This window comes from Acinetobacter sp. NIPH 2699, from assembly GCF_022549355.1.
Classification (GTDB): Bacteria; Pseudomonadota; Gammaproteobacteria; order Pseudomonadales; family Moraxellaceae; genus Acinetobacter.
Genome location: NZ_JAKZGL010000007.1, coordinates 115,343 through 163,721, shown reverse-complemented (window position 1 = coordinate 163,721; position 48,379 = coordinate 115,343). Strand labels below are relative to the sequence as shown.

General features: G+C 40.2%; 38 protein-coding genes and 6 tRNA genes. 28 read left to right on the top strand and 16 right to left on the bottom strand.

The annotated features are described in order from the left end of the window. Nucleotides 1–109: 109 nt before the first annotated feature. Together MMP72_RS09350 and MMP72_RS09345 are read right to left on the bottom strand one after the other, a co-directional pair. A complete protein-coding gene (locus MMP72_RS09350) occupies nt 110–1,825 on the bottom strand; it encodes a proline--tRNA ligase (protein WP_241316635.1) in 1,716 nt (571 codons plus the stop codon). A 213-nt stretch (nt 1,826–2,038) separates the two neighbouring features. Continuing rightward, nucleotides 2,039–2,686 (bottom strand): hypothetical protein, encoded by a 648-nt coding sequence (locus MMP72_RS09345; RefSeq protein ID WP_241316633.1) that lies wholly within the window; start codon nt 2,684–2,686, stop codon nt 2,039–2,041. A gap of 279 nt (nt 2,687–2,965) precedes the next feature. Here MMP72_RS09345 and pilG point away from each other — a divergent pair, with 279 nt between their 5' ends. From pilG to MMP72_RS09315, 6 genes are all read left to right on the top strand, one after another. Next, nucleotides 2,966–3,349 carry a twitching motility response regulator PilG gene (pilG, locus tag MMP72_RS09340; protein ID WP_130162174.1) on the top strand — a complete coding sequence of 128 codons (384 nt, stop codon included), beginning with the start codon at nt 2,966–2,968 and terminating at the stop codon, nt 3,347–3,349. Nucleotides 3,350–3,371: 22 nt separating this feature from the next. Continuing rightward, nucleotides 3,372–3,734, top strand: a complete 363-nt coding sequence (locus MMP72_RS09335; RefSeq protein ID WP_004669429.1) for a response regulator — start codon at nt 3,372–3,374, stop codon at nt 3,732–3,734. A 60-nt stretch (nt 3,735–3,794) separates the two neighbouring features. After that, on the top strand, nt 3,795–4,331 hold the full coding sequence (locus MMP72_RS09330) for a chemotaxis protein CheW (RefSeq protein ID WP_130162175.1): 537 nt from the start codon (nt 3,795–3,797) through the stop codon (nt 4,329–4,331). A 47-nt stretch (nt 4,332–4,378) separates the two neighbouring features. Next, a complete protein-coding gene (locus tag MMP72_RS09325) occupies nt 4,379–6,460 on the top strand; it encodes a methyl-accepting chemotaxis protein (protein WP_241316631.1) in 2,082 nt (693 codons plus the stop codon). Nucleotides 6,461–6,616: 156 nt separating this feature from the next. Beyond that, nucleotides 6,617–11,698 (top strand): Hpt domain-containing protein, encoded by a 5,082-nt coding sequence (locus MMP72_RS09320; RefSeq protein ID WP_241316629.1) that lies wholly within the window; start codon nt 6,617–6,619, stop codon nt 11,696–11,698. Nucleotides 11,699–11,711: 13 nt separating this feature from the next. Beyond that, entirely contained in the window at nt 11,712–12,167 is a 456-nt protein-coding gene (locus MMP72_RS09315) for a hypothetical protein (protein WP_241316627.1), read from the top strand. A gap of 63 nt (nt 12,168–12,230) precedes the next feature. Here the strand turns inward: MMP72_RS09315 and dapE are convergent, their stop codons facing one another. The 3 genes from dapE to MMP72_RS09300 all read right to left on the bottom strand — a co-directional run bounded on the left by dapE (nt 12,231) and on the right by MMP72_RS09300 (nt 14,611). Then, nucleotides 12,231–13,364 carry a succinyl-diaminopimelate desuccinylase gene (dapE, locus tag MMP72_RS09310; protein ID WP_241316625.1) on the bottom strand — a complete coding sequence of 378 codons (1,134 nt, stop codon included), beginning with the start codon at nt 13,362–13,364 and terminating at the stop codon, nt 12,231–12,233. Between the two features lie 123 nt (nt 13,365–13,487). Next, the gene (locus MMP72_RS09305) at nt 13,488–13,628 is read right to left on the bottom strand and encodes an entericidin A/B family lipoprotein (protein ID WP_004669417.1); all 141 of its coding nucleotides are present in this window, start codon (nt 13,626–13,628) and stop codon (nt 13,488–13,490) included. Nucleotides 13,629–13,750: 122 nt separating this feature from the next. Further along, entirely contained in the window at nt 13,751–14,611 is an 861-nt protein-coding gene (locus tag MMP72_RS09300; RefSeq protein ID WP_241316623.1) for a DUF1853 family protein, read from the bottom strand. 100 nt (nt 14,612–14,711) lie between these two features. On the opposite strand from MMP72_RS09300, the gene MMP72_RS09295 reads away from it, so the two are divergent. The 9 genes from MMP72_RS09295 to MMP72_RS09255 all read left to right on the top strand — a co-directional run bounded on the left by MMP72_RS09295 (nt 14,712) and on the right by MMP72_RS09255 (nt 17,435). After that, nucleotides 14,712–15,086 (top strand): YbaN family protein, encoded by a 375-nt coding sequence (locus MMP72_RS09295; RefSeq protein WP_241316621.1) that lies wholly within the window; start codon nt 14,712–14,714, stop codon nt 15,084–15,086. Between the two features lie 284 nt (nt 15,087–15,370). Beyond that, the gene (elsL, locus tag MMP72_RS09290; RefSeq protein ID WP_241316619.1) at nt 15,371–15,868 is read left to right on the top strand and encodes a cell wall-recycling L,D-carboxypeptidase ElsL; all 498 of its coding nucleotides are present in this window, start codon (nt 15,371–15,373) and stop codon (nt 15,866–15,868) included. A gap of 175 nt (nt 15,869–16,043) precedes the next feature. After that, a tRNA-Val gene (locus MMP72_RS09285) sits at nt 16,044–16,119 on the top strand. Between the two features lie 24 nt (nt 16,120–16,143). Continuing rightward, nucleotides 16,144–16,220: transfer RNA gene (locus tag MMP72_RS09280), tRNA-Asp, on the top strand. A 44-nt stretch (nt 16,221–16,264) separates the two neighbouring features. After that, nucleotides 16,265–16,341 (top strand) — tRNA-Asp (locus MMP72_RS09275). Between the two features lie 165 nt (nt 16,342–16,506). Next, a tRNA-Val gene (locus tag MMP72_RS09270) sits at nt 16,507–16,582 on the top strand. A gap of 38 nt (nt 16,583–16,620) precedes the next feature. After that, nucleotides 16,621–16,697, top strand: a tRNA-Asp gene (locus tag MMP72_RS09265). A gap of 101 nt (nt 16,698–16,798) precedes the next feature. Next, nucleotides 16,799–16,874: transfer RNA gene (locus tag MMP72_RS09260), tRNA-Val, on the top strand. A gap of 90 nt (nt 16,875–16,964) precedes the next feature. Continuing rightward, nucleotides 16,965–17,435 (top strand): DUF2750 domain-containing protein, encoded by a 471-nt coding sequence (locus tag MMP72_RS09255; protein WP_241316617.1) that lies wholly within the window; start codon nt 16,965–16,967, stop codon nt 17,433–17,435. 53 nt (nt 17,436–17,488) lie between these two features. On the opposite strand, the gene MMP72_RS09250 is transcribed toward MMP72_RS09255, so the two are convergent. Next, nucleotides 17,489–18,274 (bottom strand): YdcF family protein, encoded by a 786-nt coding sequence (locus MMP72_RS09250; protein WP_241316615.1) that lies wholly within the window; start codon nt 18,272–18,274, stop codon nt 17,489–17,491. Nucleotides 18,275–18,396: 122 nt separating this feature from the next. Continuing rightward, nucleotides 18,397–20,928 carry a sulfite reductase flavoprotein subunit alpha gene (locus MMP72_RS09245; protein WP_241316613.1) on the bottom strand — a complete coding sequence of 844 codons (2,532 nt, stop codon included), beginning with the start codon at nt 20,926–20,928 and terminating at the stop codon, nt 18,397–18,399. Between the two features lie 263 nt (nt 20,929–21,191). On the opposite strand from MMP72_RS09245, the gene MMP72_RS09240 reads away from it, so the two are divergent. The 3 genes from MMP72_RS09240 (at nt 21,192) to MMP72_RS09230 (ending at nt 25,211) form a co-directional block, all read left to right on the top strand. Next, entirely contained in the window at nt 21,192–21,707 is a 516-nt protein-coding gene (locus tag MMP72_RS09240) for a sigma-70 family RNA polymerase sigma factor (protein WP_241316611.1), read from the top strand. 4 nt (nt 21,708–21,711) lie between these two features. Next, nucleotides 21,712–22,662: a FecR domain-containing protein gene (locus tag MMP72_RS09235; protein WP_241316609.1), complete on the top strand. Its 951-nt coding sequence runs from the start codon at nt 21,712–21,714 to the stop codon at nt 22,660–22,662. 92 nt (nt 22,663–22,754) lie between these two features. Further along, nucleotides 22,755–25,211: a TonB-dependent receptor gene (locus tag MMP72_RS09230; RefSeq protein ID WP_241316608.1), complete on the top strand. Its 2,457-nt coding sequence runs from the start codon at nt 22,755–22,757 to the stop codon at nt 25,209–25,211. 71 nt (nt 25,212–25,282) lie between these two features. Here MMP72_RS09230 and MMP72_RS09225 read toward each other — a convergent pair whose 3' ends face one another. Together MMP72_RS09225 and yccS are read right to left on the bottom strand one after the other, a co-directional pair. Continuing rightward, nucleotides 25,283–25,867 (bottom strand): hypothetical protein, encoded by a 585-nt coding sequence (locus MMP72_RS09225; protein WP_241316606.1) that lies wholly within the window; start codon nt 25,865–25,867, stop codon nt 25,283–25,285. 132 nt (nt 25,868–25,999) lie between these two features. Continuing rightward, entirely contained in the window at nt 26,000–28,174 is a 2,175-nt protein-coding gene (yccS, locus tag MMP72_RS09220; protein WP_241316652.1) for a YccS family putative transporter, read from the bottom strand. Nucleotides 28,175–28,282: 108 nt separating this feature from the next. Between yccS and MMP72_RS09215 the strand changes: the two genes are divergently transcribed. Next, nucleotides 28,283–29,497: a multidrug effflux MFS transporter gene (locus MMP72_RS09215; protein WP_241316603.1), complete on the top strand. Its 1,215-nt coding sequence runs from the start codon at nt 28,283–28,285 to the stop codon at nt 29,495–29,497. 78 nt (nt 29,498–29,575) lie between these two features. Here the strand turns inward: MMP72_RS09215 and MMP72_RS09210 are convergent, their stop codons facing one another. Both MMP72_RS09210 and MMP72_RS09205 read right to left on the bottom strand, forming a co-directional pair. Further along, a complete protein-coding gene (locus tag MMP72_RS09210) occupies nt 29,576–31,198 on the bottom strand; it encodes a hypothetical protein (RefSeq protein ID WP_241316601.1) in 1,623 nt (540 codons plus the stop codon). A gap of 93 nt (nt 31,199–31,291) precedes the next feature. Next, nucleotides 31,292–31,996, bottom strand: a complete 705-nt coding sequence (locus tag MMP72_RS09205) for a nitroreductase (protein WP_241316598.1) — start codon at nt 31,994–31,996, stop codon at nt 31,292–31,294. A 424-nt stretch (nt 31,997–32,420) separates the two neighbouring features. On the opposite strand from MMP72_RS09205, the gene MMP72_RS09200 reads away from it, so the two are divergent. From MMP72_RS09200 to sbmA, 5 genes are all read left to right on the top strand, one after another. Continuing rightward, nucleotides 32,421–33,761, top strand: a complete 1,341-nt coding sequence (locus MMP72_RS09200) for a DcaP family trimeric outer membrane transporter (protein ID WP_241316597.1) — start codon at nt 32,421–32,423, stop codon at nt 33,759–33,761. Between the two features lie 178 nt (nt 33,762–33,939). After that, entirely contained in the window at nt 33,940–35,175 is a 1,236-nt protein-coding gene (gltS, locus tag MMP72_RS09195) for a sodium/glutamate symporter (protein WP_241316595.1), read from the top strand. Nucleotides 35,176–35,261: 86 nt separating this feature from the next. After that, the gene (locus MMP72_RS09190) at nt 35,262–36,737 is read left to right on the top strand and encodes an alanine/glycine:cation symporter family protein (protein WP_241316593.1); all 1,476 of its coding nucleotides are present in this window, start codon (nt 35,262–35,264) and stop codon (nt 36,735–36,737) included. A 142-nt stretch (nt 36,738–36,879) separates the two neighbouring features. Then, nucleotides 36,880–37,854, top strand: coding sequence for a patatin-like phospholipase family protein (locus tag MMP72_RS09185; protein WP_241316591.1), 975 nt, complete (start codon nt 36,880–36,882; stop codon nt 37,852–37,854). A gap of 193 nt (nt 37,855–38,047) precedes the next feature. Continuing rightward, on the top strand, nt 38,048–39,244 hold the full coding sequence (gene sbmA / locus MMP72_RS09180) for a peptide antibiotic transporter SbmA (protein WP_241316589.1): 1,197 nt from the start codon (nt 38,048–38,050) through the stop codon (nt 39,242–39,244). A gap of 57 nt (nt 39,245–39,301) precedes the next feature. On the opposite strand, the gene MMP72_RS09175 is transcribed toward sbmA, so the two are convergent. Beyond that, complete coding sequence (locus MMP72_RS09175) at nt 39,302–39,817, bottom strand: chromate transporter (RefSeq protein ID WP_241316587.1); 516 nt, start codon at nt 39,815–39,817, stop codon at nt 39,302–39,304. Next, nucleotides 39,814–40,386, bottom strand: coding sequence for a chromate transporter (locus tag MMP72_RS09170; RefSeq protein ID WP_241316585.1), 573 nt, complete (start codon nt 40,384–40,386; stop codon nt 39,814–39,816). The genes MMP72_RS09175 and MMP72_RS09170 overlap by 4 nt, the downstream gene beginning before the upstream one ends. Before the next feature lie 100 nt (nt 40,387–40,486). Here MMP72_RS09170 and MMP72_RS09165 point away from each other — a divergent pair, with 100 nt between their 5' ends. The 4 genes from MMP72_RS09165 to MMP72_RS09150 all read left to right on the top strand — a co-directional run bounded on the left by MMP72_RS09165 (nt 40,487) and on the right by MMP72_RS09150 (nt 44,610). After that, nucleotides 40,487–41,401: a LysR family transcriptional regulator gene (locus MMP72_RS09165; RefSeq protein ID WP_241316582.1), complete on the top strand. Its 915-nt coding sequence runs from the start codon at nt 40,487–40,489 to the stop codon at nt 41,399–41,401. A gap of 75 nt (nt 41,402–41,476) precedes the next feature. After that, nucleotides 41,477–42,547: a DUF1176 domain-containing protein gene (locus MMP72_RS09160; RefSeq protein ID WP_241316580.1), complete on the top strand. Its 1,071-nt coding sequence runs from the start codon at nt 41,477–41,479 to the stop codon at nt 42,545–42,547. 81 nt (nt 42,548–42,628) lie between these two features. Then, entirely contained in the window at nt 42,629–43,150 is a 522-nt protein-coding gene (locus MMP72_RS09155; RefSeq protein WP_241316578.1) for a hypothetical protein, read from the top strand. 284 nt (nt 43,151–43,434) lie between these two features. Then, complete coding sequence (locus MMP72_RS09150) at nt 43,435–44,610, top strand: RelA/SpoT domain-containing protein (RefSeq protein ID WP_241316576.1); 1,176 nt, start codon at nt 43,435–43,437, stop codon at nt 44,608–44,610. Nucleotides 44,611–44,686: 76 nt separating this feature from the next. On the opposite strand, the gene MMP72_RS09145 is transcribed toward MMP72_RS09150, so the two are convergent. The 3 genes from MMP72_RS09145 to gatA all read right to left on the bottom strand — a co-directional run bounded on the left by MMP72_RS09145 (nt 44,687) and on the right by gatA (nt 48,365). Further along, nucleotides 44,687–45,331: a hypothetical protein gene (locus tag MMP72_RS09145; protein WP_241316575.1), complete on the bottom strand. Its 645-nt coding sequence runs from the start codon at nt 45,329–45,331 to the stop codon at nt 44,687–44,689. Between the two features lie 86 nt (nt 45,332–45,417). Beyond that, nucleotides 45,418–46,887 carry an Asp-tRNA(Asn)/Glu-tRNA(Gln) amidotransferase subunit GatB gene (gatB, locus tag MMP72_RS09140; protein WP_241316573.1) on the bottom strand — a complete coding sequence of 490 codons (1,470 nt, stop codon included), beginning with the start codon at nt 46,885–46,887 and terminating at the stop codon, nt 45,418–45,420. After that, nucleotides 46,887–48,365 carry an Asp-tRNA(Asn)/Glu-tRNA(Gln) amidotransferase subunit GatA gene (gene gatA / locus MMP72_RS09135; RefSeq protein ID WP_241316571.1) on the bottom strand — a complete coding sequence of 493 codons (1,479 nt, stop codon included), beginning with the start codon at nt 48,363–48,365 and terminating at the stop codon, nt 46,887–46,889. Before gatA ends, gatB begins: the two co-directional genes overlap by 1 nt. Nucleotides 48,366–48,379: the final 14 nt, after the last annotated feature.

The following is a 48,379-nucleotide window of genomic DNA, read 5'->3' as shown; positions in this document are numbered from 1 at the left end:
TGCCAACATTGTTTCATCTTTCATGGTAAACACCTTGTTGACCCCAACAGTGTTGGGGATAATTTAAGCATTTACACAGGTTTATTTACACCCTCGTCTTGAATATAGATTAGCGAACAAGTTTTGCTAATAATTCTTCTTTGTTGAGGTTGCTTGCTTCTGCATCACGACGCCCTTTGTACTCGAACGTACCCGCATCCAAGCCTTTTTCACCAATCACGATACGATGAGGAATACCCATTAACTCTAGATCAGAGAATTTAACCCCTGGACGTTCATTACGATCATCAAGGAGTACGTCATAACCTTGTGCTAGTAACTCAGCATAAAGTGTTTCAGCCGCTTCGAGTGTACGTGGCGATTTATGTGCATTCATTGGCACAATTGCAACGTCAAAAGGTGCAATCGCTTGAGGCCAGATAATGCCTTTGTCATCGAAGTTCTGTTCGATGGCAGCGGCAATAACACGTGTAACACCGATACCATAACAACCCATGGTGACGGTAAATGGTTTGCCATCTTCACCAAGCACTTTACAGCCCAAAGCTTCTGAATACTTTGTACCCAACTGGAAAATATGACCAACTTCAATACCACGTTTGATTTGTAATGTACCTTTACCATCTGGAGATGGATCGCCTTCTACGACATTACGTAAGTCAAAAACTTCAGTGAATTTTGCATCACGGTCCCAGTTCACGCCAGTGGCATGTTTATCGACCTCATTTGCACCAGCCACAAAGTCAGCCAGTACTGATGCAGCACGATCCACAATCACGGTGAAGCCTTTTTCAACTAAACCTTGTGGTCCACAGAAACCAGCCGTCAAACCGTTTTGTTGTAACTGTTCATCTGTTGCAAAAGTCAAAGGTGTGGCAATGAGCGGATGCTTTTCAGCTTTAATATCATTCAGTTCATGGTCACCGCGTAAGAACAGGGCAACAACAGGCGTATTGCCTTTCTCATCGGTAATCCCTTGCACAAGTAATGCTTTTACAGATTGTTTTGCATCAGCATTTAAAAACGCACACACATCGGCGATGGTTTTTTGATTTGGTGTATCGACCAGTCCAAAAGCTTGTGTAGCAGGCGCACGTTCACCAACTAAAACAGCTTCGGCCATTTCTACGTTTGCCGCATAGTCTGATTCAGTTGAGAATGCAATATCGTCTTCACCACTGGCTGCAAGTACATGGAATTCATGTGATGCTGAGCCACCAATCGAACCTGTATCCGCTTGCACTGGACGGAAATCTAAACCAAGACGAGTGAAGATACGACTATAAGTATCATACATGACATCATATGTTTCTTGTAAAGATGCTTGATTCGCATGGAACGAATAGGCATCTTTCATGATGAATTCACGTGAACGCATCACACCGAAACGTGGGCGAATTTCATCACGGAATTTGGTTTGAATTTGATAAAAATTCAACGGCAGTTGTTTATAACTTTTTAATTCGTTACGCGCTAAATCAGTAATCACTTCTTCATGCGTTGGACCTAAAACAAAATCATTGTTATGGCGATCTTTAAAGCGTAATAATTCTGGGCCGTATTGTTCAAAACGACCAGATTCTTCCCAAAGTGCGGCAGGTTGCGTCACAGGCATATAAACTTCTAATGCGCCTGAACGATTCATTTCTTCACGAACAATCGCATCGACTTTCTTTAGTACACGCGTTCCCATGGGCAACCAAGAGTATAAACCAGAAGCTAATTTACGAATCATCCCCGCACGTAACATGAGCTGGTGTGAAATGACTTCAGCATCATTTGGGGTTTCTCTTAACGTTGCAAATAAAAAGCGGCTTGCGCGCATGGAAACTGTCCTAAAGTTAAGTGTTATTAAAAAAGCGATAAGAATGGGCAAAATAATACGCCCACTTTATCAACCGTTTGGCATTATGACATGAATCATTCAATTTGGCGCATTATAAAGTATTGTAGCGGGGCTAACTATTGAAGAAATATAACAGTTAGAAAGCGGTCTACTTGATGTGTGATATTGCACCTGTGCTTTTTTATTTTGATTTTATTCAAGTTTTTTTAAGCGTTGAATGATATCGGTATATTCAGTTTCGGTTTTGTGATAGGCATTACGTAGATTCTCAACAGTTTTTTTGACGTTCTCAATATTTTGGGTATTGTTGGCAAGATTGCTTTTTAGCTGGGCTGGAATCGTTTGTCCTTTACGGTGAAATTCCATTTCTTGCCGCTTAAATCTGATCTTATCCGTTTGTAATTGTTGTAATTGCTCTTGTTGATAGCTGAGCTGTTTTTTGAGATTTGCTAAAATTTGATCTCTTTTCACCGTGGCAATTTGAGTGCTTCCATAAGCACGTTTCAGTCGCAAATCTTGCTCACGTTGACGTGCAAGAGATTCTCGTTGTGTAGATTGTTGTGCATCTGCCAGCGCATTGTAAGGTCGATTGCGTTTAATGACTTGCATATTACGATCAAGCGCTTCGTAACCGTAACGGATATGATCAGGAGTCACCGATGTGCTGACATTAGCAATCCCATTTTTATCATAATAGCGATACCAGGCTGCCTTTGCTTGGTCGGTCGCTGCGAAAGATGAAGCGTAAGGGGAGAACAATAAAAAAAATGAGCAAATGTAAATGCGTGCAATCGTTTTAAAGTGTCTAACGCGGAAACCGCACTTTAACGAATCAGTCATTACATCTCCCGTAAAAAGTCAACTAAATCACTTATTTTTAAATAATAATCACTTGTATATTAGTGCTTATTTATACAATTAAAAATAGTCAGCGTGCAAAAAAAATATGAATTTAATTAAAAGTGTGAGCCAATAGAGATTGTCTTGAAAAACTGATAGATCGGTTCAAAAAACTTCATTGATAATGCAAGTAAAGATATGTTAAAAATATCAAACTGTATAAAATAAATTAAACCAACCATATAGTGTGTTATTGAGTGAATGGGGCGGAACAATTAAATGGAAGATAAATTTCAAAACTTAAAGGTGATGGTGATTGACGATTCAAAAACAATTCGTCGTACAGCTGAGACCTTATTGCAACGGGAAGGTTGTGAGGTAATTACTGCGGTTGATGGTTTTGAGGCATTATCAAAAATTGCTGAAGCCAATCCCGATATCGTTTTTGTTGATATTATGATGCCTCGTTTAGACGGTTATCAAACCTGTGCATTGATTAAAAACTCTCTCAGTTATCAGAATATTCCAGTGATTATGTTATCAAGCAAAGATGGTTTGTTTGATCAGGCTAAAGGGCGTGTTGTGGGGTCCGACGAATATTTGACTAAGCCGTTTAGTAAGGATGAGCTGTTAAGTGCGATCCGTAACCACGTTAGCGCATAAAATTTAAAAAATTGAGGATAAAATGGCTCGTATACTTATTGTAGATGATTCACCTACTGAAACATTTCGCTTTAGAGAAATTTTAACGAAGCACGGTTATGACGTCTTGGAAGCGACCAATGGGGCGGATGGCGTCACTATGGCACAGGCAGAATTGCCTGACTTAGTGCTTATGGATGTTGTAATGCCAGGGATGAATGGTTTTCAGGCGACACGTCAAATCAGTAAAGCTAAAGAAACCCAGCATATTCCTGTTGTGATTGTCAGCACCAAAGATCAAGCGACCGATCGAGTTTGGGGGAAACGCCAAGGTGCAAGCGACTATTTGACGAAGCCTGTTGATGAACAACAACTTATTGATGTAATCAAAGAATTATTAAGTTAATTTTACTCAATATAGGTCTTCGCATTACTCCGCTTTTCATGACTCAATATGGGATAGAGTATGGCAGCAAATGGATTTATCGAGTTGCTTCGCTTATCCAAGCGAGGCAATAAACAATATACTTCAAGTCAAAATGAAGTCAGTCGTTGGTCTGGTATCGCATTTGAAATGTTGGGGCAATATTTTGTTGCACCATTGGGGGAAATTTCTGAGGTGATTTATCCTCCGAAATATACGCCAGTACCAAATACTCAGGCATGGGTGCGTGGCCTAGCAAATATCCGCGGACGATTGCTTTCAGTTTCTGATTTAACTCATTTTATTTCTGGTCAACGAAGTCAATTCTCCCCAATGCAAAAAGTGATTTGTATTAGTCATCAAGACCATTATGTGGGGTTGGTTGTAGATCAGGTCTTGGGAATTCAGCACTTCAATAAAAAGAGTTTTTTCTCTCAAACGAATGAGCTAGACAATAAATTAAAAGACTATTGTCAGGGGTATTTCCACCAACATAATCAGCAATGGCATGTGTTCTTACTGAGTCGATTATTAAAAAATCCACAGTACATGAATGCATCAATAAAGTTTATAAACTAATTTAATACGCTGTGGAAAATTAACAGGTATTTCGGGGAGAAGCTGGTATGGGCTTTAAACTTAAAAAGAAGAATGGTAGTGATAGTGCGGGATTGAAACGGGGCGGAACTTTTGTAGAAAAAATTCGGACTCAAGTGGATCAGTTTTCTCGTTTATTTGGTGAGACTGAGAAATCAAAACCAATTATCTATCGTTCCTTAATTGCTTTGGTCCTTGCAGTTATCCTCTTAATCTATTTATTCGTGAGTCTGCCGCGCTCTAATCAGTTGACTCGAAGTTTAGGTGAGTTACGCTTGTTGTCGCAGATGATTTCGCGTCAAGCAACTGAGGCAACCGCATCGGGTACATCAGAATCAATGAAGAGTCTAGTTGAGTCTGAAAAGCGATTTGCTGAGAATCTTGAAATTGTAGGTAATCGTTATAATACCAATGCAGATGAATATAAAAAAGTTGATGCGCTTTGGGGTAATGTCGCAAAGCATATTGATTTGATTGTGTCTCAAGAAGAAGTCATTAATCAATTATATGAAACCAATATTTCAATCAGTGAAACGATTCCTGAGATTCAGGCTGAATATAACCTGATGGTTGACCAAATGGTTCGTGAAAACATGCCAAGTAGTCAGGTAATTATCACTAAAAACCAAGTGTTCATTGCAGAGCGTATTTTACGTTCAATTAACTCCGTGTTAGTGGGTACAGATAACTCAAATGCTTCTGCCAATGACTTTGGTGCAGATATTGATACCTTTGGTATTTATTTAAATGCGCAATTAAATGGTAGCTCTGAACTTGGTGTGGATCGTATAGGTTCTTCTGATTTACGTGAGTCAGTTGATAGCATCAAATCAGACTATGATTCAGTTTTAAGATTAGCTGCCGATACGGTCTTGAAAAATGCCAATCAGATTGTGCATGTACGTCAAGCATCTTCTGAAATTTTCACTCAATCGGATTCACTCCTTTCATCCCTAAATACTTTATCGGATAAAGCTGAAAGTGGTTGGGGCAATGTACTTGCAGGTATTGCTTTAATTTTAGCTTTAGGTGTCTTGGTTTTCTCTGCATTACAGCTACTTGCTTTGCGTAGCAATACCGATAAAGAACGTGTGACGCGCTTACAAGATGAGTATGACCGTAACCAAAATGCGATTTTACGTTTACTTGATGAAATTGCCGACTTGGCGGACGGTGACTTACGCTCATATGCGACGGTATCTGAAGACTTTACAGGGGCAATTGCGGACTCGATTAACTTTGCGATCGATCAGTTACGCGACCTTGTATCTCGAATTACAGATACTTCACAAGAAGTAGCACGATATACGCAGAATACGCAGAATATTACCAACCAACTCGCAGAAGCGTCTGAACATCAAGCACAAGAAATTGCAGGTGCTTCAGCCGCGATGAACGAAATGGCTTTGTCGATTGACCAAGTATCTGCCAATGCATCTGAATCAGCTGAGGTTGCACACCGTTCGGTAAAAATTGCTACCAATGGTGCACATGTTGTAAACCGTTCGATTCAAGGTATGGATCATATCCGTGAGCAGATTCAGGAAACCTCAAAACGTATTAAACGTTTGGGTGAATCATCTCAGGAGATCGGTAACATCGTCTCGTTGATTAATGATATTGCCGATCAAACCAACATTTTGGCATTGAATGCTGCAATTCAAGCATCGATGGCAGGAGAAGCAGGTCGTGGTTTCGCCGTTGTAGCAGATGAGGTACAACGTCTTGCAGAACGTTCTGCATCAGCAACCAAGCAGATTGAAAGCTTAGTAAAAACCATTCAAACAGATACCAATGAAGCCGTGATTTCAATGGAACAAACCACTTCTGAGGTTGTGCGTGGTGCGAACTTAGCCAAAGATGCAGGGATTGCACTGGATGAGATTCAAACCGTATCTGGTGATTTGGCGAAACTGATTGCGAGCATTTCTGATGCTGCGAAGCTTCAGTCTGCTTCAGCAAGCCATATTGCGACAACGATGAATGTTGTACAGGAAATTACGTCACAAACAACAACAGCAACGTTTGATACAGCGCGTTCAGTTTCTGAATTGGCAAACATGGCTGAATCATTACGTGAATCGGTAACTGACTTTAAGTTGCCTGATTAAGCCAGATTGGAAAGACAGATGGGGGTGTCTGTCTTTCCATTTTTTTAGAGATGTAGGATATCTCAACAAGGTGATAGAAAGATGGAACTACATCTTGTGTGATAGATACACGTATTTTTTAGCCACAATTGGTGGATAAAAACGAAAGAAGCCGCTATGAAACAAATATTAAAAACGTTGGTTGAAACGATGATGCTTCCTGAAGACAGTTATCTTGAACAAGATGCAGAAATTCTTGAAATTTTTATTGAAGAATTAGATGAGATCTTTGTTGAGTTAGAACCATTATTAGTTCAATGGATTGAACAGTCGAGTCAACAGAATGTGCTCACAGATATTCGTCGACATTTCCATACGCTAAAAGGTTCTGGAAGAATGGTCGGGGCAAAATCTTCTGGGGAGTTAGGCTGGACGGTTGAAGACCTACTCAATCGTGTCTTAGCTGGAACGATTCCATTAGATACGGAAATCCAACGTTATGTGCAAGCCATTTTTAATGTGTATCGCTTTAAGCTTATCCATGACTTTAAAGCGGTGCGAGAGCATCATATTGACTTAAGACCACTGGTTTTATTGGGTCAGAAATTGCAACAACAGACAAGTCTTGAGCCAGCATTGGCAGAGTTATTGAATCTTGCACATCATTTAAAGCATGATAATGATCTGACTGGACTTGAGTTGGTTGATGATTTAGTCGATAACAACCGAATAGCGCTAGAGCAGCAAGAGCTAAATATTGAGTTTGTCTTAACTAAAGCTGAAACAGAATTAGCCGAAGATGAAATGTTTGCCAAAGAGACATTAGCAATTTTCTTGGAGGAAGCAGAAGAGCATCTGGCGACCATTGATCATTTTTTACAGGATGATCGTCAAACCAATGAGCAATACAACACCTTGATTCGAGCTTTGCATACGCTTCGTGGTAGCTCTGCGATGGCGCATGTGGATCATATCTTTGAAGCAAGCTCGAAAGTTGAAAATCTATTTAAAACATTATTACAAGATGAGCTAGATTCAAGTTCAAATGAAACCGCATTATTAACGCATTATGCCCAATTTGTTCGTGATTATTTGCATAGTTTAAGACAACAAGATGTCCAGCAAAAATCTGATGAAATTTATACCACATTCAATGCTGCATGGAGCAGCTATGACTTCCAGTTAGAAGAACAACATAATGGTTCGGTACGACCACAAGGTTTAGTTTCTCAGCTATTGGAACTCAATATCCATGATCTACTCGATGTGGAGTCTGACTTTGAGGCGCGAGCACGCACAGAATTTCCTCAGTATATACAGCAGCTCAGCCAACAGGCCGAAATATTGTTGCAACATACCCACCATCACGCGACGATTGGGATGTATCAATATACAAGTTTGTTGCGTTCCAGCTATCAAGATCTGATTTTCAAGCCAAGCTTACTTCATCTGGATTATGCATTTGAGTTATATCACCAAGTACATCAACAATTTACTCAGTTGTTTGATACTTTGGCAGCGGGGCAACGTGTTACGTTAACCAAAGCGCATGAACGTGTTTTAAATGAGCTCAGCTCATTTACGCAACAGAATGTAGAGTCGCTAGATCAATTGACAATTGACATAAGCACAGAATCAACACCAGTAGACTCAACTGAAGATAACAATGCGCCTACGTTGGTCGAAGCAACAGATTTAACGGCTCAATTCGCTTTAGACAAGCAGCAATTACAATCAGCCGAAGCAAATCGAGATTTTGATCCTGATTTGTTGGATATCTTCCTCGAAGAAGCTGATGAGTTATTAGCTGGGATTGATACAGATCTAAATACTTGGGCAGCAGACGGCCAAAATGTAAATGCGTTAAAAAATCTGATGCGCTATTTGCACACCTTGAAAGGTGGTGCAAATATGATTCAGGCGCCTCATATTGGACTGATTGCGCATGAGTTAGAAACGATTTATGAAAAACTGATTAATCAACAGCTCCAAGCAACACCAGCGTTGGTTGCTATTATTCGCTCAGTTCAAGATGATATTTCAGATCGCATTCAAACGATTCGAGATCAGCAAGCTGATTACCCTTCAACCCATGTTGTAAGTGCTTTAGTACAGTTAAGTGCGTCGACAGCAACAGTTGATGCTGAACAGGTGGTCACGCAAGTTGTTGCTGAAAACAGGTATGAAGAGACAACAGTGTCTGCTGTAGATGTTGCTGTTCAAACTGCACCGACACAGATCGCGGTTGATGTAACCGATCTCGCGGCTCAATTGGTATTGGATAAACAACAATTACAATCAGCAGCGTCCAATCGAAATTTTGACCCTGATTTGTTGGATATCTTCCTAGAAGAAGCTGATGAGTTATTGGTTGGGATAGACGCTGATTTAAATACGTGGACTGCTGATCATCAGAATCTAAATGCACTGAAAAATTTGATGCGCTATTTGCACACTTTGAAAGGTGGTGCAAATATGATTCAAGCCCCTTACATTGGTTTGATTGCGCATGAATTAGAAACGATTTATGAAAAACTGATTAATCAACAACTCCAAGCAACGCCTCAGCTCATTGCATTAATCCGTTTGGTACAAGATGATATTTCAGATCGTATTCAAACGATTCGAGATCAACAAGTCGACTACCCATCCACTCATGTTGTGCAGTTACTCCAGCAAGCAGAGCAATCTGCGGGCGACCTTGGTGATACGCCAAGCGTAGATGTAGATACTGTTGAATCAATCGATGAGGTTGAAGACAGTGACATCGAAATTTTGACTGACTCATTTGAGACGATTGAGCAGCAGCCTGTGACAGATGACAGTTCGTTCATAACTGAAGAATTAAGTCTTGTTGAGACAGATGTTGTTGTTGAGGATGAGTTATCTGATCAAACTGTCGCGTTGGTTGAAGAAACGACTGAAGATGATGATGTACGTTCACTAGTAGAACAGACTTTCCTCGAAGAAGCAGAGGAGTTGCTGGAACAGGCCCAACATCTATTAAAACAATGGTTTGATCAACGTAGTAATCGTAGTTTGTTATTACAGCTACAACGTAATGCCCATAGTTTAAAAGGTGGCGCGCGGATGGCTGAACTGGATGCAGTCGCCGTCATTTCCTATCATTTGGAAAATGCTTTTGAACAATTTGGTGTGCATCACTTTAACTCAAATGTATACGACAATTTACTCAATACAGCCCTTGCGTGGCTCAATGATGCTATCTTTAAGCGCCAATATGCCAATTTTGATGGTTTAAAACATAATTTAGAAAAAATGGAGTTTGTTGACGTTTCAGCACAACTACCACAAAAACTTTCTGCAAGGGATATTTTTACGTCTGAATACACGATGGAGTTTGTTCAGGGGGATGGTACTGAGCCACCATCAATGCAAGGTGAATGGGAAACAACTGAGCGTGTAGAACAAAACAATGAAATGATTCGTGTTTCTGCTGATGTCATCGAGAAGATGATTGATTTATCAGGAGAAAATGCGATTAACCGTTCGCGTATTGAGATGGATTTAGGTCAGTTGGGCGGTACGCTGACGGAAATGGAACTTGCAATTAAGCGTTTGGCGGATCAATTACGTCGAATGGAAGGTGAATTAGAAAGTCAAATTATTGCCCGACATGGCGGTGAAGATGCTCGGTATGCTGATTTTGATCCATTAGAGATGGATCAATATTCATCTTTAAATCAGTTGTCAAAATCTCTCGCAGAGTCAGCATCTGACTTGGTTGACTTTAAAACGACACTCTCGGAGAAGATTCGTGATACGGAAGGTTTATTGTTACAACAGTCTCGTATTCAGGCGGAAATTCAAGAGAGTTTGATGCGCACTCGTTTGGTTCCGTTTTCGCGTCTCTTGCCACGTTTACAACGGATCGTCCGTCAGACAGCATCGACTTTAAATCGACCAACTGAATTGGTTGTGAACAATACCGAAGGTGAATTAGACCGTAGTATTTTGGAACGTCTGGTTTCACCATTTGAACATATGTTACGAAATGCGATTGATCATGGTATCGAAGACCGTGAGCAACGCTTACACGCGAAAAAGCCTGAAACAGGACACATTGTTTTAAATATCGGTCGTCAAGGCACAGATGTTGTTGTTTCTTTTAGTGATGATGGTAAAGGGATTGATGTAAATCGCATTAAAGACAAGGCCATTCAAACAGGTCTGATGACCAAAGAACAAAAACTTGATCAAGATGAGATTTTACAATTTATCTTCCATCCTGGTTTTAGTACTGCGGCGCAAGTCACGCAGATTTCTGGGCGTGGTGTTGGTTTAGACGTGGTACAAAGTGATATTAAAGCTTTGGGTGGTCATGTCAGTGTTGGCTCTGTTTTTGGTAAAGGCACGACCTTTACCATTCGAGTACCGACCACAGTGGCGGTCAGCGATGCCTTGATGGTAAAAGCTGGCGACCAACAATTTGCCTTCCCGCTTGCACAGATTGATCGTATTGTACGTATTTCGCCAATGGCTTTAGAACAATACTTCGAGAGTCAAGAAGATTACTTTAATATTGATCAAGAACGCTATCGTTTACGCTATTTATCTGAATTCGTGGCAGGGCAACCGATTCCCCGCTTAAGCGGTATTGTTCATTCGCTACCTGTACTATTGATTAAAGGTGCACAAGGTCAAACGACAGCATTACTGATCGATCAGTTGATTGGTTCGCGAGGTCAAATTGTTGTAAAACCTATTGGGCAACAATTCTCAAGTATTGGTGTGATTGCTGGTGCAACAATTCTCGGTGATGGTCAGGTCTGCTTGATTTTGGATGGTCAAAATATTGCTCGTCAAGCCCAGTCAACACCGCGTGCCAAGCAGGCAGATGAAACTTATACCAAGCAACGTTATGACGAACGTCGTTTGATTATGATTGTTGATGACTCGGTGACTGTACGTAAGGTCACATCACGCTTGTTAGAACGTCAGGGTTATGATGTTGTTACTGCGAAAGATGGTGTCGATGCGATAGAGCAATTGGAAACGATTAAACCTGATTTGATGTTACTGGATATCGAAATGCCTAGAATGGATGGTTTCGAAGTCACGAATCTTGTTCGACATCATGAAATCCATCGAGATCTACCGATCATTATGATTACATCCCGTACGGGTGAGAAACACCGTGAACGTGCTTTATCGTTAGGTGTAAACCAATACATGGGTAAACCATTCCAAGAGGAAACACTTTTGGAAAATATAGATAGTTTACTTGTTGCGCGCTGAGGAGTGAATAATAATGGTGAAGAAAGGCGCAAACTCTGCACTGGGTCAAATTGATCAGCAAGAGTTGCAGCATTTAATTACGGTTTCAACTGGATTTATTGACGCATATATTATTGAATGCCATCAAAAAGTTCCAATGCTGTTACCGCAAAATATTGTGTTATCGGCAATGGATACACAGACGCAGGTTGATCACATTGAATGGCATGATTTAAAACTACCGATTTATGCCGTCAATGATCCGACGCAGAAACAGGGTGTCGCATTGGTGGTTGAGGGCGATGATGTTTCAGAGCGCTTTGCTTTGATCTGTAATGAAATGCCCTCATCAATCCGTTTACGTATCTCAGAGATCGTTGATGATGAAGGTGAAATTGACGATGACAAGGTCTTTAAGTATGTGAAAATTGGGGGCAATACTTTTTATGTTCCCCATTTACAGAATATACAAACCCAATTGGGTTTATAAAAACATAAAAAGAAGGAACTCAATTTAGATGCTTGAGTTCCTTCTTTTTTTACAGGTTAATTGCTATGCAAGCAGTTGTTCTAGAATCTGCTCATAGATCTCTGCCAAAGGCTCAAGCTCAGCAACGTTTACATGCTCATTAATTTGATGAATCGTTGCATTCAAAACACCTAGCTCTAATACTTGAGCGCCCGTTGGGGCGATAAAGCGTCCATCAGACGTTCCACCACTGGTTGAAAGTTTCGTTTCTACACCAGTCACATTTTTAATGGCTACTTTTGCCGCATTGACTAATTCGCCTACTGGTGTCAAGAAGGGTAAGCCTGAAAAGGTCCAATCAATGCTGTAATTTAATTGGTGCTTATCTAATATATCGAGAACACGTTGTTGAAGAATTTCAGCAGTCACTTCTGTTGAGTAACGGAAGTTAAACGTCACTTTCAATGATCCTGGAATGACATTGGTTGCGCCTGTACCTGCTTGAATATTTGATATTTGGAAAGATGTCGCTGGGAAATATTCGTTGCCATTGTCCCAAACTGTTTCACATAACTCATTTAGTGCCTTAGAAGCAGAGTGAATTGGGTTCTCTGCAAGGTGAGGGTAGGCAACATGGCCTTGCTTACCGTGAACGGTTAAAACAGCATTTAATGAGCCGCGACGCCCATTTTTTACAACATCACCCAGTTGATGGGTACTAGATGGTTCACCAACCAAACACCAAGTCATCTTTTCTTGACGTGCTTCTAGGGTTTCCACAACTTTAACTGTGCCGTTAATCGATGGACCTTCCTCATCCGAGGTAATCAAAAAGGCAATAGAACCTTTATGATTCGGATGCTTGGTGACAAAACGCTCAGAGGCGACAACCATCGCGGCTAAAGCTGTTTTCATATCAGCACTACCACGACCATATAATTTACCATCACGGATCGTTGGTAAAAATGGATCTGAATTCCATGCATCTAATTGTCCAGTAGGAACAACATCGGTATGTCCCGCAAAACAAAAAACTGGATTTTCCGTACCACGACGAGCCCATAAGTTATCAACATCTTCAAAACGTAAGTTTTCGATATTAAAACCAATCTTTGCCAATCGCTCAGCCATGATATTCTGGCAATTATGGTCAACAGGAGTAACAGATGGTTGGCGGAGGAGTTGTAAGCTAAGTTCAAGCGTATCGGAATGGTTCATGCGAGATGTAGATAAATCTGGTGAAATTTGAACCGATATAATAGGGGAATATTGCCAAGAACGGTATGTAAAAAAACCTTATCTGTTTAAAGATAAGGTTTTATCGTCTATTTTTTTCAAAAATTACATTTTATCTTGGGTTTTTTCAGCAGATTGCGTTACTTTTTCTCCAGCTTTAGATACATCTTTACCGAAACCTTTGAAGGTATTACAGCCAGTTAAAACAAAAGTGGCCATGATAGACGCAACTAAGATTTTTTTCATGCTTGTCTCCGACTCAATTTAATTATGGTGTATGTAAGAGGCTAAACAAATTGGATGAAAATGAACATAATTGTTTGATGGTAGAAGTGTTATGAAGTGTTACGTTATTAAATATAAGTAAATCAGAGTCGCTGGAATAAGAGAGAGGGCTGACGAAACATATAGAATAATGGTTCGGTTGTCGTATTGTAGTACAGACCATTGCTCCACCAATCCGCGGTTAATGAGGATGCAGATTGGTTTGGACAAAGCCATTCTTGACGTTGTAAACGATAATAAGAGGAAGGTGGAATACGCGTCCCCCATTGTCCCAAACGTCGAGAAGCATTGACCCATTGTGGTAGTGCTAATTCATCTTGTGGACGAGGCAAATAAAGCTGTCCTTTCATTACTGCAAATTTACGCTGGATTTTAATATTATTTGCTTCTGAAAACTGAAATTGGCGCTCGGTAAAGTGTTTTAATTTTCGATGTAAAGTATCTTCTCTGTTCAGCCCGAACCATTGTGATAAGTTTAATTCAGATTCACCCAGATAATATTTGAGTGCGACTTCCCAATGCTCAATTTCCTGAGTTTGTTTATTAAGTAAAACGAAATCGAGTTCACCTAAAGTCACAGCACCCGCAATTTTTTGAATGCTGTGTCCGATGAGCTGGTAAGGGTGATAATCCTCATCTTGTAGCCAAAACCACAATAGGTTTTCGAAACGTAATCCTAAACGAGTGCTTTTAAGGCGTGCGAGAAAATCAATTAAAGGTTGTGGTTGTTGATCAAGTTGTTGTAAGCGTGGTTCATATTGGCGGTACAACCTTTGCCAAGTGTGGTCATCGTGAATGCTGAATTTATTCTTTAGGTTTAGTTCATTTGGGATTTGAGCCAAAATATTGGGACTGGCAATGGCAAAAGCTAACTGCCGCACAATAGGCTGCTTAAACTGTAACCACGGTTCAAAAAAAGTGGGGGTGGTCATTGTTTTAAGCATGAAGCAACTCATTCATGGAAATAATACGCTAAGTTTAAGAAACGACAATGAAAACACTTTATACTAGCACGGTTGTTTTGACGCGTTGGTTAATTACGAAATGAAAATATTGTTTTGGCGTAGTTTAGTCATCATTTTTATTACCTTAGGGATAATTGGTGCGATTCTACCGGGGATGCCAACGACTGTATTTCTGATTATTGCAGCGTGGGCAGCATCGAAAGGTTGGCCACAAATGGATGCATGGTTACTGAATCATCCTAAATATGGACCAACATTGCGTAACTGGCGTGAAAATGGCACTGTGCCGCGGAAGGCAAAATGGCTTGCCAGTATTATGATGTTGATTAGTGGTATCATCATGCTCTTTACCAACGCACCATTTTTAGTCAAAGTTTTTACCAATGTCACCATGTTTATTGTTGCTGTTTGGCTGTGGCTACGTCCTGAGCGAGGTGAACAAATATTCAAATGAAATTTGAATATGCAGTGCAAGAAAGCAACGCTTTGCCCTGAGGAGCGATTGAAGCTCCGCAAGAAGACGAAGGCTAGGCCTGAGTGGCGAGTTAAGCAAAGCAACGCTTTTTAGCAGCGCAAGACCTTGCGGAATATATTCCTCATATGCCCGAGTAGCGAATTAATTACTCAAGTCGCGATTAATGAAAAATTGATGATCATCTTCTACTACAAATCAAAACTACAGAAATAACCGTTTTTTTATGTTGAAATACAGTTGTTCTATCATCTATCGAGATAAAAATGAGCTATACCCTAGATCAGGCAGACATCGTCATTGATTTAGCAAAACAAACCTTACATTTGCCAAAACATAATAAATTCTATGTGATCTCTTCAGGCAAGAATGGTATTGGCGAACAAGAAAATAGTGGAAAGACCCCAAGAGGGTGGCATCGAGTTGCACAAAAAATTGGTGCTGAGTCTCAAAAAAACTCAGTTTTTATCGCACGCCAGCCCACAGGCGAAATTTATGATCAACAGCTTGCACAACAATTTCCACAAAGAGATTGGATTCTATCTCGGATCTTATGGCTAGATGGCTTAGAAACTGGGTTTAATCAGGGTGAGGGTTGCGATACCTTTAAGCGATATATTTATATTCATGGTACGCCAGAGACAGAGCCGATGGGGATTCCAATGTCACATGGTTGTATTCGGATGAAGAATGATGAAATTATCGAGCTTTTTGAACTGATTTCGGAGCAGGCTTTGGTTTATATTTCGGAACAGGCTTTGTAAAATTTGATATTAAAATGCCAATAAGTGTTTAAATAAAATACGAAAATACTGCGTTTATCAAAGAATTACTTATTTTTTAATCACTCACACGGTTTTTTCTGAAAAGTATATCAAAAGCGTTTGACAGTCTGTGAAGATTCTCTATAATGCACCTCACAAACGATAAAGACGTTAAGGGCGCTTAGCTCAGTTGGTAGAGCGTCTGCCTTACAAGCAGAATGTCGGCGGTTCGATCCCGTCAGCGCCCACCAAGCCTTTACGTTAAAACTTCAAGTGCAGCGGTAGTTCAGTTGGTTAGAATATCGGCCTGTCACGCCGAGGGTCGCGGGTTCGAGCCCCGTCCGCTGCGCCACTTAAGTTTTAACATCGTTTTAACCATAATTGCAAAATTATAGTGCAGCGGTAGTTCAGTTGGTTAGAATATCGGCCTGTCACGCCGAGGGTCGCGGGTTCGAGCCCCGTCCGCTGCGCCACTTTAAATTTGTGAGGTTGGGAAGGAAGTCAGGTAATATTTATCTACTTCACTGAAACGAGAGTTAATTAGAAAAATCATAGATTTTTCTCTTGCACTCGGACAAGGCATTGCTTTCTTGCACTGCATATTCAAATTTCATTTGAATATTTGTTCACCTCGTTCAGGGCGCTTAGCTCAGTTGGTAGAGCGTCTGCCTTACAAGCAGAATGTCGGCGGTTCGATCCCGTCAGCGCCCACCATAGTTTGTGATATATACTTCTCTAAGAAGTATAGCGATGCAGCGGTAGTTCAGTTGGTTAGAATATCGGCCTGTCACGCCGAGGGTCGCGGGTTCGAGCCCCGTCCGCTGCGCCATTCTCTTGATTCCCTGTTCAAGAGGGTGATAATGTAAGACACTACGCACTGCGTTTGTCTTGCGTCATAAAAATTGATCTTCAATCAATTTTTATTCCTCAGGGCGCTTAGCTCAGTTGGTAGAGCGTCTGCCTTACAAGCAGAATGTCGGCGGTTCGATCCCGTCAGCGCCCACCATATCTCCTTTCTAGATACTCAAATTATTGTAATCAATATCAAATTATTTTATGATTAGCCTCAATAATGATTCTAATATTGAAGTAATTTATGAGAAATCCTTATCAACGTAAGGCCGCGTCAAAATCTCAAACAACAACATCTAACTCTTCATCTAAAGACGCTTATCGCCAGTTTATTCAAAATATTATTTTGCAACGTCAAGTGATTGCGCTATATCACGATGGTTGGGCTTTGTGTTCTACGCCATCAGGTCAGCATGCGATATCTGTTTGGCAGAATAAAGGATTAGCAAAGTTATTAATTAAAGATAATTGGGCGCAATATAATATTCAAGAAGTGTCGTTAATGGATTTTATTGAAAAGATGATTCCATTTTTAAGAGAAAATAATACGATTTTATCTTTAGATTTAACTCCAGAAGGGAATAATCTATTGGTAACACCAGATACATTATTACTTGATATTAAAAACTTTTTATACCAAATTTATTTGCAACGTCCAGAAATTTTTTCGGAGTTAAAGTTGCCATTACCTCGTGATATTCGAATTCATCAATAAGCAGAGCCTAGCGATATTGCACAGGCCCTAATCTTAGACTGAGTCAGCTTTAATCAATATTCATCAAGTAACCAACCACTGACATAAGCAAAATACTCTCTGAGCCATGCATTATAACGTGTGGCTAATGGTGTTGTTGAACCTAGCATCGTGAGTTGTGTATAGCCTTGTCTTTCTGCAATCGCAGCCGCACGCAGTGTATGGAAATCACTGGTGACAATTGCAATTGGCTGTTGAATCGTGATCTGTTGGGCTTGCAGTAGCGGCTGACTATTTTTCAGGTTTAGTTCGGTACTGGTACTTTGATCTTCCAATATGATTTGCGATGCTGGAATCTGATAGTTCTGTTGCATATAACGTGACATCACCAAAGCTTCACTCTCAGTTTCACCAAAATCTATACCGCCCGTGAGAATAAGTTTCGCATTTGGTTGAGCTAAGGCAAGTGGGGCTGCACGGTCTAAGCGTTTGGCGAGAGTGGCTGAGGGCTGCCCATTTTCAATACCGCTGCCTAAAACAATGATTGCAGCGACAGGTGGTGTGTCTTGCAGCTTCGGTGTGTTATTTGCGAGATAATGAAAAAAATAGCCTAAGCTAATGAACCAGACCCAAAAGCATAACCAACCGAATCGCCAAATGGAATGTAGGCGAAAATGGTAAAAGAAGAAGCGTTCAATATGATAATAGAAGATTGAATAGCTACAGAAAAAAAGACCTAGCAAAAGCGGAAGCACTGTTCCAATATGAATCTTTTTAAGTGCGATCAATATTGCGCCATCTAGAAATAGCACAAAACCAATAACGGCAAAAAAAATACGAAGCCATGAACTGAGTTGCATAATCTTAATTGAAGTCGATTTGAATCAGCTCAGTGTATGTAAAATGAATTGAAAGGCAAACTTTTTTAATCATCAAAAAAAACGAGTGATGCCTCACTCGTTTTTTGATGTTTTATATGGGATTAGTATACGTCCCGACGGTAACGTCCAGTTTGACGTAATTCATCAACTTGATCTTCGCCCAATATGTCGATTAATGCTTGGTCTACACCTGCCGCCATACCTTCAATACTGCCACAGACATAAATCACAGCGCCTTGATTCACCCAATGGATCAGTTCTTCAGCCTTGTCTCGTAATACATCTTGTACATAGACACGCTGTTCTTGATCTCTAGAGAAGGCCAGATCAAGGCGTTTCAGTGTGCCCATGTTTTTCCACGCTTGGATGGTTTCTTGATAAAAGAAATCATGTTCGCGTTGGCGCTCACCAAAAATAAGCCAATTTTCAGAATAATCCTGACGATTGCGTTGTTGTAATAAGCTCATTAAACCAGCGATACCTGTACCATTGCCGATACAGATAACAGGGCGGTCGTCATCAATGAGATGGAATGATTCGTTGGTACGAATACGCAACGCGATGTGTTGTTTTAACGGTGCAAACTCAGTCAGCCATCCTGAACCTAAACCGAGTTGACCATGCTCATCACGCTGCTGGCGAACCACCAACCTTAATATTTGTTGCGATGGAATACTGGCAATTGAATATTCCCGAGTTGCCAAGGTCGGCAGTTGTTCTAGCAATTGTTCTGGCTTGCTAAAAGCTTGAACTTCTATGCGTAAGTTTTTATCCCAAAGTGCCTGCTCAATGGTTTGATCAAGTGATTTCACAACTGTGTGCGCTGGAATTTGCTGTTTGACCAAGAAAGCCTGAATCTCAGCCAAGCTATTGGCAGGTTGAATTTCTGCGATATCACCTGCATGCCAAGTAATATCATGCGTTGCAGTGAGTTCGATATTATATGCTGCTTGCCCTAAGCTCTTTGGATTGAGAACTTGGCGTTCGCTTAAAATCCATTGATCAAAGGTTTTGTCGATATTCATTGCATGTAGTTCATGCTTGGTCACAACGGATAAAGCCTGATTCCAGTGTTGAATATCATGGGCATTTGCATTGTCTACTTCGATTAATTCAAACAAAGGCTGTGCATTACATTGCTTTAACCAAGCATCGATTGCATGGCCAAAACTGCAATAGCTGTCAGCATATTCTTTTGATCCAAGTGCCAATACTGCATATTGGATGTGGTTTAGGTTCAGGTTTTGTTGCATCAGCTTCTTATTAAAACCTGTCGCTAAATCTGGTGCTTCACCTGTACCGTAGGTACTCACCACAAATAAGACTTGTTGAGCTTGCTGTAGGTCTTGCTCAGTGAGTTGTTGAATCGGTTTAACGGTGGTGGGTTGTTGTGCCTCTTGTAAGCTGGTTGCCGTGCGCCAAGCCAGTTGTTCCGCCACACCTGTTTGAGATGCATAAGTGATCAGCCACGGTTTTGCATTTGGGTCAATTTGTTGGGCGCTCAATGACTGGCGGGCGGCTTGAGTCAGTTTCTTTTGTTTTCTTCGTTTAAGATAAAGCATCCAGCCTGTGATAAAGAACAGTGGCATCGCAAGTGAAGCAAGCATTGCAATGAATTGATAGGTCGACCCAAAGAAACTGCCACGATGCACAGGTAGCATACTGCTCATGATTTTCTCATTGAGCTTTTTATCTTCGTACAATTCAAATTTTTCAAATGTGTTGTCTTGGTAGTTGAATACAGCTTGGTTGCGTGCACGTTCGTGCTGTGGAATTGCATCTACAAACGATAATTCTACTTTTGTATCTTGATGTTTAGGTAGATTGACTGTGAGGCTTGAGTATTCACGTCCAATTTGCGCATTCACACCTGTCCATGTTTGGGTGAGGATGGTGTTGACTTGCTGTGTAGATAAATCTGGTTCTTGTGGTTGATCGTTATGTGGTCTGTTGCGTATCGGTTGTTCGACCCCCATGACGCTGAACATGCCAGCACGCCACCAATCATAAGACCAATATAAACCTGTGCATGCAAACAAAAGGTAAAACACGATAACCCATGTGCCCACGACTGCATGTAAGTCCCAAATAAAATTACGGCCTTTTAATTTTGGTTTGATAAAGAACCATTGTTTAAAGGTATGTTTTTTAGGAAAACGTAGATAAATACCACTCAAGACAAAGAAAATTAACATCAGGGTTGATGCACCGGTAATTTGTGCACCATATTCACCAGCGGTTAAATTACGATGTATACGCTGAATAAATTGAAAAAACTCACGACCCTTTACTTCAGGGAGAACCTCTGCTGTATAGGGATTCACCATCATATTATAGCCGCGACGCGCACCTTCTTTTTGAATATTGACGGTTGAGGATGCGGTTGGGTCTGTTGCAATGGTAATGCTATTAATTTCAATCTCAGGTTGTTGTTGATTGAAATATGAATAGAGTTGAGCAGGGGTTAATTTAGGCGTAGTCGCAACTTCAACCACATAGCTGTCGTGGTTGATCCATTTCAGGATTTGTTGATCGTATGAATAAATTGCACCTGTAACGCCCATTAAAGAGAGGATGAGACCAGCGGTGATCCCTAAAAACCAATGGATTTGGAAGAAAACTTTTTTAAACATGGTCAAAAAATGAAAAAATAATGAAATTCATGTAAAAAATTATAACTCAAGAATAAGAACATAATATGGATTTTCTAGATAATATTGATTTTGATTCTTATTTACTAAATTAATTTAAAAAACTTTTTATAAAATGAGAGCAAGATCAAGGGGGTTAAGCATCTACCCAAGCCATTGGCAAAGTGCTGCAAGAGATTGTAATTGAATTTAGAATAATTTTAAATGATAATAATTATTATTTATATAGTGGAATGGTTTATTCCATGTCATCTTCCTCCGTAAATCAGCAAGTTTCGATCTTATATCAGCAACATCATGCATGGATCTATTGCTGGTTATATCAGAAATTAGGAAGTTCAGCTGATGCAGCCGATCTTGCACAAGATACCTTTGTTCGGATTTTGGCGCGACAACAGCAATTAGAGTTTCAGCAACCCAGAGCTTATTTGGTGACTGTTGCAAAAGGCTTAATGGTGAACTGGCTACAGCGTAAAGAGATTGAAAGAGCTTATTTCGATGTATTGGCAGAACAACCTGCACAGGAACATCCATCACCAGAACGTCAGGTTCTGATTATTGAAACATTAGCAGAAATTATAGCGTTATTGGCTGAATTACCTCATTCTGTTCGCTTAACTTTTTTATATGCGCAGTTGGAAAAATTAAAATATCAAGAAATTGCAGATCGGTTAGGGATTTCAGTGAGTACAGTAAAACGTAATATTCAGCGTGCCTATATGCATTGTCTCGAGGTGATGCTTGTAGCTGAGGACATTTAATCTTATGCCGAATGTAGATAAGCAGCAGATTCTGGCACAAGCCAGTGCATGGCTCATGCGTTTACAAGAAAAGCAACTGTCTCCTCAGGAACTTGAGCAATTACAACAATGGCAGCAACAGAGTCCGTTGCATCAAAAGATTTGGCAAAAAGCTTTATTGTTACAAACAAAATTTTCAGATCTACCCATCGACATCGCACTACCTGTGGTGCAAAAAGTTGAGCATTCATCAACACAATATTATAAGAAATATCTGTGGTTATTGGCATTTCTGCCGCTATGTTCAGGTTTGTATTTTACCAGTCAGCAACAGCAATGGTTTGCTGATTATCGTAGTGGTACTGCGGAGCGAAAAAGTATTCTTTTGCCAGATGGCGGAACTATTTTACTTAATGCTTCTTCTGCGATTGATGTGAAATATACTAAATCTCAAAGAACCATTATTTTACGCAAAGGTGAAATCTGGATTGAAACCCAACATGATCAATTGAATCGCCCATTTTTTGTGACTACTCAACAAGGCACAGCACAGGCTTTGGGAACAAAATATCATGTTGAAACGATGCCAGACTATTCTCTGGTGACCGTGACACAGGGCAGAGTGCGTGTTTCTCCATATCAGTCACAACAAAAACAGATGATTGAAGCCAAGCAACAGCTTCGATTTGATGCACATCATCTTGGGAAAATAAAGCCCTTTGAGGAAGGTAACATTGCATGGACAAAAGGCTTTTTAATGGTCAATGAACTGGCATTAAAAGATTTTGTTATCCGATTGCAGCCTTATCAGAAAGGCATCATCAGATTTGACTCTAAGGTTGGGAAGATAAAGATCTCGGGAAGCTATCCTGTTGATGATCTGGAAAAAGTCTATGCAATGCTCGCTCAAACTTATGGTCTGAATATCGAGCAGTATGCAGGTGGCTATTGGACGGTCATTCAGCCAGCAAAATAAAACAAAAAAATTTAGATTTTCGTGAGCTGATTTCTATTTTCAACTGGCATAGATAAGGAATATATCATGCTGACTGATTAGGGGGGGGGGATATGTACGCTCAACAGGGAAAAACAGCGCTCACAAAGGCTATACAGATTGCGGTACTTAGTGCTGTATTGGGTATTTCAGTTACAGCTCATGCTGCTGATGCACAGGCACAACAACATTATGAGATTAAATCGGGTCAATTGGGGCAGGCATTATCGAGTTTTGCAATGCAATCTGGGATGGCATTGTCATTTGACCCAGCACTCACTAAAGGAAGAAATACACAGGGTTTGAAGGGCAGTTATAGTATTAGCCAAGGCTTTGAACAGTTGTTAAAAGGGACGAATTTACAATTGGTTCAGCATGATCATGGCGGCTGGACCATTGAAAAAAGTAAAAATACACCCTCTGAACCAAAACAGGTTCGGGAAGTCGGGCAACTCAACAGTATTGCGGTAAATGGTACAGCACAATCAGCGACTGAGCATAATGCGTCACGGCTACCTGTGATTAGAGTGGCTGCTGATGATCAACCTACAGGCTTAAAGACACAAACACAATCGGGTGTTTTAGGCAATAAATCTATCTTGGATACGCCTTTTTCTGTGACTGTGGTTGAAAGCAATGATATTGCAAAACGTGGGGCTAAAACAGTTGGACAAATTTTTATTAATGATCCTGCTGTATATAGCCAAAGTGCTGCAATGGCGACAGATTGGTGGGGAACAAGCGTACGCGGACTCGGTGTAGGTAATTACTATATTGATGGTTTACCTATGTCTTTGACATGGGGTGGCGATTTTCCAGTTGAAGCTGCTGAAAGTGTGACTGTGCTAAAAGGCTTAACAGGATTTATGTATGGGTTTGGCTCACCTGGAGGTGCAATCAGTTATCAACTTAAACGACCAAAACAGACTGCTGAAACAAGTTTAGAGATGACTTATCGTAATCCAAGTACAGTTTCAGCTTTAGTGGATACCAGTAACCATTTGGATGATATTGATTTAGGTTATCGTTTGGTATTCGGGGGCGATAAAGGGGAGGCTTATAATGCTTCTGAACAAAATCGTTTTGTTGCCTCTCTGGCATTAGATAAAAAATTCACGGATGATTTAAGCTGGACGGCCAACTTTACTTACGAAAATAATAAAACTGAGCATGAGCCGCCCATATTTTCTTTATCTAGCATTAAGGAGCGTTTACCCAAAGCAAGTTATGACTACGATAAATTGACGGTCAATAATGCTTATTATAAAAGCAATATTTTTACCGCTTCCACAGCTTTAGATTGGAAGATTAACCAAGATTGGGATATGAAATATCAATTTGGTTATACAAGGAAAAAGCATCACTCCAATCTAGTTTTTGATTATCTATTAAATACTGCGGGTGACTATAGTGGCAACTTGTACCAATTTGCTTTTCTAGATGAAAGTCGTATGAACCAACTCATGCTGACTGGGAAATTTGATACAGGTCAAATTCAACATGATGTTGTTGCTGGTGTCGGATATACAGAAAGTACGGTGAAAGATTCTAAATATTATTGGGTGAATGATTTCTCTGGGAATATTTATTCAAATCAATCCTATATGATTAACCGTGTTCCTGATTATAAATTAAAACCTAAAAGTAGCCAGATTGCTCAAAGTTATGCTTTTTTAAGTGATACGGTTAAATTTAATGAGCAATGGCAGATGATTTTGGGTGTGCGCCATACTTATTATGATCAGGAAGACTTGGATAATGATCCGACGACAGACTCCGGTTATAGCACCAAAGCAACCACTCCCACGATTGCAATACTCTATAAGCCTGCTGCAAATACAACGCTATATACAAGTTATGTAGAGAGTCTTGAAGCGGGAGGTCGAGTAAAATCATGGGGTGACGCTCCTTATGCAAATGAAGGAGATCTTTTAGATGCGACCATTAGTAAGCAGTATGAAGTTGGGCTGAAATATGATGCCAATGCATTTGGTTTAACGGCTGCTTTGTTTAAGATGGAGCGGGTCGAAACTATGGATCGTATTCAAAACGATCAAAAATACTTAACACAGGATGGTTTAACGAATTATCAGGGGCTAGAACTCAATGGTATGTATAAGCCGACAGATCGCCTAAAGCTTGGTTTGGGCATGATGTATCTTGATAGCAGTATTGATAAAGTGTCAGAAAGCAATAAAGCTGTTGAGGGAAGAGCACCCGCAGGTGTGGCTGAATGGTCTGGGGTTGCGAATGCAGAATATACCGTTCAATCTGTTGATGGGCTAAGCATACATAGTAATGTTCGTTATAATGGTTCTTCGTATACCAGTCAGGAAAATATCATAAAAGTTCCTGCATATACACTGGTTGGTGCTGGTCTTTCTTATAAGTTTAATCTTCATGGTTATGATGCGGTGATGAATGCGAATGTTAATAACGTATTCAATAAAAAATACTGGGCATCAAGTGGTAGCTGGGCAAGTATCGGCGAAGCAATCAATGGTGTTGTGTCACTTAAAGTAAATTGGTAGAGCACAGATACAACAACCCCAGCTTAAGCTGGGGTTGTTGTATATGACGTATATTGTATTTGAGCGTTCAATTATAATGGTTTTGCTGCACCGACAGTTTCATTCAGGTGTTTGCGAATTGTTTTGAATGCAAAGTTCTTCGAGTCCATGCGTTTTGGCAGGATATAAGCACCTTGTTGTTGTTCACCTTTTGGTGTTTTAACCTTGAAATTTACAAGAATAAAGTCAGGTGAGTTATACCATTCATAAATATCTTTCCAACCAATCGTAGCTGTACCTTCTTGCAGTCCTACTTTTTGGCGCATCACGATACCATGAGGCTGTACGCCTAAACGGATTCCTTTAATGTCTTGGACAGGGAACTCTTTCATTTTACGTTTTACGTACCATTCAAGACCGAATCTTTTAATGAGATAGAAAAGCGCAACCCCGATAATCACAACCCAACAAATCACAGTTGAATAAGTGGAATAGTATTTGATGAGTCCTGCTGCAACTAAAGAAAGCACTACAAGTGCGATCATGATGATCCATGCTTTGCGGCTGAACTTGTTGGTACTGCGCCAAATCATAAGTTGAGCTTGACGTTGTTCAACTTCAGAAACTTCGTAAGAAACAGGTTGTAGCGTATAAGCGTATAAATTTTTGGCGGTCATAGTTTAAAAATTGAGTGTAGAACTGGGTTAAGTTTAGCATTAATTGGAGGGTGTTGACACGACATAAACCCTCACAATCAAAGATATTATATGAACGGGGAGGAACAGGCTGTTGGCTTCGCCTTAGCTCCATTAAAGTGATGCAAACTCAGTCCCATCTTCGTTAGGTTCATGACGTAGACTTTGTTTGAGCATACTTAAACGCGTTAAAATACTGAACATGAGTGAGAGTTGCTGCAAAATGATTAATGATTTTGGATCATTTTCTGCATTGAGACTTAAGCGTTGGCGGATGTTTTGCAACATATTTTGTGCGGACAAATCAGGAACTTCATCTCTGAGTAGTGCACCTTGAATGTCATCCAGCGCTTGATCTAGCAAAGTTAAAACCTCTTGATCCTGAATTTGTTCACGATGTGCTCCTAATGCGGCGATATAGCTTAAAAAGGTATGGCTGAGACATAGAAACTCAAAAGCCTGATTTTTTTGTATGTTATCAATATTAGGCTCTGTGGCAAGCGTAGAAATCAATGAAGCGACTTCCGCATCGGTGTTATGCGCGGTTCGTCTCACCACGCGATAGTTCAATGCATGATTGCGACCTTGATGATATTGTTTGACCACTTCGGCTAAGTACTTACATTGTGCTTGCAATGATCGTTGAATCGAGCGAGGCAGTCTACGGAACTTCCAATCAGGCCAAATAAAACTGACCCCAAACCATGCTAAGGCACAGCCAATAATGGTATCCATCAAGCGAGGTAGACCTGCTGCAAATGCAGAACCATCTAAGTTAAAGTTAATTAAAGCGAGAATGGTAATGAACGCCGTGGCTTGCGCATATTGTTTACTCCGCAGCTCGAAAAATAAGATTCCGCTGAGGATCAACATGACCAGTTGTCCTTCGATTGAAGGAATAAAATAGATAATGGCTAGACCAACAATAATCCCCACCAACGTTCCCATAATTCGCAAATATAAACGTCGTTTGGTCGCATTAAAGTTCGGTTGGCAGACAAACAGGGCTGTCATTAGAATCCAGTAACCATATTCAATATTGGTGAGTTGAATAAACAGATAACCGATAAACAGTACAATGGATAAACGGACAGCATGACGGAATAAAACAGATTCAGGGCTTAGATGCTGTTTTACACGGACAATCATGTCATTTACCCCTTTAAGATCATCATCTTTGAGTTGGTTTTCGACCTGTTGGGTGTTTTCTAATTGGAGATTACGCTCAGTCTCTAGATTTTGTAATTGTGCATCAATCGACTTTAGGTTTTGATAAAGCGCGAATAAAGCATTAATCCGAACCTGATCATAGATGCCATCTTCACGTAACTTTTCTAATGACAGTCTTAAATTTTCAAAGCTATGTTTAAAGCGTTTGTTATGTACATAACGGGTGCGGCTTAAAATAGATTGTGCCAAGTCCTGACAAGCTTTACCTTGAATCGACAAGATCCGTTGGAAGCGGAACAAGATATCGCTGTGTTGGAAAACTTTGGTCAGTTTTTGATAATCAATGTGGGCGGAATCTGCACGTTCATGGATATCTTGTACCACAAAATAATATTGCAGACTGCGTCGTGTATCCTTTTGCCCTCTGTCTCCTTTGAGCCGAGTCAGTAATGCCACACGGAGATTGTTAAAAATCGCAATCAGTTTGCTATTTTCCATCGACAAATCAATCATGCTTTGCTGATAACTCGAAGGGGTCATATCGACATCAAACAAATTTGATTTCGCATATAAGAAACTTCCTAATGCGCTATATGATGCTGACAGTTGATCTTGTAATTGTCGAACTGGAAATAATAGAAAGCTAATCGTTGAAATAAGGCCGTACCAAGCTGCACCAGCCACCAATAACGCGGGTTGTAGATACCATTGTTCAAATAGATGCACACCGAGCATGGTGTATACAGAAATAACCAAACATCCGTACGCAATAGTGGCATAACGACGGCCGATCGAACCGAGTAGAATCCAGCCGATACAGGAGGCAATCAGTCCAATGGCGAAAACCACTGGATAGGGAAATAACAACTGAACCGAAGCAGCGGTAATAAAGAAACCGATATAGGTATAAATCAGATTCATGATCCGAACTGAAAAGCGATCATCAATGTCGCTGATTCCCGCTGCAACCACACCTAAGGTCAAAGGAATCGTGGCGAGTTGGTAATCCATCAAATAAGGAACAAATGCTGTTCCCGCAAAAGCGATTAACATACGCACGTTATACATAAACGTGGTGTTATAGGTTGCTTGTTTTAAACGTTTGAACCAAGGATTCAAGAGCTGTCCTTTTTGTATTTTACCGTCGATTTTATTCTTCATATTATGCACAAATTAAAGAGAGGATGCTAAGCTTAGAATCTCAATAAACTTGAAAAGTGCAGCATTATGCAGGCGGAGCAATCTCAAAAGCATCAGTACTCTACAGCATGGATTTTGTTACTTGCCCTATTAACGGCATTGGGCCCGCTTTCGATAGACATGTATTTACCCGCATTGCCGCAAATGGCAGATGAGTTCGGGGTTAGTACACAAATGGTGGCCAACAGTTTGCCTGCATATTTTTTGGGGCTAGCCATCGGACAACTGTTTTATGGACCTATCAGCGATCGTATTGGGCGTAAGACACCTTTATATTTTGGGCTTGGTCTATATGCGATTGCCAGTTTAGCGTGTGTTTTTGTCACCAATGAATGGGCTTTAATTGCCGCTCGTATTTTTCAAGCGCTGGGCGGTTGTGTAGGGGTGGTGATTGCCAGAGCGGTGATTCGTGATCGTTTGGATGTGGCAGGTTCAGCACAGGCTTTTTCTAGCATGATGATCGTGATGGGACTTGCGCCGATTTTGGCACCGATTTTTGGAGCATGGATTCTAATATTTTTTCCTTGGCAGGTTATTTTTGTCTGCTTAGCGATCATTGGGGTGATCTGTTGGTTGTGTGTACATTTTTTCTTTAAAGAATCTCTGCCTGTAGAGCGCCGTTTAAAGCTATCGGTTTATCAAGTCACCACGCTCTATGCCGCGATTTTAAAAGATGAAAGTTTTAGAGTGCCGATGTTGGCAGGCTGTTTAACAGGTGCCGCATTATTTTGTTATATCAGCTCAGCTTCTGCGGTGTTTATGGGTCAATATGGATTGTCTCAACAGCAATTCTCTTATGCCTTTGCGCTGAATGCGGGGGGCATTATGTTGATGTCATCATTGAATAAGCATCTAAATACCCGAATGGGCGTTTTCCCACGCTTACGTTTGGGTGGTTCTATTCAATGTTTCGGTGCTTTGATCGTGGTGAGTGCAGGTTTAATGGCGAATGCACCTTTATGGTTTTTGATGTCTGGTTTATTTTTAGTGGTATCTGGCATCGGTTTAACGGGTCCAAATGCGATGGCACTGGCCATGTCTCAGCAGGGGGCTAGGGCTGGAACTGCAAGCGCAATTATGGGAAGTACCCAGTTTGCATTTGGTTTACTTGGTGGATTGATTCTCAATTTCCTGATTTGGAAGGCATCACTGAACATGGGGTTGATGATGTTGATGTTTACCAGTGTCGGGCTATTTACGATTATTAAAGTTGGGCAGCAGCAAAACAGTATCTCGACATAAGTGATTGATCATCAATGTAGAGGATGCATCAGGCAGGTCAATCAAGAAAAACTGTCTGATGCTGTTTATTTGAATTTATTAAATGAGTTGTTTTGATGCGACATAATACTGTCGGGTATTGGTTGGCGAGGTGAAATCGTCAAATCCTTGCCAAAAGGCTTTAAATAATAATGGATTTAATTCGACAGGAGTGGATGAACCCGAAGAAAGTGGTGTATAGAATTCAAAACCTTGATCATGATGCTGATAAGGCAACACAATCACCCATTGCCCTGCATGGGGTTCATAAGCGCGAACATGAATACTGAGTGCATCAATACGCTCTATTGGCAGATTTGCATAAATATCTTCAACAAATGCTTGTCTTTTAAACTGATTTAAATTGGTTGCAAGCATCTCATGCCCTTGTTGAGATGAATTGTCACCAATTAAACTTTGTAGTAGTTTTTGCTCACCATTGGATTGAATCAACGTTGGAATAAGTTGTGAGCCATTTTCAATCATATATAGACTATGATGGGCTAGGAATCCTGCGGCTTTTATTGCTTCGACCCATGCCTGCTCAGCTTCACTCTGCGCTTCTACTGGCAATTTTTTGTTTTCTTCTGACATTAAAAGTAATGGTTTGGCATGTTGTTGATAAAAGCTTAAACGCTCCTGACAAGTGGCTTCCACTGGATCAGTAAATAAGCCATCACAAATGACTTCAATTGGTAGGTGTTGAAACATATTACCAATCATACAACTGACAAATGTACTTAAAGTCTGTGGAAACTCTGCTCTTTGTGTAAAGGCTTTCATTTCTTCATATGAAAACCATTTTATCGACTGATGGGTGACGCGGGCAATGGTTGTTGCTAAGTAAATACCACAAAAAATCACAAATTGTTGATAAGGCAATTCTTCACAATAGCGTGCATAGTCAGGCTGGGTTTGTTTTTTAATTAAGGATAAGACCTGATCCAGACGATGTAAGCTCTCCGCACTAAAATCCAGATTAATATCATTGAGCTGCTGTCGATATGCCATTGGAATGTGCGGTTTCTCGGAAAAATAATCTTCTAAAATCGTTTTCACACGGTCACTGGTTTGAAGCGGTGCTTGCTGTTGTGTTGAATGAGTATTAGATGAATGTTGTTCATTGTGTTGTTGTGAGGATGAGTTCTGGGTTCGCTGTTGATCTTGTTGCTGTGTCTGTGTGGTGTGTTCTGATGTAGTCGGGCTTTGATATGCAGGCCGATTACGTTTTCTGGTCTTCGGCTGTTGGCTGTTTTTAAAGAGTTTCCATCCGATAAATCCTAAAATCCCAAAAGCAATAATAAAAAAGAATGGGAAACCACCTGAATTTTTAGTTTCAGTCGCGTTGGTGGTTTGTATCGGAATGGATTCTGCTGGCTTGGGCGATTCGATACGGATATATTCAGCATTTGTTGTGGGCTTAGGCTGCGTTAATGCTTCAACTCGTTGTTGCTGGAAAGCTTGTTGTTCTTGGAGTTGCTGTTCCGTCTGCTGTCGTGCGGCTTCTCTTGCCTGTTTAATTTTTTCTTGAAGTTCCTGTTGATACAGGTTTTGTGTAGATGCTGTTTCTGTCTCATCTGATGTTGAGACATCTTGTGTTTCTTCAGCATGTATCGCTGTCGAGTATAAGGAAAAAATTAATAGAGCTGGGCAGAGCTTAAACAATCCCCTGAAATTTAACATGATGACCCCTAATATTTTAAATAAATGATTTTTATTGCTTTTATTAAGCTTTCTCCCGATGAATATCAAAGGGAGAAATAAGGTTAAATTATTTTAATCGACAAATACAGTGAAATTCTCTACGGGTTCACGTGGGGTAATAAAGCTATTCACAATATGGTCTGGGTCGGCATAGCCCAATGCAACAGCACAGACCAAATCTTCGTCTTCGGGTGCGCCAAGCACATCTAAAACGATTGGGTGAAAATGGTTCCAAGCGGCTTGTGGACAAGTATCTAGACCACGTGCTTTTGCGGCAATCATAACGTTTTGGATCATCATGGAAATATCCATTTTTGAACCAATGCCCATGATTTTATTTACGGTAAAGTATAAAGCGACAGGCGCATCAAACAGTTGAAAGTTACGCAATTGCTGCGCTGCCATTCTGTCTTTTTCACCTTTTTGAATGCCAAGTAAGCCATACAGTCCCCAGCCATTTTCACGGCGACGGTCAATAAAGGGTGAAATCCAAGTTTCAGGATAGTAAGCAAAAGTTTCTTGATATTGTTGCGCCAGTTCTGGTTTGTGAAAAAGTTCAACTTGTGCTGTACAAACACGGTCAATCATTTCCGCTCGTTTTTTTCCTGTGACAACATAAACTTTCCATGGTTGTGTGTTTGTGCCTGAAGGGGCACGACTGGCAACACTTAGAATATCTTTAATTGTTTGGGTCTCAACAGGAGTATCCAAAAATGCACGTACTGAATGGCGTGATGTAATGGCATCATCGACGTAGCGGACTTGTTCCATGTTCATAAAAACTCCTCAGGTTTCTTTGATCTTTCTCATATGATGAGACTATAAAGCAATCATGACCTTTTGAGGATGGTTTTTAAAACATGCACTGAGATTTGAGTGAAAAATAGTCGATTGCGTTTGGGATGATGAAAATAGAATCAGGATTTTTCTATTCCATTATTTTTTGTGAAAAGGAAATTTATTTATAACACAATGAAATAGAAAAAATATTTAGATATATATGTTCAAAGTATTCTTGTTTCTCGTATAAAAAAGTACACACAATATTCCAAATTTATGCATAATACGCCCTTTTTAAAAATTGATTAGGCTTTCCTTGCTGATAAAGGTAAGGGGGATTTTCCGTGTTAAGTGTATTAAATTTACCCAATTTTATGCTTGTGGAAAATGTTGAAATATACACCAGATAAAGGAGCTTCTTATGAGTTTATCTCTCATCCGTAAGCCGTTCATTATGCAAAGCTTAGCAATCACTGTTGCTGTTTTTATGATGAACCATGCACAAGCTGCAAATGAGCAAACACAAATTCAACAACTTCGCGATGAAGTAAAAGAATTAAGAGCATTATTGGAGCAATATGTTCCACAAGCAAAACAAGAAAATGATGCTTCTGACCTTGTTGAAACACCCGTAAATGTCGCTAAAAATAATCAAGATATAAAATCAGTGACGAAAGCGTCTTCACAAGAGTCTCCTTTAGTTTTTACGACTGCTTCAGGTGCACAGGTTCAACTTTACGGTTTCTTACGTGGCGATGCTTCATATCAAGCAAAGGGTGGTAATGGTATTTTTAACCGTATCAATACCGTTGATTTGGAAGGTAAAGAAAAAAATAATGACCGTTTTTATAGTACGGCAACAGTGACACGTTTCGGTTTAGATTTTAAAGCGCCAATAGAAAATGCTGATGTTGGTGCGAAATTAGAAGTTGATTTTCGTGGTGGCAGTAGTAATGACACGATACGAATTCGTCATGCTTATTTGACCTATAATGATTGGTTATTTGGTCAAACCACTTCAACGTTCTTGGCAACTGACGTACAACCTGAAATGTTGGATTTTAACTCGCCATTAGGGATTGGAACTTTCCGTACTCCGATGGTGCGTTACAGTGGTCAATTAAATTCAGATACAAGTTATGCCATTGCTTTGGAAAAAGGCAATGATGATAATCGAGTACCTGCATTCACCACTAAGCTGAAATATGACTTTGCAGAAGGTAAAGGGACAACTTCAGTCCGTGCTTTATTGACAGAAGCACGTAGCAAGGTTGCTTTTGACAAAGATAATAAGCAAATCAGTGCCAATGATTCAGATCTCGGTTGGGGTATTGCGGTTGGTGCAAAATATAAGTTCACAAATGCTTTACAGGCAATGATTGACTATTCACATGTCAAAGGTGACAGTAAATTTTTACTATATAGCAACAATGCTTTTAATGTAAATCCAACTAATTTAGATTTAAATCTGAATGAATTCGATGCGTTTACAGTGGGTACGAGTTATCAAATGACCCCTAAATTGCGTAGTACTTTAGCTTATGGTGCAATGTTTGCAAGTGATAGCAATGATTTTGCTAAACAGGCCATGACAGATGTAACACAAAACAAAACTTTGCAACAAGCTTGGTGGAACGTCATGTATTCGCCAGTAACACCAATTACGTTTGGTCTAGAGTATATCTATGGTGAACGTAAAACCTTTGATGGACAAAAAGGTAAGGATAGCCGTGTAGGAGCAATGGCACGCTACAGCTTCTAACCTATCCTGTAGGTGTAATCATCCGTGAAAACTGATTGATTTGATTGGGATGGAGTTCTTACAAAGAACTGTATTTTTATGAAGATGATTGAGTTTTCACTCATTTTGAGAGTGACTATTTCATTGTTGATTAGATGGAAAAAACGTCGAAAGACCAATGTAATAAACGGAAAAAGATATGGAATTTAACTTTGATGGTTTTTATACCCTGATTGCTGCGGTGATCGTCTTATTATTAGGACGTTTGCTGGTCAATAAAATTGATTTTTTAAGACGTTATAATATTCCAGAGCCTGTAGCGGGTGGTTTGGTTGCTGCGATTGCTTTTTTGCTGGTGCATACCTTTTGGGGCTATAGCATTGTTTTTAGTAGCCAATTACAGACCAGCTTTATGTTGATCTTCTTTGCTTCGATCGGCCTGAGTGCCAATTTTATGAAGCTAAAAGAAGGTGGAATTGGCTTGGTGATTTTCCTGATCTGTGTTTCTGCATTTATTGTGGTGCAAAATGCAGTCGGTATGAGCCTAGCGACCGTATTGGGCCTTGACCCATTGATTGGCTTAATTGCGGGTTCAGTCACCTTGACAGGTGGGCACGGGACAGCAGGTGCATGGGGAAGTATTTTTGAATCCCAGCATGGTATTCAAGGTGCAGTTGCACTAGGAATGGCAAGTGCGACTTTTGGTTTAATTATCGGTGGGATCATTGGTGGTCCATTAGCTAAACTTCTGATTAATCGCCATAGTTTGGCACGTGCTAAAACACCTGCTCAAATCCAAGATCGCGATACTCATTTAGATCAGCATCCAGAAGAACTTGCACCATTTGAAAATCCACATCAAGTCCGTTTAATTACCGCGGATAATGCGATTACGACGCTAGGGATGTTTGCTGCGTGTCTTGCATTTGCAGAGTTTATGACTGGATATAGTAAAGGTACTTGGTTCGAGTTACCAACCTTCGTTTGGGCGCTTGGCGGTGGTGTGATTCTGCGTAACATCTTAGAAAGCGTATTAAAAGTTGATATTTTTGATCGCGCAATTGATGTTTTTGGTAATGCTTCATTATCCCTTTATTTGGCAATGGCACTGCTTTCATTGAAGTTGTGGCAGTTGGCTGATTTGGCGGGTCCATTGGTGGTGATTCTCGGTGCGCAAACAATCACCATGGCGTTGTATGCCTCATTTATTACCTTCCGTGTCATGGGTAAAAACTATGATGCAGCAGTGTTGGCAGCAGGCCATTGTGGTTTTGGTATGGGGGCGACACCAACAGCAGTTGCCAATATGCAGGCGATTACCAATATGTATGGCCCATCACATAAAGCATTTTTGATTGTACCGTTGTGTGGCGCATTCTTTGTTGACTTGATCAATGCTACGGTAATTCAAGTCATTTTGAAATTCTTCGTCTAAGTCAGGTCAAAAGCTGCTTACAGAGCATTTTTGATTTATCCATTTTTTTGTATGAAGACATACAATTGTGTAAAAGCGAATAAGTGATGAATGAACAACTAAATACCACACTGATGTCGTGGGTACAATTCTTGAACGATCCGCTCTGGAATTTCCTGATTATGTTGTTGATCTTGGTTGGGGTGTTTTTTACCTTGATCACAGGATTTGTACAACTACGTTTGCTCTTTCATAGTGTTTGGGTGATGAAAAGTAGCCGTAAAGAATCTAAAGATGAACATGGTATTACGCCATTTCAGGCTTTTGTGACAGGACTTGCGAGTCGTGTAGGTGTTGGTAACGTTGCTGGTGTCGCGATCGCTATTGCAATTGGTGGACCTGGTGCAGTGTTCTGGATGTGGTTTGTTGCCTTCTTGGGCATGAGCTCGGCATTTGTTGAATCATCATTGGCACAGTTGTTTAAGATACGTGATCATCAAAATAAACAGTTCCGTGGTGGACCTGCTTATTACATCACGCAAGGCTTAAAACAAAAATGGCTCGGTGTGGTGTTTGCATTGACATTGATTTTGGCCTATGGCTTTGTCTTTAATGCGGTTCAGTCCAATTCAATTATTGCTGCAACTTCTCAGGCATGGGGTTGGGATAAAGCCAATCCTGTACTGGCCTTTGGTGGTTTTAATTTTGAAGTTTCATTGGTCGGCTTGGCATTGGTCATTCTTACTGCTTTGATTATTTTTGGTGGGATTAAACGTGTCGCTAAAGTTGCAGAAAGCTTTGTACCTTTTATGGCGGTTTTATATTTAATCGTTGCTTTATACATCGCCGTCATTAACTTTGAAATCTTACCTGATATTTTTGTATTGATTTTCAGCAAAGCCTTTGCTTTTGATGCAGCCGCAGGTGGCTTTTTTGGTTCAATGATCTCAATGGCGATGATGCAGGGGATCAAACGTGGACTATTCTCGAATGAAGCAGGGATGGGTTCAGCACCAAATGCAGCAGCAGCGTCAGATGTAAAACATCCTGTTAATCAGGGCTTGGTACAAATGCTTGGTGTTTTTGTTGATACCTTTATTGTCTGTTCATGTACAGCCATTATTATTCTTGCTTCAGGTCTATACCATGATGCTGGTTTTGAAGGGGTTGCACTCACACAACGCGCTTTAGAAAGTCAAATTGGGAGCTGGGGATCTGGTTTCTTGGCACTGATTCTCTTCCTATTCGCATTTTCATCGATTATTGGTAATTATGCTTATGCCGAAGGTAATGTGAGATTTATCAATAATAATCCGACACTCATGTTTATTTTCCGTATCTTGGTTCTGATGATGGTGTACTTTGGTGCGATTACGAGTGTGCCACTGGTATGGTCGATGGCAGATTTATCGATGGGCTTGATGGCAACGATTAACTTGATTGCGATTTTGTTATTAACGCCAGTCTTCTTGATTTTGTTGAAAGATTATACCTCTCAGCTTAAAAATGGCGTGAAAGAACCTGAGTTTAAGATTGATCACTATCCTGAATTGAAGAAAAAAGTTGATTCGGATATTTGGTAAATGTCTATATAGAAGTAGCCCCTTTCGAGGGGCTTTTTTTATGAAATTTTGCTGAAAAAATACAAAAAAATTGCTACATCTTTTTTTCAATGTAATCGTTAAAATCCGACCAGAAATTAAATAAATATGGCAAATGTCGCGTATGAAACAGCTTGGGTTATGGGCACTTGGACTTTCAGTCATGGTTTTAACGGGCTGTCAAACCACCAAACATCTATCTCCAATTGTTGAAGATGCTCAGGTACAGGTGGTCAGTCAACCTTTTGCTCAGATCAAAAAACAAAAACGTCCTGTCATTGCATTGGTATTGGGCAGTGGTGGTGCGCGTGGTTATGCACATATTGGTGTGATTGAAGTTTTAGAGCAACAAGGGATTCGACCTGATTTCATTGTCGGAACCAGTGCTGGAAGTATTGTGGGTTCAATCTATGCCAGTGGAAAAAGTTCGGCTGAGTTGCGCGATATTGCTTTAAAGCTAAAAGCCAATGATGTACGCGATGTCAGTGTGAGCTTAAAGGGCTTCTTTGATGGGAAAAAGGTTGAAGACTATGTCAATGAGCAAGTGCAGAACACTCCACTACAAAAACTTAAGATTCCAATGTATGTGGTGGCCACAGAGTTAAAAGAAGGCAGTAAAACGGTCTTTAATTATGGCAATACAGGGCAGGCGGTACGAGCATCTGCCTCCATTCCAAGTATGTTCGTCCCGATCAAAATTGGTGATAGTGAATATGTGGATGGTGGGTTGGTTAGTCCTGTGCCTGTACAGGTCGCACGTGATCTAGGTGCAGATGTGGTGATTGCTGTCGATATTTTGGCACAACCTGTTCATACCGAAACCACCAATGTTTGGGGACTATTCAATCAAAACATTAATATTATGCAAGGGCGTTTGGCTGAAGAAGAACTCAAATATGCTGATATCGTGATCCAACCTGATCTTCGTGAAAAAGTGCATATTTTTGATGTCAAAGGGCGTGAAATGACCATGCAAGCAGGGGCCGATGCTGCTAGAGAAAAGCTCTCAGATATTCAGTTGGCGATACAAACCAAGATGCATTCTGGTTCTAAAACACAGCAAAACCTTGTTTTCAAACTAGATGATCTCACACCATAATTTTGATTGTTTAATTGGCAAAGGATTGCTTTAATCTAAACACATCAAAAATCTCTTACAAAATGCTATGAATAGTATGAAAAAACAGGTAAATAACTACAATCCATTAAACTTTTTTGAATCCAGTTTAAGTTTGGTCATATAGCATGGCACTAGCTCATCAAAAGCAGCACAACAAGGATTGTTAAGCACAATGTTTAAATCTTTTTTTCCGAATCCACGCCTATTTTTTATTTCAGTGATTGTTTGGATCACCATTAATACCTTGGCTTGGTTTTTAGGTGGGAATACTTGGGGCGAATATCTAGGTTTCCCTCAAGGATATGCAGAGGCTACATTACCCGTAGGTGTTAGTCGTTTTTGGGAACCCTCATCCCTGTGGTTTTATATTTGGTTTGTGATTGCGACAGCTTTGTTTGCTGGATTTTGGCGATTCTTTTCGGATAATAAATGGCAGCGTTGGTCGATTTGGGGTTCAGCATTCATCCTGTTTAATATCTGGTTTGGTGTACAAGTCAGTGTTGCCATCAATGCTTGGTATGTTCCTTTCTGGGATCTGATTCAGAAAATGCTCACCAATGGCGGAGGTGATGTCACTGAATTATATCGAGAGACGCTGGTTTTTCTATATATCGCAATGGTTTATGTGACTTTAGCCATCTTAAATATTTTCTTTACCAGTCATTACGTCTTTCGCTGGCGTACTGCGATGAATGAATATTATGTAGAGCACTGGGAAAAGCTCCGACATGTTGAGGGTGCTTCACAACGTGTGCAAGAAGACACCATGCGTTTTGCTTCAATCGTTGAAGATTTGGGCGTGGAATTTGTCAAAGCGATCATGACACTGATTGCCTTTTTACCTTTGTTATTCCAACTATCTAAGCATGTGCCTGTCATTCCCATTATTGGGGAGATTGAACATTCCTTGGTTTGGGCCGCAGTGACTTGGTCTATATTTGGAACCGTGTTGTTGGTCGTCGTTGGGGTTAAATTACCAGGTCTACAATTTAACAATCAAAAAGTTGAGGCGGCTTATCGTAAAGAACTGGTCTATGGTGAAGACCATGCGGATCGTGCCGAACCTTTAACCTTAAAAGAGCTGTTTGGTCAGGTTCGAAAAAACTATTTCCGACTTTACTTCCACTATGCTTATTTCAATATGACCGCAACGTGGTATGGACAGCTCGATATTTTATATAATTTCGTGGTGTTATTTCCTGCCATTGCAGCAGGGAAATTAACGTTGGGTTTATTACAACAAATTTTAGGTGTGTTTAATCGGGTGCGTGATTCTTTTCAATATTTGATTACATCATGGAAAACGATTATCGAGCTTTTGTCGATTCATAAACGTCTTAAAGCTTTTGAATCAATTTTAGATAAATAAGCCATTCATGAAAAACCTGCATGGATATAGCATGCAGGTTTTTTTATGTCTTTATTTTTATAAAAAACAGATGCCTAATCCAGCTCCTAAAGCCATGACCCATAAAGGATGTACCTTTTTAAATAAGCCGAGCACAGCAGTTAAAATAACGATGAGTACCAGTAATAGGTTTTGTGCAGAAGCGTCAGCAATCAGCCATGCGCTTACAAGAACCAAGCCGACAGTAATTGGTTTTAGTGCTTTTTCAAAACGTGCCCGTAAATGATGATCTTTAAATCGTTGCCAAAACTTGAGCGCATAAATGGTAATAATGGATGATGGCCCGAATTTGGCGATGGATGTTACGAGGAGTCCTGCTGGACCTGCAACATGCCAACCGACTAATGGAACGACCATCATATTGGGTCCAGGGGCAGCCTGTGCCATTGCAAACAGTGAGCTAAATTGTTCGGCAGTCATCCATTGATGGACGGTAACGACTTGATGCTGCATTTCTGGCAAGATGGCATTGCCCCCACCAAAAGCAACCAGAGACAGTTGCGTGAATATGATCGCGAGTGTGAGTAAAATCATGATTTTTTCACTCCTAATACCAACATATTCATTGCAAGTAAAATAACCAAGATCAGCACCAAAGGCAGCTTGACCCAAAGCATAAAGATAAAGGTCAGTGAAATCGTAAAAACGGTCAGATGGTTTTTTAGAATGGGTTTCAACATTTTAATACCCGTTGCAAATAGTAAGCCCGCAGCGGCAGCCGCCAAGCCTTGAAGCAGATGCTTGACAGCGGCTAAGTATTGAAAATGCTCATACAGTTGATAGATGATCAGTACAATGGCAGTCGGCGCAGAAATAAGCCCAAGAAGCGAACTCACCGCACCTTTAACACCTTGGAATTCCATGCCGATTGCAACGGCCATATTGATAATATTGCCGCCTGGTAGTATCTGACAAATACCGAGCAGATCAGTAAATTTAGCTTCATTTAACCATTTCTGTTCTTCTACAATGACTCGATATGCCAGTGGTAGAACACCGCCAAAGCCGATCAATCCCAATTTCATAAATCCTATAAACAGCGCCTTGTTATCAGGCACTGTCGATGATGATTCATTTTTTATTGATATGGCTTGAGCCTTCATTGGGATATTTTCCTCATTGACCTTACTGCTGATAGGATCGAGGAATAGTGGTATATTTACAAATGCTTTATTTTTCCTTATCTATACTTTCAAGGTATGTATGATTGATATTCATAAACTCAAAGCATTTATTGCTGTTGTTGAAGAAAGCAATATCTCGAAAGCGGCAGTGCGGCTGCATATACAACAGCCGCCATTGACTCGGCTGATAAAAAGTCTGGAAAAAGACTTAGATACCGTCTTATTAAAACGATTGCCACGTGGTGTTGAAGTGACAGAGGCTGGTAAAGCTTTATACCAAGAGGCGTTGACGATTTTGGATCACGCTGAATCCATTCCTCAAAGAGTCCGCAATATTGCGCAAGGAAAGGAAGGTCAGATTAATATTGGCTTCACCAATTCAGCAGGACTACATCCATTTTTACCTGCTTTGCTGCGTCAGTTCCGAGAAAAGTATCCTGCGGTTGCCATTCATTTGGAAGAGGACAGCAGTAGTGCGCTAACGGATGCTGTTATCAATGAAAAGTTGGACATCGTATTTCTACGCAAACCCGCCCCGATACATGCTCAAGTACAGAGTATGCATGTACTCGATGAACCTTTGGTCGTGGCATTACCCAGTAATCATCCTTTGGTCGAGGCACATGGCACGATTCATCTGCTGGATTTAGAACCGTATGAATTTGTGTTATATCGTCGTCTAGCAGGACAAGACTTATTTGATAATATTCTGGCAAACTGCTATCAGGCAGGTTTTAACCCGAATATTGTTCAGGAAGCACCACGGTTAACGTCAAGTTTAAATTTGATTGCAGCAGGGATTGGGCTTTCGATCGTGCCTGCTTCGATTCAAGATTTCTGGAGTAAGCAGATCGTGTATCGAGCGCTCGAAGCAGAAAAACCTTGTATCGCACCCATTTATGCAATTTTTCGTGCTCGGGATAACAATGTACGTATCAAGCATTTCCTGAGTTTATTAAATGCGAGTAGCATAACGAATGAGCCATCTGTTTAGATGTGATCCGAGATTTCAAAACGCTTTAAACTGATTATAGATATTGATAATAAATAGATTAAATAGAGAAAAGCCATGAGAAAATTGCTGTCAGGTTGTTGTTTAGTTGTGTTGAGTTCCGTTGCTGTCGCCCAAGAGATCAAAGGCATTGCTTTTTTCCATCAAAACTGGGAAATGTATTGTAGTAATACTGGCACTTGTCGTGCGGCAGGCTATCAAGCCTATGATGGCGAAGGTAACCCAGCCTCATTGTTTTTGATCCGTCCAGCAGGTGCGAGGCAAGCGGTTACAGCCCAATTTGCTTTAGCACTTTATGACGAACAAAGCATCCCTGCCAATAAACTTAAAAATATTCGGTTCTATGTGAATGGCAAAGACTTAGGTCAGGTCACGGTGGATGGTAATGAGTCGCCTTTGATGGGAAAACTGTCTGCACCGCAAGTTACTGCTTTATTGCAGCAGGCACAACAAAAAGCTGAAATTGTATTTAAAAATGCGTCTTTCCAATGGCAAATCTCGGATGCTGGTATGACAGCTACATTGTTGAAAATGGATGATTTTCAGAAGCGTGTCGGAACAGTAGGTGCATTGGTAAAAAAAGGCAAAGGCGATGAATCTAAGGTCTTAAAGGCTCAGTCTAAAAGAGTGATCAAGCGGGTCAATACAGCGACTGAGCCTTATTTGACCTTGCAACTGAGTAATAAGCAGTACCCATCTGTTTATCAACGTTTAATGGCAGCGCAACCGATACCAAAAGAGGACGGTTTCTGTGAGGGTACTTATGATTATGCCAGTGATGGTGCGCAATCTCAGCCGATTCAACTCTATAAATTAAGCAATAATAAAGTCTTAGCGATGAGCTTATGCTGGCGTGCCGCTTATAATGAAGGTTATGGCGCGTGGGTGTTGGATGAGTCTTTAAAGGGCAAAGCCACTTTTGTAACGGAACATGCTTCTGACTTTGGTGCTGGAATCATTGGCAGTGCGCAAAAAGGGCGAGGCGTTGGGGATTGTTGGTCTAGTTCAGAGTGGGTTTGGGATGGTCAAAAGTTTGTGCAAAGTAGGGATATGTGGACGGGGATGTGTAAAGGTTTAGCCGCTGGTGGTGTGTGGGAATTGGATTTGATCGAAGCGGTTGTGAAATGATAGCTGTGGTTACACAGTCTCACAGATGATCGTATTGGCTCTATGGTACAAAGAGACAGATTGCAATTTGGAACTGTGCTTATGTCTCATGTTTATATTTCTCCCCGTCGTAAATTTTCTCATTTGAGTCGTTCTGTGTTAATGGCTGTGGCTGTATTGGGAACAACTCAAGTCGTGATGGCAGGACCAACAGTTGATCAACTCAGTGATTGTTTAGTCAAAGCCACTACGGCAGCCGATAAAACTACAGTGCTGCAATGGACGTATAGTGCTTTAGCTGCACATCCTGATTTAAAAACGTTTAGTAATGTCACGCCTGAGCAGAAAACTCAGTTGGACCAGAAATTAGCACAGGTGTTACAGCGTGTGATTGTGGAGCAGTGTTCAACTCAGACTAAGGCGGTAATTCAAGCTGAGGGGATTCAAGCGGTTGGAGAGGCTTTTCAGCAGTTAGGGCAGAGTGCGGGTGAGGATATTGTAAAAGACCCAGCAGTAAGACAGCAGTTGCAAGGCACGTTGCGTTATATTGATCTGAATAAGTTAGTCACGACTTTTTTAACACCTGATATTTGGAATAAGTTGGGTGTGTTAAGAGGGGAGTGATGAGTTTTACCAACTAATTTAGTGAATGGATATACAAAGTTGTTATTGATAGCTCCAAATAAATTTGTGTTGATTTTTGTCTATAAAATTTTATTAAATTAAGAGGTGGTTAAATTTAGTACATTTAATATAGCATTAATGTGTGTTGTAATAATTTATGTAAGGCTAATTTAAATATTTTTACCTAGCTCAATTTTTAGATAAAAATAAAGAATTTTGGTAAATTTATATTCTATTTGATTAAAATGTGAACGGTTGTTGTGTCGTGAAAATGGAAAAAAATTATGTATTCTAATAAGATAAGAAAAAAATCAACAGTCGCTATTATGACCTTTTCTAAGAAAGATGTAGTTCGTGCAGGTGAAGCTTTAATCAAAGATGGGTTATTAGACGATCCTCAATTGTTAGACCAAACAATGGAAGTTCTAACTTATTGGAGAGATAGCCATATTATGCCATTGAATGCTGCACATGAGCTGCTAAATCGTTTCATACATAGGATTGATAAAAAAGCCTTTATAGCAAAGCGTTTAAAGCGTTTTGAATCGATAAAAAGAAAACTTAAACGCTTCGATGGAATGCAATTAAAAAATATGCAAGATATTGGAGGAGTAAGAGTTGTTGTTTCAAACCTAAAGCAAGTAGACTCAATTTATAAAATATTAGCTAATGAGTATTGTTTCTATAATGGTAGTAATTTTATCAAAATGGATAATTATATTCTTCAGCCAAAAACTGACGGATATAGGAGTCTACATATTGTTGGGAAGTTTAACAATGAATCAAGTGACGAAAGAAAAATTGAGTTTCAGATAAGAACAAAGCTTCAACATAGTTGGGCTACGACGCTAGAAATAGTTGATATTTTTACTGGTCAGAATTTAAAAAGTGATGATGGTTTTTATGATTATAAAAAATTTTTTAAAGATGTAAGTGATCAGTTTCAGATAATTGAAAATTTACAAGGTTTTATTTCTGACAACAAAGCTCAATTAACTAAAGAGTATTTGACTAAAGTGATTCAAAACCAGCAACTGATAAGGCAATGTGTAAGTATTAAAAATTTTGTAGATAGAGGAGATGGTACAATTACAGTTGAGAAACAATTCTCTGTATATTGCTCTTCTTTGAATGATCTGAATAAAGGTATTGTCGCTAAAAAATACACAGAAGGCTTGGTACTGATAAGACTTAATGTACAGACAGGTAAAATTGAGGATGAGTTTTTTAAAAAATCAGAACAAACTCTTGCGTCTCAAAGATACAGTCAATATGAACAATTATTATCTAAAGATAAAAAGTGGATTGTTGCACTTCTTTCAACAAATGCAATAGGTGGCTTAAAAGAGGCTTATCCAAATTATTTTGCTGATTCAGAAATTTTTTTATCTTATATTGGTTTAATAAAAATTGCCGCAACTTTAGGTAGTGTGCAAAGAATTAAACAGATGTATACCTAAATGTTTTTAAAGATACGAACTGAACTATCAGCTAAGATATGAACATTACTTCCTATTAAAAACTATGATTATTTTATTAATTATTGCTCTCTGTAAGAGTGTTTAATTTTTCATCTCTAGTAGATAATTTTCTTTTAGGGGGATTCATTGATTTTAGGAATTTTAGTGCTTCATGCATATCATCCGCAGTTCTTAAACATGCTATTCCTAAAATTAAATTTGCGATACCCAAAAAATTATTCAACCATTCTACATTGAATAAATTTATCTTCCCTAAAAAAATAAAGATACTAATACCTATAAAAAAAGCATATAAAAAATAATTTATTGAACAAACCCTCTTTGATAAAAATGTTTTTGGCTTGAAAATTATAGTTGAATCTTGATCATCGATGTGGATGAAGCGATTACCCCAATGATAATGTTCAGTGACCTTATCAAAATTAACAAGATTTTTTTCGTGTAAATCAATAAAGTAATTCACTAAGTATGCACTTGTTTCTTGTGTTCGAGTAATATTTTGAGCTGCTTTATCTTGTAGTAATTTGGGATAAATATTCTTTTCACAATTATAAAATTTTTCAAAATATTCTTTATAATTTTCTAATTCATCTTTAAATTTTTTTCGTCTAAATTCATTGATAGAATGTAAGGACTTTGGTATAGAAAAAATAGCAACAATTACTGCAATGATTGCTGATATAGGGTTTATAAATTCCATTTCTGCTTGTTGGTTTTATGCAATGAAAAACATTATACAAAAAAGCCTCGATTTATCGAGGCTTTTTGTTAATTTAACTAGTTAAATTAACCAATCAATTTCTTCATTAATTCATTCACTTGAGCTGGATTGGCTTTACCTTTTGCAGCTTTCATGACTTGACCAACGAGACCATTAAAGGCTTTTTCTTTACCAGACTTGTACTCTTCGACCATTTTTTCATTGGCTGCAAGCACTTCTTTAATGATTGCTTCAATCGCACCCGTATCAGTTTCTTGCTTTAAGCCTTTTTCAGCAATAATGTCATCCGCAGATTTACCTTCTGCTTCCCACATAAAGCCAAACACTTGCTTCGCAATTTTGCCGTTAATGGTATTGTCGACAATACGCGCGATCATGCCACCCAATTGCTCAGCAGAAACAGGAGAGTCCACCAATTCTAAGCCTGCTTTGTTTAAAGCACCTGAGAATTCACCCATCACCCAGTTTGCAGACACTTTACCTTGTTTTGCGCCGCCCGCAGCAACCACAACAGCTTCGTAGAAGTCCGCTATTTCGCGTGACAGCGTCAAGACATGTGCATCGTATTCAGTCACGCCAAAGTCAGCGATGAAACGTGCACGACGCGCTTTAGGCAATTCTGGAAGCGCAGCACGTGCCGCTTCAATTTGTTCATCAGCAATGATTACAGGAAGTAAGTCAGGATCAGGGAAGTAACGGTAGTCGTTCGCTTCTTCTTTCGAACGCATTGAACGCGTTTCCATTTTCACTGGATCGAACAAACGTGTTTCTTGGTCAATCTTGCCGCCGTCTTCCAAAATTTCCATTTGGCGTTCAATTTCAACATTGATCGCTTGTTCAATGAAACGAAATGAGTTGAGGTTTTTCAATTCACAACGTGTACCAAACGGTTGACCCGGACGACGTAAAGACACGTTACAGTCACAACGGAATGAACCTTCTGCCATGTTGCCATCAGAAATACCTAACCAACGCACTAAAGTGTGAATTGATTTGATATAAGCAACCGCTTCTTCAACCGAACGCATATCAGGCTCAGAAACGATCTCCAGCAGTGGTGTACCTGCACGGTTTAAGTCGATACCAGACATACCTTCGAATTGATCATGGATCGATTTACCGGCATCTTCTTCAAGATGTGCGCGTGTTACGCCTATGCGCTTGGTGGTGCCATCTTCAAGCTGGATGTCGATATGACCTAGACCGACAATTGGATTGTCCATCTGGCTGATCTGGTAGCCTTTTGGTGAATCTGGGTAGAAGTAGTTCTTGCGTGCAAACACAGAGGCTTGGTCGATATAAGCATCGATACCTAGACCAAAGCGAATCGCAAGATCAACTACTTCTGCATTCAATACAGGCAGTACACCCGGCATCGCCAAATCAACAAGGCTCGCTTGCGTATTTGGGTCTTGACCAAATTCAGTCGATGAACCTGAGAAGATTTTAGACTTAGTAGCAAGCTGAGTATGGATCTCAATCCCGATAACGACTTCCCAACCGTCAATGAGCTTTAACTTTTGAGCTTCAGTCATTATGCATTCTCCTCAGCAATTGCCGCACGTTTGGTATGCCAGTCTGTATTTTGTTGATATTGATGCACAATCGAAAGCAATTGTGATTCTGACCAGTAGTTACCAATGAGCTGTAAGCCCACAGGCAAGCTGTCTTTATCAAAACCAACAGGTGCATTAATCGCTGGAAGACCTGCCAAGTTCACTGCAAGTGTGTAAATATCGCCTAAATACATTTCAGTCGGGCTGAGATTCGCACCAATTTTATAAGCAGTTGTTGGTGCAGATGGCGCAGCAATCACATCGACATTTTCAAAGGCTTTTAAGAAATCCTGTTGGATCAGACGACGTACTTTCTGTGCTTTGACATAGTATGCATCATAATAACCAGCAGAAAGGGCATAAGTACCAATCAAGATACGACGTTGTACTTCTGCACCGAATCCTTCAGAACGTGAACGCTTGTATAAGTCCATCAAGTCCACAGGATTTTCACAGCGGTAGCCATAACGTACACCATCAAAACGTGACAGGTTTGATGACGCTTCAGCAGGTGCGATCAAGTAATAGGTCGGAACATAGGCTTCGGTCATGTTGAGATCGATCTCAACTAAGGTTGCGCCCATTTCTTCAAGCTTTTTCAATGATTCTTCGACCCGTGCTTTGACATCTGCGTCTAAACCAGCAACATTGAAGTATTGCTTTGGAATCCCGATGCGTAAGCCTTTGACTGATGTGCCGTTTAAGTTTGCAACATAATCATCTACTGCTTTATCAATAGAAGTTGAGTCTTTGGCATCATGACCTGCAATGACATTCATCAAGTACGCACAGTCTTCAGCAGAACGTGCCATTGGACCGCCTTGATCCAATGATGAAGCATAGGCGATCATCCCAAAGCGAGATACACGACCATAGGTCGGTTTTAAGCCCGTTAAACCGCAGAATGAGGCAGGTTGACGGATTGAGCCGCCAGTATCCGTACCTGTGGCAATCGGCGCTAGATCAGCCGCTACAGCAGCAGCAGAGCCACCTGAAGAACCACCTGGCACATGATCCAATGCCCAAGGATTACCTGTTGCACCAAAATAAGAGCTTTCAGAGGTTGAACCCATGGCGAATTCATCCATGTTCACCTTGCCTAAAGTCACAAGACCTGCGGCTTTGGCTTTAGCAACCACAGTTGCATCATAAGGTGAAATGAAATTATCCAGTATTTTTGAACCCGCAGTGGTTTTAATGCCTTGGGTACAAAAAATATCTTTATGTGCCAGTGGAATACCTGCAAGCGCGTGGGCATTGCCCGTTTTCAGTGCAGCATCAGCGGCATCAGCCTCAATCAGTGCTTGTTCTGCTGTCACCGTCACATAACTTTTTACTTTTGCGTCAATTTTGGCGATACGTTTTAAATAGTGTTCAGTCAATTCACGTGATGAAAATTGGGCTTGTTGTAAGCCTTCAGAGAGTTCACGAATTGATAAGCGATGTAAATCTGTCATATGAAAAATTTCTT

Coding starts and splice junctions, on each gene's coding strand:
- MMP72_RS09335 (WP_004669429.1), top strand. CDS start 3,372: ATGGCTCGTATACTTATTGTAGATGATTCACCTACTGAAACATTTCGC.
- MMP72_RS09165 (WP_241316582.1), top strand. CDS start 40,487: ATGATTGATATTCATAAACTCAAAGCATTTATTGCTGTTGTTGAAGAA.
- MMP72_RS09160 (WP_241316580.1), top strand. CDS start 41,477: ATGAGAAAATTGCTGTCAGGTTGTTGTTTAGTTGTGTTGAGTTCCGTT.
- MMP72_RS09230 (WP_241316608.1), top strand. CDS start 22,755: ATGTACGCTCAACAGGGAAAAACAGCGCTCACAAAGGCTATACAGATT.
- MMP72_RS09225 (WP_241316606.1), bottom strand. CDS start 25,867: ATGACCGCCAAAAATTTATACGCTTATACGCTACAACCTGTTTCTTAC.
- sbmA (WP_241316589.1), top strand. CDS start 38,048: ATGTTTAAATCTTTTTTTCCGAATCCACGCCTATTTTTTATTTCAGTG.
- MMP72_RS09235 (WP_241316609.1), top strand. CDS start 21,712: ATGCCGAATGTAGATAAGCAGCAGATTCTGGCACAAGCCAGTGCATGG.
- MMP72_RS09250 (WP_241316615.1), bottom strand. CDS start 18,274: ATGCAACTCAGTTCATGGCTTCGTATTTTTTTTGCCGTTATTGGTTTT.
- MMP72_RS09150 (WP_241316576.1), top strand. CDS start 43,435: ATGTATTCTAATAAGATAAGAAAAAAATCAACAGTCGCTATTATGACC.
- MMP72_RS09305 (WP_004669417.1), bottom strand. CDS start 13,628: ATGAAAAAAATCTTAGTTGCGTCTATCATGGCCACTTTTGTTTTAACT.
- MMP72_RS09325 (WP_241316631.1), top strand. CDS start 4,379: ATGGGCTTTAAACTTAAAAAGAAGAATGGTAGTGATAGTGCGGGATTG.
- MMP72_RS09210 (WP_241316601.1), bottom strand. CDS start 31,198: ATGTTAAATTTCAGGGGATTGTTTAAGCTCTGCCCAGCTCTATTAATT.
- MMP72_RS09295 (WP_241316621.1), top strand. CDS start 14,712: ATGAAAATATTGTTTTGGCGTAGTTTAGTCATCATTTTTATTACCTTA.
- MMP72_RS09145 (WP_241316575.1), bottom strand. CDS start 45,331: ATGGAATTTATAAACCCTATATCAGCAATCATTGCAGTAATTGTTGCT.
- MMP72_RS09215 (WP_241316603.1), top strand. CDS start 28,283: ATGCAGGCGGAGCAATCTCAAAAGCATCAGTACTCTACAGCATGGATT.
- MMP72_RS09205 (WP_241316598.1), bottom strand. CDS start 31,996: ATGAACATGGAACAAGTCCGCTACGTCGATGATGCCATTACATCACGC.
- MMP72_RS09255 (WP_241316617.1), top strand. CDS start 16,965: ATGAGAAATCCTTATCAACGTAAGGCCGCGTCAAAATCTCAAACAACA.
- MMP72_RS09190 (WP_241316593.1), top strand. CDS start 35,262: ATGAATGAACAACTAAATACCACACTGATGTCGTGGGTACAATTCTTG.
- MMP72_RS09330 (WP_130162175.1), top strand. CDS start 3,795: ATGGCAGCAAATGGATTTATCGAGTTGCTTCGCTTATCCAAGCGAGGC.
- MMP72_RS09300 (WP_241316623.1), bottom strand. CDS start 14,611: ATGCTTAAAACAATGACCACCCCCACTTTTTTTGAACCGTGGTTACAG.
- MMP72_RS09245 (WP_241316613.1), bottom strand. CDS start 20,928: ATGTTTAAAAAAGTTTTCTTCCAAATCCATTGGTTTTTAGGGATCACC.
- dapE (WP_241316625.1), bottom strand. CDS start 13,364: ATGAACCATTCCGATACGCTTGAACTTAGCTTACAACTCCTCCGCCAA.
- elsL (WP_241316619.1), top strand. CDS start 15,371: ATGAGCTATACCCTAGATCAGGCAGACATCGTCATTGATTTAGCAAAA.
- MMP72_RS09320 (WP_241316629.1), top strand. CDS start 6,617: ATGAAACAAATATTAAAAACGTTGGTTGAAACGATGATGCTTCCTGAA.
- gatA (WP_241316571.1), bottom strand. CDS start 48,365: ATGACAGATTTACATCGCTTATCAATTCGTGAACTCTCTGAAGGCTTA.
- MMP72_RS09240 (WP_241316611.1), top strand. CDS start 21,192: ATGTCATCTTCCTCCGTAAATCAGCAAGTTTCGATCTTATATCAGCAA.
- MMP72_RS09185 (WP_241316591.1), top strand. CDS start 36,880: ATGAAACAGCTTGGGTTATGGGCACTTGGACTTTCAGTCATGGTTTTA.
- MMP72_RS09315 (WP_241316627.1), top strand. CDS start 11,712: ATGGTGAAGAAAGGCGCAAACTCTGCACTGGGTCAAATTGATCAGCAA.
- MMP72_RS09350 (WP_241316635.1), bottom strand. CDS start 1,825: ATGCGCGCAAGCCGCTTTTTATTTGCAACGTTAAGAGAAACCCCAAAT.
- MMP72_RS09200 (WP_241316597.1), top strand. CDS start 32,421: ATGAGTTTATCTCTCATCCGTAAGCCGTTCATTATGCAAAGCTTAGCA.
- MMP72_RS09175 (WP_241316587.1), bottom strand. CDS start 39,817: ATGATTTTACTCACACTCGCGATCATATTCACGCAACTGTCTCTGGTT.
- MMP72_RS09170 (WP_241316585.1), bottom strand. CDS start 40,386: ATGAAGGCTCAAGCCATATCAATAAAAAATGAATCATCATCGACAGTG.
- pilG (WP_130162174.1), top strand. CDS start 2,966: ATGGAAGATAAATTTCAAAACTTAAAGGTGATGGTGATTGACGATTCA.
- gltS (WP_241316595.1), top strand. CDS start 33,940: ATGGAATTTAACTTTGATGGTTTTTATACCCTGATTGCTGCGGTGATC.
- MMP72_RS09155 (WP_241316578.1), top strand. CDS start 42,629: ATGTCTCATGTTTATATTTCTCCCCGTCGTAAATTTTCTCATTTGAGT.
- MMP72_RS09345 (WP_241316633.1), bottom strand. CDS start 2,686: ATGACTGATTCGTTAAAGTGCGGTTTCCGCGTTAGACACTTTAAAACG.
- gatB (WP_241316573.1), bottom strand. CDS start 46,887: ATGACTGAAGCTCAAAAGTTAAAGCTCATTGACGGTTGGGAAGTCGTT.